A 57,671-nucleotide genomic window follows, 5' to 3' on the forward strand; every position below is an offset into this window, starting at 1 on the left:
TTGGAAAGGTTTTGTCGTGAAGGAACACACCCGAAAGATCACGCCGGTTCTTCTTGCTGGCGGTGCCGGTTCGCGTCTCTGGCCTGTCTCGCGTGATCAGCTGCCGAAGCAGTTCCAGCCGCTGGTCGGCAATCTTTCGACCTATCAGCAGACGCTGATGCGGGTGGGCGACAAGGGGCTTTATGCCGAGCCGCTCGTCATCACCAACGAGGATTTCCGTTTTTTCGCCCGCCGTCAGGCGGAAGAGATCGGCCTGCCGGCAACGGTGGTGCTTGAACCCGCCCGCCGCGACAGCGCTGCGGCCATGGCGGCTGCCGCCGTGCTGGCGGAGCGTCGCGAGCCGGGATGTCTGGTGCTGGCGCTTGCCGCCGACCATGTGGTGCTCGATGCCGACAAGTTCTCCGACGCCGTGAAACTCGGGGCCAAGGCTGCCGATCAGGGCAATATTGTCGTCTTCGGCCTGGTGCCGAGCGAGCCGCGCACCTCCTATGGCTATATCAAGCCGGGCGAGGCGATCGACGGCGAGGAGGACCTGAGCACGGTCGACGCCTTCGTGGAAAAGCCTGACATGAAGACGGCGATCTCCTATCTGGAAAAGGGCTATCTCTGGAACTCCGGCAACTTCCTGTTCCGCTCCGATGTGATGATCGCCGAACTCAAGGCCTTCGCGCCGGAGATTCTTTCGGCGGTGACGCAGGCGGTCGAGCAATATGAAAGCGACCTCGGTTTTGTGCGTCTGCATCAGGAAAGCTTCGAGGCCTCGCCGAAAAATTCCATCGACTATGCGGTGATCGAAAAAACCAGACGCATGGCGGTGGTGCATGGCCATTTCCGCTGGTCGGATATCGGCAGCTGGGATGCGATCTGGGAGATCGCCGACAAGCGCGGCAATGACAATGCGCTGGAAGGCGATGGCGTCTTCATCGATTCCGAAGGCTGCCTCATTCACTCCACGCAACTGCTGACGACGGTGGTGGGGGCGAAGGATCTGGTGGTGGTGGCCACCAAGGATGCGGTTCTGGTGGTGCCGAAGAACCGGGTGCAGGATGTGAAGGGTCTGGTGGAGACGCTGAAGGACGGCGAACATGCGCCGCGGACGCAGAGCCACAAGCGTGTTTATCGTCCCTGGGGTTATATCGAACACATGTATGTGGACGAACGTTACCGGGTCGGCCACATCACGGTCGATCCCGGCCATCGGATCTCGTTCCAGAAACATTATCATCGCTCGGAACACTGGATCGTGGTCAAGGGCACGGCGACGGTGACGATGGGCGAGGAAACGCGGCTTCTGACGGAAAACCAGTCGGTCTATATCCCGATCGGTCAGCCGCACCGTCTGGCAAACGAGGGCCAGATCCCGCTCGAACTGGTCGAAATCCAGACCGGGGCCTATATCGGCGAGGATGATGTGGTGAAAATTGAAGATGACTATAACAGAATGCGATCCTGAAGCTTTGCGTCCGGCTCCCAGTCCGTTTTGGGCAATGCTCCTAGTTCCATTCTCCGAAATTCAGATTAAATCCGGGGAGACTACCTAGGGTGGACGTTTTCTGTGGCGTCAAAGCCTGTGGCGTAACGGTATCTGTTACCGCAGGTGCTGCGTGGCTGTGGAAATTATTTGGCTATAATTATACGCCCTATCGATATCGTTACAAGTTGTGATAGACGTCGCAGAATCGAGAGAGTGAGTGGACGTTAATGACGAGTAGAAAACGCATATTCCTGGTCGATCACATGTGTGTTCTCCCGTTCGGCCACAATCTTAATGCGCTGGTCTTGTTCAAAGCTGCCATGGAGCCGTTTTATGACGAAGCAATATGCCTAGCGACGAAATATCTTCCCGAATATGCTGAACAATCTTCTTTGGTCGAGAGGGTCCTGTATTTTCCATATTCGGGCATTGTCCCGACGCCGCCGGCAAAAAATGTATCTGGCGGGGGCTCGTCAACAAAAGCAAAGGGACGTGGTGGCTCCAGTCTGGGGATGAGGGCCAGGTTTCTTCTGAATGCCATCGCTGAGAGATATCTCGGTATTGAGTATACGAAGCGAATGACGCTTCAAAATTGGCGTTCGTTATTTCGTAAGTATAGATTTACCAAGGATGATGTGATTTTTTTCCCAAGTGCGGAGCACTATGGGGTCGTTTCACTTCTGGAATATCTGGAAGAGTTTGAAAAAGACGAGCGACCCAGCGTCGGCATAAGGTTAATCGGTGTAGCAGAGGGAACGACATACAGCGGTGGTCTCGGTCGCGCGAAGTTTTTTGAGGTGATCCGTAAAGCCATCCTCGGGGGTACGTCCATTTCCCTCTCTGCTGAAACCATCACCTATGCCGATTTTACGTCAAGGATATTGGGCCATCACGTCGAATACCTCCCTTATCCCTTTGCGCTGCCCTTGCAGCCAATAAAGTGGGCTACGGTGAAAAACATATGTTCCCCTGGTCAAGGACGAGCCGATAAGGGGTTTCTGAGATTGTATTCGATAATAAGGGGAATTATAAAACGGAAGGGCGAGGGAAGCTTTACATTTGAAGTTCAGAATATGCGTGAAAGCGATAAGTATTTTCGTGCGCGATATTCGGATATGCTACGCTCCGTTGATATGCTGGATTTGCACCCTGCAAGGATGAAACAGGCGGATATTGACGATATGTATTCCAGGGCGGATATTATTGTCATGCCCTACGATTCTGATACTTATGCTCTGCGAGGGTCGGCAGTTTACCAGGAGGGGATGGCAATCGGTCGTATGTTCGTGTGCAGCTCGGGCTTGGGGATGTCTGATCTGGTGAAGCGCTATGGAAATGGTTTCTTGGCTGATAGTGACCGCGAGTTCTCTGACAAGGTAATTCAACTTTCTGAACTCGATGGCGAAGAGGTTCGTGCGATCGTCGCGAATGCCCGTTCTCTATATGAGAAGGATTTTGATGCCGGGCTGAATGTCACCGTAAGCAGGCTGACGAAATGAAGAAAAGTATAGCTTTTATCGATCACCCGTTTCATCGCAAAACGCGGTCAAGTAATTTCTTTGTCGATATTCTGCAAAAGGATTTCGACGTTGATATATATTATGCGGAAACGGATAGTCGTGATTTAATAAAGTCGATTGCAGACAAGGAATATGAACTGGTAGTTTGCTGGCAGACAGAGTTCTGCGCGCCTTATTTCCTGATGCGGGGAATTCGTGTTGTATGCATTCCGATGTATGACGGCGTAGCGAATGTACCCGATATATATTGGATTGGGATGAAACAGGCCCGTTTTGTGAGCTTCTCCAAGGCGCTGCATCTTCGGCTTACATCGCTCGGGATCGAAAGTTTCTATTTCCAGTATTATAATGTGAAGCATGTTCCTGTGCCGCAGGCCAATTTTGGTGATGGGCTTCGTTTCTTCTTCTGGCAACGGCGGCCCGAACAAGGTTTGACTTACGCTTTTGCACAGGAAATCGCATCGGGAATTCACGCCCGTGAAAAGGCGCTGTCTAATTTAGATTTGGCAATGCATGTTCATAATGCTCCCGATACGGAAGCCCCTGATGACTGGGAACCGGTTGGTTGCGACAGCGTTTCCTATTTCACTGACGATGCGCTCGGTTATAAGGAGGCGCTCGTTCGTTGTAATGTCTATATCTGCCCGCGCTTCAGCGAGGGGATCGGCCTGTCGATGATAGAGGCACTGGCTCGGGGTATGCTCGTAATCGCGCATGATGAACCGACCGCTAATGAATATATCGTGGACGGTGTGAATGGCATTCTTTTGGATTATGAAGATATAATCCGGGGAAGTGTGCGCAGTAAAACAATAATAGATGTGAATGTCGAAAAAGTCGCACACAATGCGCGGGAATATTATCTGAAGGGCGTGGAGCGTTGGAACGCCAGCGTAAATGATATCCGCTTTCTTATTAAGAGCACGCCGAAACCGGATTTAAGAGACAAGGAAATCGCTCTCGCCGACAATTATTTATATGCGGTGAAGTTTGCTTCGAGAAGATTCCCGAAATTTATCAGAAGACTGAAAAAACTGCGCCGTCGAGGGATGACGGGTACCGAGGCGTCGAAACTCTCGTTTTCGGATTTGTTTAAAGAGTCTCTGCGCCGAGGAGTGCTGACAGGAGTTTTTGTGCGGCTTTTGGAGCGGAAAAAGAGACGTAGACGGCGGCGGGCGGGCAAAGCCAAGTAGCTTGACTTTTCGACGTTTTAATAACAAGGACGCTTGGGAATCTATGCTGGGTGTAGTCAGATAGGCATAAAGCAGAGGTAAATATGGCGAATGTAGTGAAGACGGCTCTGGTTTGCGGAGCGGGCGGCTTTATAGGTAGTCACCTGGTTAAGCGATTGAAGCGAGAGGGTTTCTGGGTCCGGGGCGTCGACTTGAAGTTTCCGGACTTCACGGAAACTGAGGCTGACGATTTCGTAGTCGGCGATCTCCGCGATCAAAATCTCTGTAGCTCGATTGTCGACAGGCGCTTTGACGAGGTTTATCAGCTCGCAGCGGATATGGGCGGTGCCGGTTATATTTTTACCGGCGAACACGACGCCGACATAATGCATAACTCCGCGACGATTAACCTCAATATCGCTGACGTTGCCAGAAAACGTAATATCAAAAAGGTTTTCTATTCGTCGTCCGCCTGCATGTATCCAGCGTATAATCAGGAAGACCCAGATAATCCGAATTGCAGTGAAGAGTCGGCTTATCCCGCAGCGCCTGACTCTGAATATGGTTGGGAAAAGCTGTTCTCGGAGCGTTTGTATCTCGCTTATAACCGCAACTACGGCATGGCGAACCGGGTGGCTAGATATCATAATATTTTTGGCCCCGAGGGGACGTGGCAGGGCGGAAAAGAAAAGGCTCCCGCGGCAGTCTGCCGTAAGGTGGCACTCGCCGCCAACAACGGTGAAATCGAGATATGGGGAGATGGTAACCAGACGCGCTCGTTCCTCTATATTGATGAATGCGTTGAGGGTACGGTTCGACTCACGCGTTCCCCATCGTTTGAAGGGCCGGTAAACATTGGCTCCGATGAGATGGTGACGATCAATCAGTTGGTCGACATCGTGAGTGATATCGCAGGAAAGAAGCTGCACAAAAATCACATTGCAGGCCCGACAGGCGTGCGTGGGAGAAATTCCGACAACCGTTTGATTCAGGAAAAACTGGGATGGCGGCCCACGGCCGGGCTGACCGCTGGTCTTGAAAAAACCTATGCTTGGATCGAGCAGCAAATTCGCAAGAATAGCTGAAGCGAAGACTAACTAGTTATGCAATGGCGCGCGGCCTCCCCGAAGAGGGGAGGCCGCTAAGCGATTTGCCGATCCTCCATCGTCAACGACATCGAGCTTGGCTTGGCAGGATGACCAGATTTCGGTCAAAAATGGGGGAAACGTCTTGAGATTCAATCGCACGCAATCTGGTTTTGAAAGATGTAGCGAAGTCAAGACGGGTGGAATTATTGACTGCTTTTTCTCATTTGCCTTCTGGTGCGGAAAGTATTGGTCTGCGCACCGGCGGCACGTAATTTTCGATCCTGATAAATGGCCGGAAGACACGTCAAGCTATGTCAGTGACATAGTTTTAACATGCTGGGAGGAAGACGAGGGTGGGTTGACCCAGATAGAGACTTGGGTTGTTGGTTCCGGCAACGATCCACGTGTTCTCGTTTTTAACGGGGATCTGATCATTCTCTACCGGGGCTCTCTGAAATCAGAGAGAGAGTACTATCTGTACAGCGTTTCTCGAAGTGATCTGAAACCCGTCAATATCACTACTCCGTTCTTCAATTACGGGAAAAATTGGGCACCTTATTGCAACGGCAAAACTATAGGCGTGGTCCATGGCTTTGATCCCCTGGTGACCTTGGACATCGATCCCGATACGGGGGAGGGGAGTGTCGTTTGTTACAAGGACATTCCCTGGAACGCCAGAGCTCGACATGACGGGTTCGCGGTCCACAGAGGTGGATCCAATGCCTTGCGGTTTGGAGATTACATCGTAGGATTTGGTCACTCAACGATAGCGCCATATCAACACTATCCATTTTTCTGGTCTCTGAGTGACCGTAGCGAACTGAAGGTCTCTCAGGAAGAGGGTTTCGTGCCTCTTGTTCGGAGGGGCTATGGTATTATTGACCCCACGTCCTTGTTTGAAGGGCCCGATAGTCAATTGTACTTGTCAATTTGCGCCTCTGAAAGAGACTGGTTCTACGCGCAGAAATTTATCGAGACAATTATTCCCGTGAAATTTTCCGGCAGTTCCGGTCATGCGCCTACCGCCCAAATTGAAATGGATTATGGCGCTCCAACAACGGTCAGGAGAATGTTTGCTTGCGATTTGCAGTCTGCTGTTGAGACAAACATCGTTCCTTACGGTGGAAGGGAGGCGAGGCAGCAAAAGGGTTATATTTGCTTCGGGCCTTATCTTCCCTTGGAGACGGGGCACTACGAGATAAAAATAAGATATAGATGTTCGTCAGATGTTGATGTTGTTTGCGGTCAGGCGGATTTTTGCCGTTGCATTCCCGGTCATGCCGAACAACTGGCGAGCGCCCAGATAATGGGAACGAATGATATTATATCAATCGTCAAATACGCGGTTTATGCGGAAATGGAGAATGGGGAGGCTTTTGAAACGCGTGTTTTCATTGACGGGCCCTCATCCTTTACGCTCTACGACATAGAAATAGTCAAGGTGTAAGGCTGGTTACACCCGCTTATGCGGCCTGATCGACGTTCTCAGCTCCACCAGCCGCTCCAAGGTTTCCAGGCTCCGGTCCGGTCGGGCGCCGGAGAGGGCGAGTGCGAGGGTTTCCATCGCGATCAGGGAAGGGGCGTGCAGTGCCACGCCCTCGTTTTTGGCGCGGGGCAGGAAGAGGCAGGCGGTGGCGTGTTTCTTGAGAACGCTGTCTTCCTGGCCAAGCAGCATGATGATGGGGATGTCGAGACGGCCTGCCTCGGCGATGGCGGTCTGGGCTTCGCGGTGGGCGCGGCCGTGCAGCAGCATGATGAGGACGTGACCGTTTTCAAGATCGAGCAGCTGTTCGGCGAGCGTGATGCCTGTCGCATTGAGCGCATAGGAGCGGACGCCCGAGCGCTGGAACAACCTCGCCGCATAGGTGGCGATGATGCCGGAGGCGCCGATGCCGAGTACGCCGATGCCGCGGGCTTGCGAAAGAAGCCGCACGGCGGCGGCCATGGCTTCTCGGTTTTCCGCGTTGGCGAGCATTTCCAGTGTGTTTTTCTGGTTTTCAAGAACGAAGTCGATGGCGGCATCCGAATTGCCGGACATCGATTTGGTCGTGGCCGCCATTTTTTCCACAGGCGAGTCCGTCACGCCGAGATAGGCTTCCAGCGTCTCCTTCAGATCGACCAGCCCCTGAAAACCGAGTGCCTGGATGGCGCGGATGACGGTCGCATCTGACGTATTGGTCTCGAAACCGATTTCCAGCGCCGATTTACCGAGGACTGCATGGCGATGGCCATCAATATATTCGGCAACGGCAAGCAGGCCGGGTGACAGGCGATCACGGCGCTTGCGCAATTGATCGCCGAACCGGTCGATGCGCCGAAGCCTTGAAGTCTGCGTTTCGCCAGCCGCCATGGGTATTTCCGTGAAGGTGAGTTTCATACTCTTCTTCTCGGATTAGCAGTGTGCGAAGCCTGGAGGCAAGCGCTTTTGTTGGCGTCGGTCCTGTTCCTTTAATCTCTTGTTGCTGGCCGCGCGGTCAAATGTGACTGGACGGCGGAGATCATGAGGCTGAGCGCGGCATAGGAATTGGAAATTGCTTCCTCGCGTGGCAGGAGAATGTAACGGCCTTCGCGGCAGGCCTTGAGGAAACTGCAGAAGCCGGGCATCACGGCTTCCATCATGTCGATTTCCGTCTGCGGCGAAGCGCCTGTATCGGAACGATAGGGATCGAAGATGATATCGGCATCGAGTTCCGGCAGCCGCTCGGCGCTGATTTCGATGCGATCGCCTTGCGGTATGTCGTCGATGATGGCCGGGAAACGGAAACCCGCATCGCGCAGCACGCGCCCCAGCGCCCGATAGGTGTGGTAGACGCTGATCTTGCCGTTGAGTGGCTGGAACACCGAAACCGTGATGGTGCCTGTATCGACCGAAGCCTTCAGCGCCTCGATCTGCGCCCGGTAGCGCCGGTCCAGAATGGCGAGGCGCTGTTCCGTGCCGGTCAGTTCGGCAAGCACTTTGTAGATATGCGGCGCACCATCCCTGGTATTGTCGATGGCGACGGTGGGGGCGATCCGTTCCAGTTTTTCGATGGCGGTCGGGCGGTCGGGTTCGGTGAGGATCAGGTCGGGCTTGAGGGCGACGATCGCTTCCAGATCGGCATTGATGGAGCCGATATAGGCGATGTCGCTATTGTCGAAGTCGATCCCTGTCAGGATCGCGCTGGAGCGTAGATAGGGTTTGCCGTTCGCACCCATGCGGCCGTGGCTGCCCACCGGCATCACGCCAAGTTCGATCAGCGGTATGGTGAGGTCGATATCGTGCAAGGTCACGATGCGTTTCGGTTTTGCGGGAATGGAAACATTACGGCCGAGATCGTCGGTAAAAGTCCGGGTGATTTCGTCTGCACGGACCATGGTTGCGGCGGTAAATAGCCCGGCGACTGAAAGAAGGACGAGAAGTGGTTTGCGCATGGAAGACCTATAGGCGATGCCGGTGAAACCAGAGGAGGGCGAGAAGGGTGGGTGCGCCGATGGCGGAAAGAACGATGCCGGTCGGCAGCTCCAGCGGTGAAAAGGCGGTGCGGGCAAGGGTGTCAGCGGATGCCACCAGCGTTGCGCCCGTCAGTCCCGCCCCGAGGACCAGTCCGGCATAGGAGCTGCCAGGCAATAAAAGCCGGGTGATATGCGGGCCAAGCAGGCCAACAAAGCCGATACTGCCGGTGAAGGAAACACAGGACGCCGTGAGGGCGACCGCAAGCGTGACCTGCAGCGCGGAAAGCGGGCGTGTCAAGACACCAAGTGCGGCTGCGGCATTGTCGCCGAGTGCCTGTGCATCGGCACTGCGGGCGACCAGAAGCAGGAGGCCAATGGCGAGAATGAGGATAGCGCCCAGAATCCGAACCGCGGTCCAGTTTGCCCCCTGCAGGTTTCCCGCCATCCAGATCATCGCTGTCTGCAGGTTGCGAATATCAAGCGATGCCATAAGGATAAGCAGCAAAGCTGACAAGAACCATGAAAATCCGATGCCGGTCAGCACGAAGCGCAGGCGCGAGGTCGGGCCGGAAAGGCTGAAAATGAACGCGGCACTCGCCATCCCCCCTGCGATGCCAGCAGCGGGGCGCAACACCACCGGCAGGGCGGGCAGCAGGAACGCGCAGCCTAGCACGGCAAGCGATGCGCCTTCTCGCACGCCGAGCAGGCCGGGATCGGCAAGACCGTTACGGGTCGTGGCCTGCATGATGACGCCGGCAATGCCGAGCATGGCGCCGGCCACCATCGCAAGCGCCAGTCGCGACAGCCGGAAGTCGAGAACCACGGCTGCGTCGGTCATGACGGGATCGGTGTTGGTTGCGATCACAAGCGACCACAGGGCCGAGGCGGGGATATGCTGGCTGCCGGCGGTGAGCGACCACAGGGCGACAAGCGTCAGGCAGAGGAAAAGTGCGAGCAGAATGGTGAGCCGCGAAGGCATGAAGCGGACGGAAAAGCACCCCAGTCGGACGACCTGATAACGGTTCATTTCAGCACCCTGCGCACCAGCCAGAGAAAGATCGGTGCGCCGACAAGGCCGGTCATCGCACCCGTCGGCAGTTCCTTCGGCAGGAGGATCAGCCGGGCGGCAAGGTCGGCGGCGATCAGCAGGGCCGCGCCGCCGAGCGCCGCAAGTGGAATGGCCAGCAGAAGCCGCCCGATCCTGAGACGCGCGACGAGCGGCGGCACCACAAGCCCGACAAAACCGATCGGACCGACGGTGGCGATGGCCGCGCCGCAAAACAGCGAGATGGAGGCGAGCGCCAGTAACCGGGTTGCGCGGACGGATACGCCCAGGGCCGCAGCGGCGCTATCGCCGAGCGTCAGGAGATCGAGCCGCGGAGCCACGGCAATGGCAAGGATAAGTGCGATGCCGGCTGCAGGCAGGGCCGCCGCTACTATTGTCATCGAAACACCGGCCGTGTCGCCCACCAGCCAGAAGCGCATCTGCTGCAATGTTTCTTCATTGAGTATGAGAATGGCGGAGGTCAGCGTTCCCGCAAGCGTGGAAAGCGCTATGCCGCAAAAGATGAGTTTTGCGGGTGTTAGTCCCTGTCGTCCGGACGAGGCGAGGAGAAGAACGAGGGAGAAACTGACGCCCGCTCCCGTGGCCGCCAGCAATGGCCGCAGGGCAGGCGTGGCGATCAGCCCGAGCGGTGTGACCGTGGCTGCGACGACGGCAAGGCTTGCGCCGGCGTTCAGGCCGAGAATATGCGGTTCGCCGAGCGGGTTTCGCAGCAGTGTCTGCAGCAGAAGCCCGGCCACCCCAAGGCAGGCGCCGGCCTGCAGCGCCGCCAGCAGGCGTGGAAGGCGCAGTCGCAGCAAGACCTGCTGGTCGAAATTGCGGGCATCGTAGGAAAATATCAGGTCATGCAGGACATGGGGTGCGACCGGGCGCGGGCCGGTGGCAATATGTGCCAGTGTCAGAAGCAGTATCGCCAGCAGCAGGCAGAACGCTGCCGAAAGTGCACGGCCACAAGCCTGCATCTGCAAGGTCGGCAGGGTATTGTTTGCGGTGCCGGGTATCATGCCGCGCCGGTCCGCCCGGGCAGGGGAAGAAACACCGGCCGGGCCGTTGCCGGATGTGTAAGCTGGGTGACACGCATGTCGAACACATCCGCGATGATTTCGGCATCGCAGGCTGCGGCCGTCTCCAGCCGGTGCCGCAGCCGGCCATCCTTCAGGAAGATCAGGTGGTCCGCATATTGCAGGGCAAGATTGATGTCATGCAGCACCGCCACGATCGTGCGGTTATGGTGCGTGACGAGACCGGCCAGCATGTCCAGCACCTCTATCTGGTGGTGCAGGTCCAGATAGGTCGTGGGTTCGTCCAGCAGAATGATATCCGTCTGCTGCGCCAGCGCCATGGCAATCCAGGCGCGCTGCCGCTGACCGCCGGAAAGGCTGTCGACCGGTCTTTCCGCTAGTTCGGACATGCCGGTCACGAACAATGCCTGCTCCACCGCGCGGGCGTCGTCATTACTCCATTGTTTCAGAAAACCCTGATGGGGATAGCGGCCGCGGGCGACGAGATCGAAAACCGAAAGCCCCTCCGGTGTGTGGTTCTGCTGCGCCAACATGCCGAGCCGCCTTGCCACATCCCGTGTCGGGTGGCGGAAGATGTCGCGGCCGTCGAGAAGGATATGGCCACGAGTCGGCCTGTGCAGGCGGGCGAGTGCGGAAAGAAGCGTGGATTTTCCCGAGCCGTTCGGGCCGAGCAGGACGGTGAAACGGTTCGGTACGATATCGAGCGACATCTCCGTCAGCGCGGGCCGGTCGCCATAGGCAAGCTCGACGGCCTGCGCCGCGAGCCTTGTGTCCGTACCTGGAAATGTGTCGCCGCTGCTCAAGATCGTCCCCGTTCGAATGAACCGCCACCAGAATTATTGATGACTGTAGTAGTCAAGTATATGGGCCGCGAAAAAGCGGTTTTTACGGGTCGATTTGCCGGGAAAGCGGCGGCGGCGCACCAGATTGCAAGCGTCGATGCCTGAATATCCGCCTTCGAACCGTGGCATTTGCCTGCTTTCTGCGGAAATAAAAGTTGACTACTACATTCATCAATTGAAAGAGCGGTGCATCGTCGCGATGACGATTTGGGACAGTCGGGGACAAACAGGATGCATGACGGTTCGATGATCATTCGGGTGGGCTCGCGGGCGCTGCTGGCATTTCTTCTGGCCGGGGTCGCTCTGCCTGCCTTTGCGCAGGAGAGCGGAACGCCGAAGAAAAATGCCGACGGGACGACCGTACTCGAAACCATAACCGTCAATGCCGATGTCAAGAAAGGCGCGCGCGGTTATCAGCCGGTGACGACGGGCACGGCGACGCGCACCGAAACGCCGATCCTCGATATTCCGCAATCGGTCAATGTGGTGACGAGCGAGGTACTGCGCGACCAGCAGGCGCGTTCGCTGGATGATGCGCTGGCCAATGTCAGCGGCGTCACCCAGTCGAATACCTTGGGCGGCACGCAGGATGCCGTCATCCGCCGTGGTTTCGGCGATAATCGCGACGGTTCCATCCTCGTCAACGGGCTGAAGACGGCACTGCCGCATTCCTTCAACGATACGGCCGAAAGGGTGGAAGTGCTGAAGGGGCCGGCTTCGACGCTCTATGGCATTCTCGATCCCGGCGGCATGGTGAATGTCGTGACGAAGAAGCCGGAAGACACGTTTACGGCAGAGGCCTATTCGCGCTTTTCCGCCTATGGCGCGGGCAAATATGGCACATCAGGCGGTTTTGACGTTACCGGCCCGATTGCCGGAACCGATTTTTCCTATCGCCTGATCGGCCAGGGAGAAAACAGCGATTACTGGCGCAATTTCGGAGAAAAGAAGAACTGGCTGATTGCTCCCTCGCTGAAATGGAGCGGCGAGGACACCGATGTCACCGTATCCTACATGCACGAGGACTACAGCGTGCCCTTCGATCGCGGTACGATCTTCGATCCCGCGACCGGCAGGGCCATCAATGTCAGCCGACGGCTCAGGCTGGATGAGGCCTACAATATCACCGACGGCAAATCCGATCTCGCGAGCATCGCCATAGACCGGCAATTGTCCGATGATTGGAAACTTTCGCTCAATTACGCCTATAGCCGCAACGAATATTCCGACAATCAGGCGCGCGTGATGGGTTATAATTCCAGCACGGGGCAGGTGACGCGACGGGCCGATGCAACGCAATATTCCACCATCTATAATCATGCGGTGCGTGCGGATCTGACGGGTGAGGCCGAAATCGGCGGGCTACGCAACGACCTGCTGTTCGGCGCGTCCTATGATTACAGCGATACCCTGCGCACTGACATGCTTCGATGCGCGAATTCCACCAATTTCAACATCAACAATCCCGTTTATGGCCAGCTGCCGGCCTGCACCACGGTCAGGGCGGTCGATAGTGACCAGACGGAAGAGCTCTCCACCGCCTCGATCTATATGCAGGACGCCCTGCATCTTAGCGATCAGTGGATTGCGGTCGGTGGCTTGCGTTACCAGTATTACGACATCTATGCCGGCAAGGGCCGTCCCTTCGTCGTCAATACCGAGAAGAATGGCGGCGAACTCATCCCCAATGCCGGCCTTGTCTACAAGCTGACGCCGGATGCCTCGCTTTACGCGAATGTGGCCAAGACCTTCCGTCCGCAATCTTCGATCGGGGCCTATTATGGCGGGCTCGATCCGGAAGAGGGGATTTCTTACGAGGTTGGCGCCAAGTTCGATCTTTTTGCCGGACTGAACGCCAATATCGCGCTGTTCAACGCCCGCAAGCGCAATGTCGCCTACTCGGAAGATGTCGGCGGTGTCTCGACGGTGAAGGCCGCGGGCCTCGTCCGCTCACGCGGCGTGGAGGTCGATATTGCCGGCAGCCTGACCGACGATCTCGATCTGATCGCAAGCTACGCCTATACGGATGCCCTCGTACTTGAGGATCCCACCTATGCGGGCAAGCGCCTGCCGAATGTGGCCCGCCACACCGGTTCGCTTTTCCTTGCCTATGATGTCGGCGAAATCGGACCCAGCGGCAATACGCTGCGTATAGGCGGTGGCATCCGGGCGGTGGGTGAGCGTCCCGGCATCAACAACAATTCCTATTATCTGCCGGGTTACGCGGTCTTCGACGCCTTCGCCACCTATACGCTGCAGCTGGAAAAGCCGGTGACACTGCAGCTCAATCTGAAGAACATCTTCGACAAGACCTATTATACCTCGTCGATCGGCTCCACCAGCTATGCCAATGCTGTGGGCGAACCCTTCAACATCAGCCTGACGGCCAGCGTGAAGTTCTGACAGCAGGGCAGACATTCCTTGCCAAGAGCGGGGTGAATACCCCGCTTTTTATTTCCACATCGCCCGCATCCGCGCACCCACATCGATGCGGATCTGCTGTGCGCTGCGTTCGGAGGCGGCGGCTGAGATGACTGGCCAGGTGGTGGCTTCGAAAAATTGCAGCAGGGTTGCCGGTATGAAGCGGGTTCTTGCGGCGTAGACATGCCGGTCGCCCTGCTGGTTCTGTCCGCCGGTGAAGAAGCGCTGCGGCGTGATCAGCGACAGGCTGTCCCTGGCGCGCGTCATGGCGACATAAAGCAGCCGGCGCTCTTCCTCCAGCTCCTGGGTGGTGCCGACCCCGAGATCGGAGGGGATGCAGCCATCCACCACATTCAGGATGAAGACGGCTCGCCATTCCTGGCCCTTTGCCGAATGAATGGTCGACAGGCTGAGATAATCCTCGTCGAGAAGCGGCACGCCGGCCTGGTCGCTGGTGGCGTCGGGCGGATCGAGCGTCAGTTCGGTCAGAAAACGTTCGCGTGAGGCGTAGCCGCTGGCGATCTGCTCGAGTTGCAGCAAATCCGCCTTGCGGGTGTCCGCATCCTCGTGGAGACGCTCAAGATGGGGCTCATACCACAGCCGTGCCTGCCCGATCTCGCCCGGCCAGCCGTTTTGCCCCTGCCGCAGCCCCATCAGCAATTGCGTGAAAGCCGTCCAGTCGTCGCCGGTCTTCGGTGGCGGCGGAATTTCGGCAAGGGCAAGCAGCGGCTCAGGGTCTGTCGCGATCGCATCGAGAATATTGCCGGCCTTCTTCGGTCCTATGCCCGGCAACATCTGCAGCAGCCGGAAACCGGCGACGCGGTCACGCGGGTTCTGCGCGAAGCGCAGCACGGCCAGCATGTCCTTCACATGGGCGCTGTCGAGGAATTTCAGGCCGCCGAACTTGACGAAGGGAATGTTGCGGCGGGTCAGTTCCACCTCAAGCGGGCCGCTGTGGCTGGAGGTGCGGAACAGCACGGCCTGCTGTTTCAGTGTCATGCCCGTCTCGCGATTGGCAAGGATCTGGTCGATGATGAAATTCGCCTGCTCGGTTTCGTCCTTCACCGTCACGAGCTTGGGGCGCTCGAGCGACTGCCGCTCGGTCCAGAGGTTCTTGGTAAACCGTTCGCGCGCCAGATCGATGACGCCATTGGCGGCCGCCAGGATCGGCTGCGTCGAGCGATAGTTGCGGTCCAGCGTGATGATATCGGCCGCCGGGCTGAAAGAAGCGGGAAAATCAAGGATGTTTCGCACCGTCGCCGCGCGGAACGAATAGATCGACTGCGCATCGTCACCCACTACGGTCAGGCCGCGGCCACCGGGTTTGAGCGCCATCAGCACCGAGGCCTGCAGCCGGTTGGTGTCCTGATATTCGTCGACCATCACATGGTCGAAGCGGTTGCCGATATCGTCCGCCAGAACGGGGTCGCTCACCATCTGCGCCCAGTAGAGCAGGAGATCGTCGTAATCGAGCACGTTCTGGACCTGCTTGGCCTCGACATAGGCTGCGAACAGCTCTTTCAGTTCACTCTCCCAGCTGGCGACCCATGGATAATGCTGGCGCAGGATTTCCTTCAGCGGCGTCTGGGAATTCACCGCGCGCGAATAGATCGCGAGGCACGTTCCCTTCGTCGGAAAACGGCTTTCGGTCTTGGAAAAGCCGAGTTCGTGCCGGGCAAGATTCATCAGGTCGGCGCTGTCCTCGCGGTCGTGGATGGTGAAATCGATATTGAGGCCGATCTGTTCGGCATAGATGCGCAAAAGGCGCGCGCCAATGCCGTGAAATGTGCCGGACCAGGAAAGCGCATCGGTCAACGCTCCCGAATTGCCGCCGATGACATATTTGCAGATCCGCTCGACACGCCGCGACATCTCTGAGGCGGCGCGTCTTGAAAACGTCATCAGCAGGATGCGGCGGGGATCGGCGCCATTCACGATCAGATGCGCGACGCGATGGGCAAGCGTATTGGTCTTGCCGGAACCGGCACCGGCAATGATCAATAACGGGCCGGCCGTCTGTCCTTCCGCCAGCCCGACGCCGTGCTCCACCGCCTTGCGCTGCTGTTCATTCAACTTTTCCAGATAGGCAACCGCCATGCCTGCAATCCCCGATATGTGGTTGTCCGTCCGACGAAGGTCTTGGGGCAAAATGCCGGCCGGCTGTGCCGCCGCTCGCCATGTTTGCCCTGTTGTCGCAATGATTAGCAAAGACTCAAACAGCAATCCAGAACAAAGGCTGAACGTGTTGTTCCAGCCCTTGAAGCCGAAACATCCGCCCGGCAGCCGGTGGGCAGGGTGGATGCGATTTTGTCGCGATGACAGGATTTTCGATAGGAAAATCTCATATTTAGTTGAAATATATAAACATTCGTTCTCGCCGCCGCCGTGTTTTTCGTATCGCTCCGAAAATCCCTGAGCCAACCCGGCGGCCACGAGTTCAATAACCACGCCTCAGGAGGAGGCCTGTCTGTCGGGAGGACCACACCATGAAACATCTGAAATTCTGCCTGATCGCCGCTGCCGCTCTAGTCAGTTCGACATTTGCGGCGGCTGAACAGAAGGCCATGAAATCCGACGTCACAATCGCCTCGGATATCAACTACCTGCTCTATACACCAAAGGACTATTCCGGTTCGGATAAAACCTATCCCCTCGTCGTCTGGCTGCATGGGGGTGATCAGGGCGGCAGTGACATTGAAAAGCTGCGGAGGAGCGGCCTGCCGAAAATGGTCGAAGAGGGGCGTGATTTTCCTTTTCTGGTGTTTTCGCCGCAAAACCCGAGCGAGGAACTGCTCTATCCGATCGAGCGCGTCGCGGCCGCTCTGCAGTCCGTGGTGGCTGATCATCGGGTGGACCGCAGCCGCATCTACCTGATCGGCTACAGCCGGGGCGGGTTTGGCGCGTGGTCTATGGCCGAGCAATTTCCGGACACCTTCGCGGCCGTCGTGCCGATCGCCGGCGGCGGCATCCGGCATTACCTCAACCGCACCAATGAGAAGACGGCTTTCTGGGCCTTTCATGGCACCAATGATGCGGTGATACCGCTTTCCGACACGGTGGCCCTTGTGCAGCGCCTTCAGGAACTGAAGCGCAATGTACGGCTTACGGTGTTCGAGGATACGGATCACGAAGCTGTCGAGGCGAAAGTGCTGAAGGACGAGGCCATGTGGGCGTGGCTGCTTGAGCAGAAGCTGACGCCCGGCAAGATGCCTTCGTCTCCCTGAAGCCGAACGGATCGCCGCCGCATCGGCTATGCGCAGCGCCGCCCGGCGTTACAGCCGGGCGGCGGCGGTTCAGCCTGAATGACTGGTTGTCGACGGGGCCTTACAGAAAGCTGCTTTCGAACAGTTCGCCTGAATAGGCCGCATGGGTAATGCCCGCCTCAAGATCGGCCTTGGTCAGTTCATCGACAAAAACGCCGTTTTGCATGACCAGCACACGATCGCACATATGGGCGATCACCGCGAGGTCGTGGCTGACGAGAACGAAGGTCAGGTTGCGTTCGTCACGCTGGTCCGCAAGCAGGTTCAGGATTTCCGCCTGAATGGAGACGTCGAGCGCCGATGTCGGCTCGTCGAGCAGCAGGATCGGCGGCTCGAGGATCAGGGCGCGGGCGATTGCCACGCGCTGGCGCTGGCCGCCGGACAGTTCATGCGGGAAGCGCTCGGCGAAATGTGCCGGCAAGCCGACCTGTTGCAGGGCAGAGGCGACTTTCGACCAGCCGTCGCCAAGTCCCATGGCGCGGATCGGTTCGGCAAGCGCCCGGCCGATGCGGTGGCGCGGATGCAGGGAGCCGTAAGGGTCCTGAAACACCATTTGCGCCAGCTTCAGTTCCTCGCGGTTGCGCACCTTGCCGACCGGTTTGCCGTCAAAGCTGATCGAGCCGGTCCAACCGGCCTCCAGCCCCGCCAGCGACCGCAGCAAGGTCGACTTGCCACAACCGCTCTCGCCGACAATGCCGAGCGTCTCGCCTTTATTGACCCGCAGGCTGACGCCGCGCACGACGTGATTGCGGTTTTCCTTTGCGCCGTAGACGACGTCGAGCTTGTCTACCGTGATCATCGCATCATCTCCGCATCGATTGCCTGACGATCCAGCACCTTGAGACGCCGCACCGGATTGCGGGGATCGGGCATCGCCGCGATCAGGCCGCGCGTATAGGGGTGTTGCGCATCCTCGAGCTTCGTCAGCGTTTCCACGACGCGCCCGCCATACATGACCAGCACGCGCTCGCAGAAGGCTGCGACCATGCGGATATCATGGCTGATGAGGATCAGGCCGGAATTATTCTCCCGCACCATCTCGTCCAGCAGCAGCAGGACATCCTTGCGGACGCTGACGTCGAGCGCGGATGTCGGTTCGTCGGCGATAACGAGCTTCGGCTTTGCGAGCAGCATCATCGCAATCATCACACGCTGTCCCATGCCGCCTGAAATCTGGTGAGGATAGAGCCCCATCACGCGGTCGGGATCATTGATGCGGACGCGCAGCAACATGTCGCGTGCGGCGCCTCTGGCCGCCTTGCCGGTCAGTGCCAGATGCAGTTCGGCCGCCTCCGCCACCTGTTTTCCGATCGGCAGCACCGGGTTCAGCGAATAACGCGGGTCCTGCATGATCAGCGCCATCTCGCTGCCGCGGATCGCGCCCATCTGCCGTTCGGATTTGTCGAGCAACGGTTCGGACAGGAAATCCATCCGCTCCGCCGTCACCGTGGCGCTTTTCGGCAGGAGCCGCATGGCGGCCCGGCCGGTGGTGGATTTTCCGGAGCCGGATTCACCGACGATGCCGACCCTTTCCCGGCCGACGTCGAAATTGACGTTGGAGACAGCCGGAATGGTGTTGCGGCCGAAGCGGACATTGAGGTCGCGAACCGAAAGAATGGGGGAACTGTCAGGAGCGGGCATGGCGCGGATCCAAGAGGTCGCGCAGCGTATCGCCGGCGATGTTGAAGGCAAGGCTCGTCAGCAGGATGGCGATGCCGGGCATGACGGCGACCCACCAGTAATCGAGCATGAATTTGCGGCCGCTGGAGATCATCGCTCCCCATTCCGGCAATGGCGGCTGCGCCCCGAGACCAAGGAAGCCGAGCGACGCGGCTGTCAGGATGATGCCGGCCATGTTCAGCGTCAGCCGGACGATAACCGAGGGAATGCACATCGGCGCGATATACAGGAACAGGATGCGCAATGGCGATGCCCCGTAAAGGCGTGCGGCGGCAACGTAATCGGTATTACGCACGACAAGGGCCTCCGCGCGGGCAAGACGCGCAATGGGCGGCCAGGCCGTCAATGAGATGGCGATGATTGCCGTGCCGAGACCGGCGCCCATGGCGGCCGCGAAGGCCAATGCCAGTACGAGCGAGGGAAAGGACAGGACGATATCGGTCGCACGCATCAGGATGGCATCGGTTCGCCCGCCGAAGAAACCGGCCATGACGCCAATGGCAAGGCCGATGGGACCGACAATGACCGAGACCGACAGCACCGTCTGGATGGTGATGCGGGTGCCATAAACCAGCCGGCTGAAAATATCCCGGCCGAATTCGTCCGTGCCGGCCAGATGAGCCCAGCTGGGAGGCTGAAGCGCGTTTTCGAGAGCCTGTTGGGCGGGGTCGAAGGGGGCGATGAGAGGTGCGAAAATAGCCACCAGAACCAGGATGGCGAGAATGGCAAATCCGAACATTCCAAGCGGTTCGTCGCCGAGCTTTCGCAGTGTCCGTGCCGTGGTGGTCGATATGCGCGACAGGGCGCTGCGGCCGCGAGCGGCATTGTCATGCGTGATATCGGTCATCGTGCGACCTCCCGTGTGCGAGGATCGAGCGTGGTATAGGCCAGATCGGCGAGGAAATTGAGCAGCATGAAGATGAAGCCGATGACGATGGTGGCGGCAAGGATGGCATTCATGTCGCCGATAAGCAGCGCGTTCGTCATATATTGGCCGATACCCGGCCAGGAAAACACGATCTCGGTGACCACGGCGCCTTCCAGCAGGTTGCCATAGGAGATGGCCAGAACGGTGATGAGCTGCACGGCGATGTTGGGCAATACATGCCGGGTTATCGTGCGCGCCGGGCTGACACCCTTCGCGCGCGCGGCGATCACGTAGTCCTGGCTGAGCTGTTCAAGGGTGAAGGCGCGTGTCATGCGGGTGATATAGGCCATGGCCATATAGGCAAGGATGATGGCCGGCAGGATGATGTGCGAGAGCGCGTTCCAGAAGATTTCGGTCTCGCCCGCAAGAAGGCTGTCGACCAGCATCAATCCTGTCTTCGGCTCTACGAGCCCTTCGTAGAAAACATCGACACGGCCGGGTCCTCCGACGAGATTGAAACTGGCGTAAAAAATCACAAGGCCGACGATGCCGAACCAGAAGACAGGTATCGAATGCCCCACGAGTGCAAAAACGCGTGCGAACTTGTCGATGAAGGTGTCGCGGAAGAGCGCGGCGGCAAGGCCGAGCGGCACGCCGACGATGGTGGAGATGATGATCGCAAGCGTTGCGAGTTCGAATGTGGCCGGAAATGCCTGCGCCAGATCCCGGGTCACCGGATTTCCGGTCAGGATTGCGATGCCGAAATCGCCATGCAGCAGGCCACGCAGATAGATGAAGAACTGCTGGTAAAGCGGCAGATCGAGACCGAGCCGCGCCCTCATGGCCTCATAGGCTTTGGGATCGGCAAGCTCGCCGACGATCGCTCCGACCGGATCGGTCGGCATCACCCGGCCGATGATGAAGGTGATGCAGAGCAGGATGAAGAGGCTGACGATCAGTTGCAGAAAACGATGTCCAAGCCCGCGCAAAGAGATTTCCGTCATTGCTGGTCGCACTTCCCTTTAAGAAGGCCGTCAATGGAGGTGCCTTTGCAAGCCGCTCGCCGAAGACGCGCAATTCTCCATTGCAAAAACTCTTGATGGTACTTCATCCCAACTCCTCCCTGAGCTAACATGAAAACATATGACGTGCTGCCATGTCATCATATGAGTAGCGAAGGGATTCGTATTCTGCAAGAGGGAAGAGTGGCATGATGGGCGACAGGGCGAGGCCGCGGGAGAGACGGGCGCAACAGATCATCGATAATCTCAGCGCAGAAATTCGCAGTGGAAAACTGAAAAACGGTGATCAACTTCCCACCGAACCGGAGCTTGAACGCAGCTACGGCGTCAGCCGTACCGTGGTTCGTGAGGCGATCGCGGATTTGCGTTCCGCCGGCTATGTCGTTCCCATCCAGGGCAAGGGGGTTTTCGTCAGCAATACCAGCGAATGGGCCGGCGTAAAACTGACGCAATCCGAAGTCGGCACCATTGCGGAAACGCTAGAGATGCTGGAGTTCCGGCTTGCGACGGAAGGTGAGGCGGCGGCAATCGCCGCCTATCGCCGCACAGCCCAGCAGGAGGCTGCAATCTCTGCGGCGCACCGGAAAATGGCCCGCGCCATCGATGCGGGTGAGACCACCGTCGATGCCGATTACGAGTTTCACACGGCCATTGCGATCGCCACGAATAACCGCTTTTATCTGGAGGCTCTGCGCCAGTTCGGTTCGCGCTCGATACCGCGCGGGCAGTTCCCGACACTGCCGGAAACCGGAGACGCGAATTATCTTCGCAAAGTGCAGGCCGAGCACGAGGCAATCCTGCGCGCCATCGTCGAGCAGGATCCCGATGCGGCGCGAAAAGCCATGCGCGAACATATGCTCGCCAGCCAGCGTCGATACAGGTTGCTTTCAGAAGCGCAATAGCATCTCGACACTCATCTTATTTCATGCGATGTCATATGATGACTTGCATGGAGAGAGGAGAGAATCGATGTATGTCGGCACCCAGGTTGCTGCGCGCGATGACGAGGATTTTAAGGTTTGGGCGCAGCTCGGCGTCAAGAATATCAATGCTGATCCGCCCGGAAAGCCCGAGAGCTGGACTTTTGAGGACTTCGAGCGCCACCGCGACAAGGTCGAGAGCTTTGGCCTTGTCCTCGACATGGTGCAGCTGCCGCTGCCGTCCCGCCCCATCGAACAGGCGTCGTATCCCGATATCCTGCTTGCGGGCCCTGAGCGTGACCGGCAGATCGATGCCGTCTGCACGATGATCGAAAATATCGCCCGGGCCGGTATTCCCGCGGCGAAATACAATCTCAACCTCATCGGCATTCCACGCACCGAGATGGAACGGGGACGCGGTGGCTCGCTCAATGAGGCATGGCGCTGGGACAAGGCCGATCATGACGCCGCTCCGGGTCTCGCCGGCGTTCTGTCCGAAGACGAGAACTGGGAGCGCATCGACTATTTCCTCGAACGCGTCGTGCCGGTTGCAGCAAGCAACAAGGTGCGTCTCGCCTGCCACCCTCATGATCCCTACACCCCGCCGGGTTACAAGGGTGTCACGCGTGTGCTCGGCACTGTCGAGGGATTGAAGAAATTCGTGCAGATGCGCGAAAACCCCTATCACGGCCTGAATTTCTGCCAGGGCTCGATCGGCGAGATGCTCGATAATCCGCGCGAGGAGATCGATGACATCATCCGCTGGTTCGGCAGCCGCGACAAGATCTTCAACGTCCATTTCCGCAATATCAGCGGCGGCAAACTCTCCTTCATGGAGACTTTCCCCGATGAGGGCGACATGGACATGGTGCGGTCGCTGAAGCTTTATCACGAACTCGGCTATCGCTACATGATCATGCCCGACCATGTGCCGACGATTGCCGGGCGCGATGCCGTCGGTGTGGCTTTCGCCTTCTGCTACGGCTACATCGCCGCCTTGATCGAAGCGCTTGATAACAAACATCTTTGACCATTCCGGCCTGCGACGCCCCGCTGCGTCGCGGCTTTTTCCCAAACATGAATTACCGATCTGTAGGAGGAGCAGGTATGAGAAAATCATTGATCCGTCTCGCATTCACCACGGCCCTTGGGGCCATGCTGGTGCAGGCCGCGCCGGCCCTGGCCAAGACACCCAACGACCAGCTCGTTATCGGAACTTCGCTGGCCCAGGTGCTGTCGCTTGACCCGCATCAGGCCACCGAAGGAAAAGCCAACGAAATCATGTCCAACCTCTATGACCGCCTGATTTCGGTCGATGGTTCGGGCAAGGTTTCACCGCAGCTTGCCGAGCGCTGGGAGATAGATGACAAGGGCATCACCTTCCATCTGCGCGAGGCCAATTTCGCCTCGGGCAATCCGGTAACCTCGGCAGATGTCGTTTATTCGCTCGGCCGGCTGTTGAAGATGAACCAGGCGGCCGCAGCCAACCTCAAGCGCGTTGGCTATAATGCCGACAATGTCGACAAGCTGGTGAGCGCGCCGGATGAAAAAACGGTGCGCATCGAGCTTTCCGGTGAAACGACGTCCGAGCTGCTGCTTTATCGTCTGGCCATGGTCATTGCCAGCGTCGTCGACAGCAAGGAGCTGAAGTCGCATGAAACCAATGACGACTGGGGCAATGGCTGGCTGAGAACCAATTCCGCCGGTTCCGGTCCCTTTACGCTCAATCGCTGGTCGCCCAATGAGATCATCATTCTCGAGGCAAACAAGAATTACGTGGCCGGCAGTCCGAAAATGCGCCGCGTCATCGTGCGGCATGTGCCGGAAAGCCAGGTGGAGCGCCTGATGCTGGAGCGTGGCGACATCGACATCGCCAGCGCGCTGACGGCGGCCGACCTTGCGACCTTCAACAACAAGGAAGGTTTCCAGATCCAGCGGGTGCCGACGGGCGGCTTCTACGTCCTGTCCATGAATGCCGGTAAGGAGCCTTTGTCCAACCCCAAGGTCCGCGAGGCGATTGCCTATGGCATCGACTACAAGGGCATGGAAAAGACCATCATGGGTCCTTACGGCCGGGCGCGTACGGTGCCGGTGCCGGAAAACTTCGAATACGCCATTCCGAGCCCGGACTGGAAGCTTGATGTGGAGAAGGCGAAGGCTCTCCTCAAGGAAGCCGGTTATGAGAACGGTTTTACGCTCAATCTGAAGACGATTGCGCAGACGCCGCGCATCGATCTCGCCACCGCGATCCAGGCGTCGCTCAGCCAGATCGGCATCAAGGTCAATATCCAGCAGGGTAACGGTTCGGACGTGATTGCCGCCCACCGCGCGCGTGATTTCGATCTGCTCATTCCGCAGACCGGCGCTTATATGCCGAATGTGCTGGGCTCGATGGAGCAGTTCTCCAGCAACCCCGACAATTCGCTGGCAGCCAACAATGCCGGCAATTTCGTCTGGCGCTCGGCCTGGGACATTCCTGAACTGACCGCCCTGACGGCAAAGGCTTCGCTGGAGCCGGATGCCAGGAAGCGCGGGGAAATCTATACCCAGATGCAGGAAATGTTCGTCGCCCAGAAGCCGGCGGTGCTGCCGATGTTCGAGAGATTCGAGCCGATCGTGCTGAATGCGCGCGTGAAGGATTATGTCGGCCATCCCAGCCAGACGACCCGGCTGGAAAAGGTCACGAAGGACTAATGGCAAACCACAGCCTCTGAAAACCTGTGACGGGCGGTTTTACCGCCCGTTTTTATTGGCGGCCATATCCCGACACCTTAGGATATGTCTTTGTTTTTCACGCGATTTTTGCGTGTCGAAAACCCTGGCGGTATCCGCCTTGTTATTCCTCCGGCATTTTCCGGGTCCACAAACCCTTTCGCAGCAGGCGATTATCGTCGTCATCCCAAGATTTCAGGGGTTTTCTCAAGGACTTCATCGGATTAGACCGTCCGCTGACTATCCTTTCCGCTGGGCGAGAGTCGCAGACTCCGCTCACCAACATCCCGAAAGATGCGTTGGCGATCATGAACCTTGCACAGATAAAACTTCCGTCGCGGCCGCTCAGCCTCAAACGTGGCGTCATTTCGGTGCCGGCGGCCTATTATTTCTCCATTCCGGTGCTTGTGGCGATCCTGGCCGTCATGCTCGTGGCCGAAGGTCCGGGCATATTGCGCGATTATCAGATCAGTAAAGATCCGCTGGAGATCGAAAGCGGCGATATCACCGGTAGCTGCAAGACGCGCAAGGCGATCTTCACGACTTGCGAGGCGGATCTTTCCTATGAACATGCCGGCGAGAGCTACAAGAAGGATGTCGAGGTGATGTTCGTCGACTTCCATTCCGGTGACTACGAAACCGGACTGGTGATTTCCGCCAGGAACCCGGAACTCGCGACGATCTCCCTCGGCCTCGATATGCTCTGGAACCGTATCATCACGCTCGGTGTGTTCGTTGCCCTGCTTGGTTTCGGCAGTCTTGCAATGCTGTTTGCGCTTATCCGGGTCGTCAGGGTTCGTCTGCAGCTGCGGCAGCCCGCACCTTTGACGGTTATTCCGGTTGCGCTGACGGCGGTGGCTGAAAAGCGCAGCCGCCTTTTCGTGACCTATGCCGATACGGTGAGGGAGGGCAAGACCAAGCGGCAGTCCTTCACTCATCTGGAAAGGGGCCGCATTCCCGTCGTCGTTGGCCACACCGGAAAACACGATGTCGCGCTGGCGGTCTGGCATGGCAAAACCGCGCTGCCTGTCCTGCTCGACGACCAGCTGCAACGGATTGACCTGTCGGAGCAGGAAAGGGCGCAGGCTCTCGCATCGATTGCACCAATGGTTGCGGATCAGGCACAGGAAGGCGCCTCCAGCGTGGACGCGGCGACAAGGAAGGGGCCAGGCCTCCTGCGCAGACTGGGAATTTTCGTCGCAATCGTGGTTCTCATAGTCGTCGCCGTCTTCGGTTACTGGCTATGGTATGTCACAAGCGCTCCGTCGCAATTCAACTCGCCGGGAATGGACATCAACAACATGCTGCCGGCAGCGCTCAACGAGTGGGGATGCGCCCGTCTGCAGGAGCGTTTCTCCGATGGCCCGGCGCCCTTCGGATGCACCGCTGCCGACTATCGAAGCTGGAAATAAGGGCCTGCCCTATAAACCCCGGTCAAGGCCGACGCGCAAAGCCCTGCAGCCTGTCGCGTCGGCCCTCGGGCTTTTCCCCCTGCCGTGCCGCGCAGATGGAGACATTTATCAATAGTTGCATTAGAGATTTATAAATAAACCACTTCCATAGTGCGATCGTGAGCGGTTCTTCAGAGGCTGGGAGAGTGCACCATGTTCACGGTTTTGGAATGCGTCGCCGTCCAGCACGATCATGCGATCGTGCTTCTTGCGGCATTGATCTGCCTGCTGGGCATGCTCGCCTTTTTTCACCTGTTGTTGCGCGCGGAAGAAAGCCCGGCCGGTCGCAAGCCCTATTGGGTGCTGATCGCCGCCTTCGCCGCCGGCCTCAGCGTCTGGGCCACGCATTTCGTCGCCATGCTCGCTTACAAGGGCCCGGTTCCCATCGGGTTTGATTTTTCCTTCACGGCTCTTTCGGCGGTTCTTCCGGTTCTGGGTTTCTGGCTGGCGCTCAGGGTCCGCTCGCTGGCGGCCCACAGCCCCGTCATCGTGGGCACGCTGGTCACGGTGTCCGTCGCCGTCATGCATTTTGTCGGCATGGCGGGAATGGATGTCGCCGCCACCATCAGCTATCGCTGGGGGCCGGTGATGGGTGGTTTTGCCGTTACCTGGGTGTTCTTTCTTCTGGCGTTTTTCCTGTTCCGGCGTCCGGGTAACTGGAAACAGCGCATCGTCATTCCGGCCGCTTCTTCGATCCTTGCGATCTGCGCGCTGCATTTCACCACCGTTTCTGCCACGGTCCTGTCGCCCGATCCGTCCGTTTCCGGTCCTGATCCCGACAGCCTTGCCCGACTGATCATGATTGGCGCCGTTTCCGGCGTGACCTTCCTTATCCTCTGCGCCACCGCCACCGCGGCTCTGGTGGATCGTTACCTTGTCGATCTGAAAGGCCTTGTCGATGCGACGCTGGATGGCCTTGCCGTCGTGCGCGATGGCCGTATCGTCGAACTGAACACCCGCTTTGCCGGACTTCTCGGCAATGACGAGATATTCCTCATCGGGAAAAATCCCGATGATCTCTTCAAGGCTGCCGACGGGCAGCCCGCCTATCTGCCGCGCCCTACGCCGGTGGAGGCGATCCGTGAGCGGGCCGACCGGCCGCAGGTGTTCGAGCTTGCCGTGCGCACCATCGAATATCGTGGCCGCCCCTGCGAGGTGATGGCCATTCGCGACCTGACCGAAAAGCGTGAGGCACAGCGGGAAATCGAATATCTCGCGCGTCACGATATGCTGACGGGGCTTGCGAACCGCACCATGTTTCAGACGCGTCTTCGCCAGCAGATCGACAATTGCGGCGAGGAGGACGAATTTGCGCTGCTGGCGCTCGATCTCGACCGGTTCAAGGCGGTCAACGACATATTCGGCCATGCCGAGGGCGACCGGGTCCTGAAAAAAGTCGCCGGTATTCTGCATGAATGCGCAAGGGCGGGCGATGTGGTCGCGCGTCTCGGTGGCGATGAATTCGTCATACTGACGGCCCGGCATACGAAGGCGGAGGAAGCACGGCTGCTTGCCGAGACCATTCTTGGCATGTTCGCCCTGAAAATGAATGTCGCCAATGATCCGACCTCCGTCGGCGTCAGCATCGGCATTGCGGTTTTCCCGCGTGACGGTCAGGATGACGAAAGCATCATGCATGCCGCCGATCTGGCGCTTTACCGCGCCAAGGTGGGCGGGCGTGGCATATTGGCCTTCTATGATCCGCTGATGGACCAGGAGGCGCGTGAGCGCCGCCAGCTCGAGACGGATCTGCGGCTCGCCATCAATCGCAACGAGCTGCTTTTGAACTACCAGCCGGTTCTGTCCGTCGAATGTGGCCAGGTCGTCGGTTACGAGGCGCTGGTGCGCTGGCAGCACCCGACGCGGGGCGTCGTCTCGCCGGATATCTTCATCCCCATCGCCGAGGAAAGCGGGATCATCATCTCGCTCGGCGAATGGGTGCTGCGCGAGGCCTGCCGTCAGGCAAGCACCTGGGCGCCGCATCTGAAAATCGCGGTCAACGTCTCGCCATTGCAGTTTTCCCTGGCCAATCTCGGCCATGTCGTCTGCACCGTCCTCATGCAGACGGGCCTTTCGCCCGGCCGGCTGGAACTGGAAATCACCGAAGCCGCCCTTCTCAAGGATCGCAAGGCGACGCTCATCATCCTCAACCAGCTGAAGGCGCTGGGTGTCGCCATTGTCATGGACGATTTCGGCACGGGTTATTCTTCCCTCAGCAATCTCCAGAGTTTCCCCTTCGACAAGATAAAGATCGACCGCAGCTTCATCGCCGCCATGAGCGACGACGACAACGCTCGCGCCATCGTGCGTGCCGTGATCGGTCTTGGCCGGAGCCTCGACCTGCCGGTGACGGCGGAGGGGATCGAAACCGATGCGCAATATCGCATGGTTGTCGATGAAGGATGCGCGCAGGCGCAGGGTTACCTCTTCGGCAAGCCGGATGTGGCGCCTGCCGAGGCGGCGGGCACCACCACGCGCAAGAAATATTCCGTTTGACGCGATACAGGGGAACGGCGTTCGGGTGGAGGAAACCTGTCAGCCGAACAGCGATGTCAGTCCGTAAACGGCGGCGGAGATCAGCGCCGCCGCCGGCATGGTCACGATCCAGGCGATGACGATGTTGCCCGCAAGCCCCCAGCGCACCGCGGAGACGCGGCGGGCAGCCCCCACGCCGACGATGGCGCCGGTGATCGTGTGGGTGGTGGAGACCGGAATTCCGAGCCATGTCGCGCCGAACAATGTCAGCGCGCCGCCGGTTTCGGCGCAGAAGCCCTGCATCGGGTTCAGCCGGGTGATCTTGGAGCCCATGGTATGCACGATGCGCCAGCCGCCGAACAGCGTGCCGAGCGCCATGGCCGACTGGCAGGAAATCACCACCCAGAAAGGCACGTAGAAGCTCTCGCCCAGATGCCCCTGGCTGAACAGCAGCACGGCGATGATGCCCATGGTCTTCTGCGCGTCGTTGCCGCCATGCCCGAGCGAATAAAGCGAAGCGGAGATGAACTGCATGACGCGGAAGGTGCGGTCCACCGCAAAGGGTGTCTGCCGCACGAACAGCCAGGATACGGCGAGTACCAGAAGCAGGGCAAGGAAGAAGCCGATTGCCGGTGACATGAAGATTGCCCCGACAGTTTTCAGCAGGCCCGACCAGACGATGGAATCGAAGCCCACTCTCGCCAGTCCGGCGCCGACGAGGCCGCCGATCAGCGCGTGCGACGAGCTTGAGGGAATGCCGAAAATCCAGGTGACGATGTTCCAGACGATCGCACCCATCAGCGCCGCGAAGATGACCTGCGGCGACACGATGGCCGGATCGATGATGCCGGTGCCGAGCGTTTCCGCCACATGCAGGCCGAAGAACAGGAAGGCGATGAAGTTGAAGAAGGCCGCCCAGGCAACCGCATATTGCGGGCGCAGCACACGGGTGGACACGATGGTGGCGATGGAATTTGCGGCGTCGTGGAGACCGTTCAGGAAATCGAAGAACAGCGCGATGGCGATGAGGCCGACAAGCAGCGGCAGGGCAAGCGCGACATCCATCAGACGTTCTCGATAACGATGCCGCTGATTTCGTTGGCCACATCCTCGAATCGGTCGACGACCTTTTCGAGTTCGCCGTAGATCTCGCTGCCGATCATATAGGCCATGGCGTCACCGGCCGCACCGTGGCGGCGGAAAAGGTCCTTCAGTCCCTGATCGTGCAGATCGTCGGAGCGGCCTTCGACGCGGGTGACCTCTTCGGCAATCGCCGACAGGCGCTGCGCGTTGGTGCCCACCTTTTCGAGAAGCGGAATGGCTTCGGCAATCAGGTTTGCCGCACGCACGATCTCGTGACCCATCTCTTTCATCAACGGGTCGAATTCGCTCTGTTCGAAGAGGCGGATGGTCTTTACCGTCTTGTGCATCATGTCGATGGCGTCATCCATGGACTGGATGAGGTCCTTGATATCGCCACGGTCGAAGGGCGTTATGAAACTGCGTCGCACCGCAAGCAGCACGTCGCGGGTAATGCCGTCCGCCTGGTCTTCGAGGGAAACGATAAGGTCGCAGTTTCTCTCGACGTCGATGCCGCTCAAGAGGTGGTCCAGAGCTGCAGCCGCTTTAACGACCGTTTCCGAATGTTGGCTAAACAGGTCGAAAAAACGGTCCTCGCGCGGCATCAGCTTGCGGAAAATGCTCATCATGCGAATTGGCCCTCAATGGCGCTATTTATGTTGTGGGGGGTAATTGTCATAAAACTGTCATAAATGCAGGCGGGGCATTGATGCAACCCGGAAAATCAGCACTATCAACGGATATGAAATCCTCCAAAAAAAGCCGGAAAGCCCGTCCGGCGCGCGCCCTGACATTACTTCAGCAACTCGCTGCCGTTCCCGAAAAGCTGTTCACCGGCGCTTTCCGGCAGCAATATGCCGCCTTGTGTTTTCGCTATGGTGGCAACGGGGACGATGTTGAAATCCTGCTTGTCACCTCGCGCACCAGCAGGCGCTGGATCATTCCGCGCGGCTGGCCGATGAAGCGCAAGAAACCGCATGAGGCGGCGGCGATCGAGGCGTGGGAGGAGGCCGGCGTGCGCGGCCGGGTAAGAAAGGAAGCGGTTGGCCGCTATACCTATCTGAAGATGCTCGACAATGGCGATGTCGTTCCCTGCGTCGTCGATGTGTTCCAGATCGAGGTGACGGGCGCGGAAACGAGTTTCAAGGAGCGTGGTGAGCGCCTGCTGGAATGGGTGCGTCCGGATGAGGCGGCAAGGCGGGTCCGCGATATCGAACTGAAATCGCTGCTGGTCGATTTCAGGCCCAGGGGCAAAAGGAAAGGCCGGACGGGCGAGGGGGCGTAACGGGCTGCCCTGTTCCCGTGAGCGGCGCCCGGACCTGACGCTGTAATGCCGGGGCAATACGACATGCCCAGTTTCACCGGATGCGTTTCGTCAGGTGTATTATGCGTTTATGTCGTGCCGCCCTGCGGCTTCTTGCCCGTTACATTCATCCCATTATCGTTTTCGCCGTGCTTCTGGCCGGGCCGGTCACCATCCTTCTGCTTCGGTGACAGCCTTCGCCACCTTTGACGGGAAAAGCCTTGCCGCTTCTTCCGTCAAAGGCCGGATTCCATGCAAAACGCGGGTGTCTTCACCCGGCTTGCACCTCACCGGGGTGGGCCGGGTGCTCCGCTTTCTCCGCATCGTCAGGCGCTTTCGGCATCAGGTGGGCAAAACGCCTGACGATGCTGTCGATATAGGAGAGGATGGTCGGCACGACGATCAGGGTGAGGAGGGTGGAGCTGATGAGGCCGCCGACCACCGCATGCGCCATTGGCGCGCGCTGAGCGCCGCCGCCGCCGATTGCGAGCCCGAGCGGGATCATGCCGAAGATCATCGCAAGCGTCGTCATGATGATCGGCCGGAAGCGGATGACGCCGGCGTTCGCCAGAGCCTCGTTGAGGGAAAGCCCGCGCTTCCTCTCGCGGTTGGCGAAATCCACCAGCAATATGCCGTTCTTGGTCACGAGGCCCATCAGCATGATGAAGCCGATCAGCGAGAACATGTTGATCGTGCTGCCGGCCACCATCAGGCCCAGAAGGACGCCGGCCAGCGAGAGCGGCAGCGAGGCCATGATGGCGAGCGGCTGCAGGAAGCTGCCGAATTGCGAGGCAAGCACGATATAGATGAAGATAACCGCCATGATGAGCGCCTTGACCATGTGGCCGATGGTCTCCTGCATGGTCTCGGCCTCGCCGCCGAAGCGGATGCGGTAACCGTCGGGCAGGTCGCGGGCGGCCGTCAGGTTTCGCACGGTCTCCATCACTTCGCCGAGCGAGCGGCCGGCAATATTGGCCGAAACCAGCACTTCGCGGCGATTGTCGATGCGGCGGATCTCGGCGGGCGCCGGCACGGTGCCGATCTCCGCGACCTGATCGAGATGCACCATCTCAGGTGCGCCATTCGATGCGTTGCGGCCGGTTGCGATCATCAGCTCGCCCAGTCTTGTGGCGTCGGAACGCCGTTCGCCGGGCAGGCGCACCACGATATCGTGGCTGTTGCCGTCCGTATCCGTCCATGTCGACACATCCTCGCCGCCGATGAGGGGAGAGAGTGCGGTGGCGAGATCGGAGCGGGATATGCCGAGATCGCTCGCCGCCTGACGTTTCAGGCGCACGGAAAGCACCGATGTGACGTTGCGGGCGCTGGAATTCACATCCACGAGGCCGGGGATTTTTTTCATGTCGTCCACCAGACCGGCGGCGATTTTTTCGAGAACGGCGCGGTCGTCGCCGAGGATGCTGATCTGCACCGGGCTTTCGCCGCCGCCAAGACCGTTCTGAAGGATCGCGACCTCTATGCCCGGTATGGCCGAAAGGCGCTTGCGGACCGGTTCGGCCAGCGTGGCGGGTGTTTGCGTGCGCGCTGCCAGCGGCACCAGCCCGACCAGTACCGCGCCGCGCTGTTTGCCCGCCGCCCCGCCGGTGTTGATGGTGGAATAAAGCGTCTCGACCTCGGGAAACTCCCTCAGTGCGTTTTCGACCTGTCGCACCTTCGCCGTCGTGTAGTCCAGGGAAGAGCCCGCCGGCGCCGTGACGGTGACCTGGAAACGGCCCTCATCGGTATCAGGCACGAATTCCACGCCGACCAGCGGCACCATGAACAGGCTGCCGATGAAGATGCCTGATGTGGTGAGCAGGGTGGCGAGGCGGTGGCGCAATGTCCAGCCGATCAGACGTCGATACCGCTCGGCCAGCCATTCGAAGCCGCGATCGAAACGGGCGACCAGCCGCCCGACCGGGCCGCGTTTTGTGTCCGGATGTGTATCCGGATCGTACCAGACGCTCGAAAGCATCGGGTCAAGGGTGAAGGCAACGAAGAGGGAGATCAGTACCGCCGCTGAGACCGTCACGCCGAACTCGTAGAAGAACCGGCCGACAATGCCGTCCATGAAAGCGACCGGCAGGAAGACCGCGACGATGGTGGCGGTGGTCGCGACCACCGCGAGCCCGATTTCGTTGGTGCCGTCGAGTGCGGCGCGGATATGGGATTTGCCCATATGCAGATGCCGGGTGATGTTTTCCCTAACGACGATCGCGTCATCCACCAGAATGCCGATGGAGAGGGTGAGAGCCAGGAGGCTGAGGGTATTGAGGGTGAAACCGAGAAAATCGATGACGACGAGTGTGCCGATGATCGCGATTGGCAGTGTCAGCCCGGTGATGACGGTGCTGCGCCAGGAGTTCAGGAACAGGAAGACGATGGCGATGGCGAGCGCCGCCCCTTCGATCAATGTCATCTGCACCTGATCGACGGATTCGCGGATGGGCGTGGAGGTATCCGTGACAATGCGCAATTGCACATTGTGCGGGGCAAGCTCGGCATTGAGTTCATCGAGGCGGTTCCTCACATCCGTGACCACCTGCACGGTATTGGCGTCCTGAACCTTGACGATGTCGATCGCAAGGGCTGTGCGGCCATTATAAAGCGCGCGGTTTTCGGCATCGGCTGCGCCTTCGGAAACCGTGGCGACGTCACGAAGCGGGATTGCCACACCTCCTCGCCTCGCCACCACCATGTCCAGCAGCGCCTGCGGCTCCCTGATGCGGCCCTGAACCTGGATGGTTCGTTCGGATACGGTATCGACGATGCTGCCGGCCGGGCTGTCGCCATTGCCGGTGCGCAGCGCGTTCACCACCTCGTTGATGCCCACCCCGAGCGCGCGCATGCGCGTCTCGTCTATCGCAACGTCGATCTGCCGCTTGCGGCCGCCGACCAGGGTTGCCTGTCCGACACCCGCAACCGTGGTCAGCTGGCGCACCACCTTCTGATCGGCAAGGGCGGTGAGCGCCGGCACATCCAGCGACGGTGAACTGATTGCCAGCGACAGGATCGGTTCAGCCGCGGGGTCGAAGCGGGAGACGGCCGGTTTCTTGGCCTCTTCCGGCAAATTCGTCTCGATTGCGGCGACCTTGTCGCGCACCTCCTGCGCTGCGGCCGCAGCCTGGACCTCGAGCTTGAACTTCACGACGACCACCGAGCGCCCTTCGTAGGAGGTCGAGGTGATCTCATCCAGTCCGCCGATGGCGTTCAGCGCATCCTCGACCGGGCGTGTCACTTCGGTTTCCACGGTCTCCGGCGTCGCGCCGGGATAGGTGGTGACCACCACCACGACGGGCACGTCGACATTGGGATATTGATCAAGCCCCAGACGCTGCAGCGAAAACATGCCCATGACAAGAAGCGCCACCATCATCATGGTGGCGAAGACGGGATGGGAAACGGATATGCGGGTCAGGAACATCTCAGCCTGCCCTGTCTATGGTCACGGCCATGTCGGGCTGCAATTCCGGAAGCGGAGCGGTCAGGATTGTTTCGCCATCCTTAAGCCCGGCGGCGACCTCGATCAGGCTGCCGTCGTTCCAGCGTGATCCCAGCGCCACCGTCTGGCGGCGGAGATGGCCATCCAGGACTTTCAGAACGTGATAACCGGTTTCATCCTTGCGCAGTGCTATGGCGGGGACCACGAGCGCATCGTTTTTTTCGCGCACGAGGATCGACCCGCTGGCAAACATCCCGCCCCACAGCCGCCCGTCGTGATTGACAAGCCGCAGGTAGACGGCGACGAAACGCGTGCCATCTTCGGCAACCGGGCTGATCCGCTCGACGGTGCTCGGGACGGTCTGGCCGCTGATGCCGTCGATCTCCAGTTCCGCTGTCTGGCCCAGCGCAACACGCGGAATGTCGCGGGTGGCGACGAGGACCTTCGCCTCCAGAACGCTTGTATCGACCAGCGTCAGAAGCTCGCCGTCGGCGCCGACGCGTGCGCCGGCCTCGGCCAGGCGGCGCGTGACGGTGCCGCTGAAAGGCGCGCGGATTTCCGCATTGCGCAGGGCGAGGCGGGCGATATCGGCCTGTGCCGAAAGGCTCTGAACCCTTGCCGTTTTCACCACCACATCGCTTTTCGCCTTGTCCAGCTGTTCGGCCGATGCAATGTTCTTGGCGGCAAGCTGTTCCGTCCTCGTCAGGGCCTGCATCGCCAGCGTCAACTCGGCCTCGGCCGCATCCCGGTCGCTTTGCCGTTGCAGCAGCGCCGATTGCAGATCGTCGGTTTCAAAGCGCACCAGCACATCGCCCGCCTTTACCGCCTGTCCGTCCCGGACGTTCATGTCGAGGATCTTTCCAGCCTCGCGGGCGCGGATCACAACGCGGCTGACGGGCTGAAGCTCGCCGCTGATGCTGAGCTTTTCCGCCATCCGGCGTGCGGCGATTCTCGCCGTTTCCGAGGCCGCCAGTTCGAACGGAATGCCGGCCGGGCTCATGGTGGCGGCTTCGACAATGCCCTTGAGGCGCTCATTGGCATCGACGCTGCCGCGCGCCGTGTCGAGAGCGGTGACGACGACAACGCAGCCCGCAAGCACGATGCCGGTTTTGATGGTTTTCTTTACCCACATAATCAATCCTTCCAGGCAAAGCTTTCTCTGTGGCCGCTCGCCGAGCGGTCATGTCGCCTGTTCTCAGGCGGATAGTGTCTGGATAGGGGGCCATAATTGCAGCAGCATTACCCTGAACCGCCCCTGTCGCCGCAATACTGCCGCAACCTTTCTGGCAGACAACGGATGGCGAAGGGACGGTGATCCATGAGACTTCTGTTGATCGAAGATGAAAAGGAAATGGCGGATGCGCTGTCGGCAACGCTCGGCAAGCAGGGCATCGTCATCGACCACACGATGTGGCTTGGCGATGCGATGGAGCTGACGCGCCAGCATGTCTATGACGCCATCCTGCTTGACCGTCGCCTGCCGGACGGGGAGGGCCTTGCCTTCATCCCGAAACTGCGCCGCGCCGGTGTCGATACGCCGATCATCCTCTTGACGGCGATGAACGAACCGGAGGAGCGCATTGCGGGGCTGGACGGCGGCGCCGATGATTATCTGGGCAAGCCGTTTCTCGTCGGTGAGCTTCTGGCGCGGGTGCGTGCGGTGTTGAGACGGCCGGCAAACCTTGCGCCGGCCCAGATCACCGCCGGACGTATCGTGATCGACCCGCTGCATCTCAGCATCACGATCAATTCGGCTCCCTTCGATCTGCCAAGACGCGAGCTTCTGGTCCTCGTCGCGCTCGCGAAACGCAAAGGCAAATCCGTGCTGCGCTCCACGCTCGAGGCGGCCGTCTATAACTACGAGGAGGAGATACAGTCCAATGCGCTCGACGCGCATATATCGCGGCTGCGCAAGCGTCTGCTGGACGTATCGGCCGGGGTGAGCGTGCACAATATCCGCGGCATCGGCTATCTGCTGAAGGAAGAGGCATGAAGGTGAAGGGCAAGTCCAATCCGTCCCTGTGGTGGCAATTGAGCTGGCAGCTCAGCATCGTTGTCTCCGCCATGATCGCGGTCGTCATCGTCGGCCTCTGCATTTACGGGGTGATGCGGGTCTCTCCCAATATCGGGCTTTGGGAGGACCTGTCTTCGACACTCGACGAGTCACTTTCGCTCGATCCGCAGAAGGGGCTCGTCATCACCGAGGGGCCGGCGCTGAAGGCTCTCAAGGCGGAGAATGAAGAACTCTGGTTCGTTGCCTCGACGCTGGATGGCCAGTCCGTGACCTATGGCGCTGTGCCGCCGGTCTATGCCGAGCTATCGCGTTACGCCCATCTGATGGTGGATGCCGATATTCGCGGCGGTGCCGGCATATCCGAGGTCGCGCTGTCTGAAAGTCTCGATACGGCATCTGGCCCGTTGAGGGTCATGTTCGGCGGAACCTCCCATATCAGCGCGTCGTTTCTGACGCTTCTTTTCGGCACCTATCCGATCTATGTTCCGCTGCTGGCGGTTATCCTGCCTGCGGTGTTCTTTTCCGTGCCGCGCATCGTGCGCCAGGCGCTCGCCGGTCTCAGTTCCGTCGTCCGGAAAGCCCCGGAGATCGACCCGCGCCGGGCGGGCGCGAAGCTGCCCGTCGAGGATGTGCCACGCGAAGTCGTGCCGCTGATCGTATCCTTCAACAGCATCCTCGAACGGCTCGAGCAGCAGTTTCGGGCACGCCAGCGTTTTCTCATCGACGCGGCGCATGAACTCAGAACACCGATCGCCATCATGCAGACCCGGATAGAGGGCCTGCCGGATGGGCCGGAACGGCAACGGCTGATGGAGGATGTCGCACGGCTCGGCGAAACCACGGAACAGCTTCTGGCGGTCGAGCGGAATGATCAGGTGCATGACCGGTGGGAGACGGTCGATCTGGTGGAGATCGCCCGCACTGTCGTTGCCGATCTTGCGCCGCTGGCGCTGTCTGCGGGTTACGATATTGCCTTCGATACCCGGATTGCGCGATACGAGATGCAGGGTAACCCGTTTGCCCTGCCGCGCGCCGTCAGCAATATCGTGCGCAACGCCATTGATCACGGCGGCAACCGGGGAATGATCCATGTGTCGGTTCTTGCCAATGGCGAGATCGCGGTTTCCGACGAAGGGCAGGGCATAGCCGAAGACCAGCAGGAGCGGATATTCGAGCCATTCTATCGCGTGACGCCGCGAAGCACGGGAGCGGGCCTCGGTCTCAGTCTCGTCAAGCAGATCGTCGCCGATCACAATGGACGTGTCCTTCTGGAAAGTTCCGCCTTCGGAAGCACATTCCGGCTCTGCTTCTGATCGCGATTTTTGCAGTGCCTGCGGACCGCGATTGTAATGCTGCCGCAATTTTAGCTGTCGTAGCGTGCGGGGCACAGGAAATCTTTCCAACCGGAGCACATGCAATGATACACCAGCGGAATCCGTTCGTCACGGCCAGCGGCAGCAAAGTTGCGCGCAGCCGCAGCGCCACCTTCGCCACCTTGCCTTTTGCCCTCATCATGTCCGGCTGTGCCTCCGTTCCGCTGCAGGAGGGCGGCACGCTGACATCCTATGCCCAGCTCAGCCCCGCCAAGGGCAAGTTCACCAAGACCAGAACCTTCGTGGATGCCAAGGGACTGGCCGCGGTTAAAACCGTCGCCATCGTGCCCACCACCTTTTCCTTCACCGCTTCGTCGCGGGTCACCTCGGAAAAGGACCGCGCGCTTGTCTCGAACGCGCTCGATCGCGCCATCTGCGTGGCGCTCAGCGACAGATACCGGATCGCCGCTCTTGGCCAGCCGGCGGACATGACGGTGCGTACCGTCATCACCGATCTGGTGCCGACCGACAAGACCATGGCCGGTGTTTCGACGGCGGTGTCGCTCGGCAGCAATTTTGTCTTGCCGGTCGGCGTGCCGCGTCTGCCCGTCGGGCTCGGCGGTCTGGCGGTCGAGGCGGAGGCGGTGGACAGTACCGGCGTCCAGCGCGCGGCAGCCGTCTGGTCGAAGGGTGCCAATTCCTTCACCGACAATGCCCGTGTTTCGGAAATCGGTGATGCCTACGGGCTTGCCTCCAACTTCGCCAATTATTTCGCGCGCATCCTCGTTACCGGCAAGACCTCCGAAGGTCTGGATATCTCGATCCCGTCCGGCCACCGCATGCGCTCGGCCCTTGGGGGAAAACCGAAATATGCCGAATGTGACGCCTATGGCCGCTCGCGCGGCCTGCAGGGTATGGTCGCCGACCAGTTCGGCGCGCCGCCCGAATGGACGGACAAACAGGCGAAAGTGGCGCCGAAATAGGATCAGAAGGGCTTTTCCGCACCCGTCGTCACGGTATTCACGGGATAAGCAGCCTCCGCCCACAATCTCTGTGCCATCGTCCTGAGCAGCAGCGACTCCGCCCATCTGTCGGTGGAATCGTTGCCGTCCCGGCCGGTAATCGCATAGGGCCGAGGGCCGAGTTCGCAGGTGAAGACCAGCTCGGCATGATCGGGCGCACGGGATCGCCAATGCCGGAAACCATAGTCCCACCAGTCCAGAAATAGATCGACCCATGGCCGGTGATGGGCAAAGGAAATCTCGATCTGGATCTGCTCGCAGGAGCCGATGCGTCCGTGAAAGGCCCGCGCATTATGAAGGATGCGGTGGATTTGCCTGTGGCTCTCGTCTTCCACCGGAACGGCAAATTCGCGGGCAACGAGATAATGGGAGAGATCGGCGAGAAGCGGCAGATCGGGTCGCTGCTCGAGCAGGTCCAGCGTGAATAGGAGATCGCTGGTGATGCGGTTGCGATGGGTCTCGATGTAGACGGGAACGCCGGCCTCTTCGGCAAGCCACATCCAGCCGTCCAGTAGCGGCAGGCAATCCTCCACCCGGCGTGGGCGGATATCCGCCTGCAGATCGATATGGCTGACCGGAAATTCCTGTGCCAGTTCCAGCGTGTGGCGCAGGTCGTCAACATTGCGTGGAAAGCACACGCCTTCGACCCTGAGGCCAGTACCACGGATCGCCTCATTGAGACGCCGCACATCCGCACGGTCGGTATAATGCGCGCTGATGCCATCGAACCCGGCTTCGGCGATCTGGGCAATGTTTTCCTCAAGGCCGGGTTCAGGGCCATTGCCGTTTAGCCGTTCCATGGCCCAGAGCGATTGAAAGACGAGCAGCTTCTGCATCAGGCCGCCCGCGCGCTTTTTAGCAAGGTCTTGAGGTTGAGGCCGGGATCGGCAAGCGCCGCCGGATCGGGGCTGATACCGGCGGCAATCAGCATCTCGGCCAGTTTTATGTCTTTGGCGACGCTGTTGCCGATACCCAGCCCGGCTGCTGCGACAAGCTGGCCGTCTTCAAGGAAGAATTCCAGCTCGCCATCGCCGAGCGGACGGATGACGCTTTGATGTCCCGGCTGCGGCAGGCCCGCGACCTGAAGGCCGAGATCATATTGATCCGACCAGAACCATGGGAGGGCGGTAAAAGCCTCGTTTGCGCCGAGACTGTTGCGCCCGGCGATTTCCGCCTGGCTGCGGGCATTGCGCCAGCTTTCGAACCGGATATGCCCGCCAGCGGCTTGCGAGACGGCCGCGCAATCGCCCGCCGCGAAGATGTGGGGATCGCTGGTGCGCAGGAACACATCGGTCAGAATGCCGTTGCCGGTCGCAAGCCCCGCCGCTTCGGCCAGAGCGATATTGGGCACGACACCGATGGCGGAGACGACGATATCGGCGGGCACGCGCCCGCCATTGGTTAGCAGGACAGCTTCCGGCGTAATCTCCGAAGCGCCCTGACCCAGATGGAAATGCACCCCTTCATCGCGATGGCGCGCATGTATCTTTTCGGCAAAACGCTGCGGAACCGCCCGGCCGAGCGGCCGCGCCGCCGCTTCGATAACGCTGACCGTCAGCCCCTTGCCGCGCAGCACCGCCGCAAGCTCCATTCCGATCAGTCCGCCACCGATGATCGCGATCCGTGCGCCGCTATCGGCGCGGGAGAAAATCACTTCCGCATCCGCATGGGTGCGGAAATTGAGCGCCTGTTCGGCACCGGGGCAGGCGAGTGTTCGCGGCTGCGCCCCGGTTGCGAGGAGCAGCCTGTCATAGCCAAGTGTCCGCCCGTCATCGAGCGTCACCAGACGGTCTTTCGCATCGATACGGCTGGCCGACACGCCTTGCAGATAGGCGATACGGGCGGCCTTCAGCGCTCCGTCCGCGCAGATGGGTTTCATCCGCACCGCAGTTTCGAGTGGTTTGGAAAGCGGCGGCCGTTCATACGGCGGATGCGGCTCGGCGCCGACCAGCGTGATATCGCCGTCGAAGCCCGTGTCGCGCAAAGTGAAGGCGGCACGCGTGCCCGCCTCGCCGGCGCCGATGATGACGATTGCGTCCATGATATCTCCGTGAGAAGGGGCCGGCGCGCTTTTCAGGGCGCACCGGCTGGGGGAGGGTCAGTTGCGGCTGGCGTAATCGGTCATGTTTTTCCGCGTCACCAGTTCGAAGGGCACCATGACCTGCTTGTCGACCGGCGTGCCGCGCATCAGGGCGACGGCGGCATCGAGCGCACTTGTCGATTGCCCCCTGGCGTTCTGGAACACCGTGGCATCCAGATCGCCGGCGGCCATGGAGGCAAGCCCGTCCGGGGTGGCGTCGATGCCGATGACGATGACATCATCCATCGAAACGCTTGCCGCCTTCAGCGCCTGCACCGCGCCGATGGCCATTTCGTCATTATTGGCGAAGACGACGTCGATGGGACGTCCGGCGGTGATCCAGTTCGTCGTCATGTCCATGGCGTTTGTCCGTGTCCAGGCCGCCGACTGTTCGTCGGCGATGGTGACGGCCTTGCAGTCGCCGGATGCGAGCGCCTGTTTAAAGGACGAGGTACGGTCGCGCGATGCCTGATGGGCAAGGTCGCCCATCAATATATAAGCCTGCGCATCCGCCGCCTTTCCCTTTTCCTTGAGCAGCGAACAGGCCGCTTCGCCGGCCAGCCGCCCGGCATCGGTTTCCCTTGAGCCGACATAGGCCTGTTTTTCGGGAAGCTTGCCGACATTGTCCGGCTCGAGATTGAGATAGACGAGCGGAATGCCTGCCTTGGCGGCGGCATCGCTGATGCCGGGTGCGGCCGAGGTGTCCGCGAGCGTGACGATGATCGCATCGACGCCGGCGGCGATGAAATTATTGACCTGGTTGAGCTGCTTGGAAATATCGGCCTGCGCGTCCTCGACCTGGATCTTGACGCCGTCGACCTCCGATGCCCGGGTGCCGAGCCCTTCGCGCAGCAGGGTCTGGAAATTATTGTCGAAACTCTGCATCGAAACGCCGATGGTCTCGGCCGACGCCGTGCCGGCGAACAGGACCGCCAGAGCGGCCATGGTACAGATGGATTTCATGTTTGTCCTCCCTTGGGGCGCCGGGCCGCCCGGGTGCATTCCGGAGGCCCTTGCGGGCCTGCTCGAAAGCTCGGCCTAGCCGATGGTGACGCGTACTTCGCCGTCCACCACCTGCGCCGGATAGGTCTTCAGATTCTCGCAGGCGGGAAGCCGGAGGGCTTCGCCGGTGCGGTAATCGAAGGCGCCGGAATGCTTGGGACATTCCACCTCGAAATCCATCACCAGCCCTTCGGCAAGATGGATCGCCTCATGGGTGCACAGGCCGGCCGTGCAATAAACGCTGTCATCCGGCCCGCGATAGATCGCGTAGGTGCGTCCGGCGTGGTCGAAGCGGATCGCCCCTTCCTGTTCGATGTCGTCCAGTTTGCAGGCTGAAACCCAGCTCATTCGGCTGCCTCCCCGATGGTATTGCGCGCCTTGCGGGCCGCGAGTTTTTCTTTGCGTTTGCGATAGCGTTCCTGCATGCGGGCCTCTCCTTCCGCCGAGCCGTCGTGCCAGGTGCCGAACCACCGATCGAGCGGGATGAGGGCATCGCCGTAATTCACCTCGAAATATTTGTGGTGGAGGTAATGCGCATAGGCATGGCTATCGACCAGCTTGTCCTCGCCGACCTCGACCTTGTCGAAGCCGACATGGCCGGGGATCGCGCCGAAACCCGCATAATGCAGCTGGTAGAGCATGAGGACCGGATTGGACGGCAGGATCAGATGATAAAAGGCCGTGCCGAAATAGAGCAGATGCTCAACCGGATGCATGGAGAGCGACGACCAGGGCGACGGGTTCACCGAATTGTGGTGGACGGAATGCACCCATTTATAAAGCAGCGGTATGTGGATGAGCCGGTGAATGCAGAAGAAGTGAAATTCGTGGATGATCGGCACCACAAGCGCCACGATCGCAAGCGTCCACGGATTTTCGGCAAAGCTGAGCCAGGGCGCATAACCATTGGCATAGGCCCACAGCATTGCCACTTCGATGGCGGTCCAGATCGTCACGCCGGAAAGGAAGGTGCGCAGGATGTTGTCGAGGTTCTGGCTCTCGAACCAGAAGGCCTTGCTCTTCTGTTCGGCGGGGAACTTGCCGTTATATTTGAAGCGGTTTTCCTGCCGCTTGAGAATATAGAGATGGAGTTCGAAACCGCCGTAGAAGAGGAAAACGCAGACCGCATTGACGGCATAAAGCCAGGCGATCCAGCCGATGCCGAGCGTGGCCATGGTTTCGACCGGCGGAATGACAAAGGCCCAATAGGCGACCGCCGAAAGTGCGAAGATCGCATTCCACGGGAAAAAATAATGCGGCAGCCACTTCAGCACCGCCATGAGGCGCGGCGGGAAAGCGAAGAGCGGGGCCGTTTCCACCGGCTGGTTGGGCGCCCAGTCGCCGCGCTTGTTGCGCGTTCCATATTTCAGATCGTCCATAGCGCTCTCCTTCGGGCGCCCGCTTTTGACACGCCCGTGCAAGTTTTCACGATGAAGGAGGGCGCTCGCACGCCTTGGCCGCCCGTCGCTCCCTGCGATCTGCGGCTTTCCTCCCTGACGCAAAATTAACAGGGAGATTTGTGAATGCCGAAGCCTTCCTTGATCAAATCAGATCAAAGGCTCTCTGCGGTGATGGTAATGAAGCGGATGGGGGCGCTGTCAGGCTCGATATCGGTAAGACCGATCCGGCGAAGGACGAGGTCCAGCGCCCGACGGGCCTGCGCCTCGGGGGCCTGATCGAGCACGATATCCATGATGCCGTCATTCAGGGCCTTGCGCGTATAATCGGTCAGCTCATGGCCGACGAAGAATATCTCGCCGCCGCGTGGGTGCCTGCGAAGAACGTCGATCAGTGCGGAATTTGCGCCGCCGACATTATAAAGGCCGGCCATGTCGGGATAAAGATCCAGCGCCATGCGCAGGGTCTCGGCGCTGTAATATTCGTCATCGCGGGTAAAACCCAGCCACTCGAAGCCATGTTCGCCGGCATGATCGTGGAAATAGTCGGAAAAGCCGCTGATACGGTCACGGTGAACCTGATAGATCGGATGGCAGAGCGCGATGACCGGGCCGGGCCGGCGCGCCATGCGGGTGATGAAATACGCCGCCGTGCGTCCCGCCGCGCCATTGTCGATGCCGATGAATTCACCTTTTTCGGCCGAGGCGCGCGTTACGACGTGCACGACAGGCACGCCGCGCGCGACCACCGCCTCGACAGCAGCGCTGACCGCCGGGCTGCTCGGAATGGCGAGGATCAGGCCGGCGCGGGCTTCGCCGGCGGCGATGATGCGGCTCGCCAGCTCCTCCGGTTTCATTTCCTCGGCAAAGCTGCGGTGAACGACGACAAGAGGGTCGAGCGTTGCGGCAATTCTCTCGAAGGCCCTGGAGAGCCGCCGGTAAAAGGTGGTTTCGGGGCGTACCATCAGCACTTCTATGCGCAGCAACCCGCGATGGGTTTCCGGCAGGGTGCGGGGATAGTCCAGTTCCCGCGCGGCGATGACGACCTTTTCCACGAGTTCGGCGCGGACGCCGCCGCGCCCGTTCAGCACCCGCTCGACCGTTGCTGTCCCGACGCCCGCGAGGCGGGCGATATCGCGATAATTCGGCCTGCTCAAATTCGGGTTCCCTGCTGGTGGCGCGGCTGTCGGATTCTACTGGGCGATGCCAAGTTTCTGGAGACCGCATTCGCGAACAATCTCGGCAATATGGCTGAACTGCGCAGACAGCGGATTGCTCTTGCGCCACACCATGCCGATGGTGCGTGACGGGCGCGGTTCCGCCAGCCGGAAGACCGAGACCGTGGATTGGCGTGTTTCCATATCGACCGCCATCTGCGGAATGAGCGTGACGCCGATGCCGGCGCCGACCATCTGCACGAGGGTGGAGAGCGAGCTGCCCTCCATCAGCACGCGTGGCGGCGCATTGGTCGTGCTGCAGAAGGAAAGCGCCTGATTGCGGAAACAATGACCTTCTTCAAGCAGCAGCAGGCGCATTTCGCCCAGCTTGTCGGCGCTCGGCACCGGCATGCCTGCATCCTCCATCGGCCGCACCAGAATGAATTCCTCCGAAAACAGCGGAACCTCCTCCAGCGCCGGTTCCGAGACGGGCAGGGCGACGATCGCCATGTCCAGCTTTGCCTCCAGAAGATCCTCGATGAGTTTCTGCGTCACCGCCTCGCGTGGGCGTGCCTCCAGTTCCGGATAATGCCGGGTGAGCGTCTTGATGACCTGTGGTAGAAGATAGGGTGCGACGGTGGGGATGACGCCGATGCGCAGGCGGCCGCTGAGCGGGCCCTGGCCGGCGCGCGCCAGATCCTGCAACTCATCCACCGACCGCAGGATCGAGCGGGTGCGCTCGGCAAATTCCTCGCCAAGCGTCGTCAGCCGAATCTGGCGGCTGCCGCGTTCGACAAGCGGCGCGCCGATCAGTTCTTCCAGCTCGCGGATCTGCAGCGAAAGCGCCGGCTGGGAAATCGCGCATGCCTCCGCCGCCCGGCCGAAATGGCCGATCTTGGCGAGCGCATCGAAATAACGAAGATGTTTCATGGAGAGCGCAATCATAAGCCCAGCATATCGCAGCCTTTAGAATATACAATTGGAAATTATGGAACCCGGCTGTTAGTCATCTTCATGACAGAAAGAAGCTGTAGCTGTGAGAGATCACCAGCGCCGCCGCACGGTTTTCCATGACCTGCCTCGGGTTCTGGCTCGGAATGCTGCACATGTCGAATTGATTATTTCGTTTAATTGCTAAACCCATCGGAGGGCGAAATGGACGCAACTTCAAAACCGGCCGGCAAGTGTCCTGTCATGCACGGAGGCAATACGGCCTCCGGTAAATCGGTAACCGAATGGTGGCCGAATGCGCTGAACCTCGACATTCTGCACCAGCACGATACCAAGACCAACCCGCTCGGCACCTCCTTCAACTATCGTGAAGCCCTGAAGACGCTCGACGTCGAGGCCCTGAAGGCCGATCTGCGCGCCCTGATGACCGACAGCCAGGAATGGTGGCCGGCCGACTGGGGCAGCTATGTCGGCATGATGGCGCGCGTCACCTGGCATGCCGCCGGTTCCTACCGCGTGACGGACGGGCGTGGTGGCGCCAACACCGGCAACCAGCGTTTTGCGCCGCTCAACTCCTGGCCGGATAACGTCAACACCGACAAGGGCCGTCGCCTGCTGTGGCCGATCAAGAAGAAATACGGCAACAAGCTTTCCTGGGCCGACCTCATCGCGCTCGCCGGCACCATCGCCTATGACGTTGCCGGTCTGAAGACCTATGGCTTTGCTTTCGGCCGTGAAGATATCTGGGCGCCGGAAAAGGACACCTATTGGGGTGACGAAAAGGAATGGCTGGCGCCGAGCGATGGCCGTTACGGCGACGTGAGCAAGCCCGAGACGCTGGAAAACCCGCTTGCCGCCGTGCAGATGGGCCTCATCTACGTCAATCCGGAAGGTGTGAACGGCAAGTCCGATCCGCTGGCAACGGCGGCGCAGATGCGCGAGACCTTCGCCCGCATGGGCATGGACGACGAGGAAACCGTGGCTCTCACCGCCGGCGGCCACACCATCGGCAAGTCGCACGGCAATGGCAGTGCTGCCAACCTCAGCCCCGATCCGGAAGCCGCAGGCCCGGAATATCAGGGTCTTGGATGGATCAACACCAAGGGCCGCGGCATTGGCCGTGACACCGTGGTATCGGGCATCGAAGGCGCCTGGACGAGCGAGCCGACCAAGTGGGACAACGGCTTCTTCGATATGCTGTTCAAGCATGAATGGACTTTGACGCACAGCCCCGCCGGTGCATCGCAATGGGCGCCGATCACCATCGCCGAGGAAGACAAGCCTGTCGACGTCGAGGATGCCTCGATCCGCACCATCCCGATGATGACCGATGCCGATATGGCCCTGAAGGTCGATCCGATCTACCGCGAGATCTCGCTGCGGTTCAAGGACGATCAGGACCATTTCTCTGACGTCTTCGCCCGCGCCTGGTTCAAGCTGACGCATCGCGACATGGGGCCGAAGTCCCGTTACATCGGCCCGGACGTTCCGGCGGAAGACCTGATCTGGCAGGACCCGATCCCTGCCGGTTCCACGAGCTACGATGTCGCTGCCGTCAAGGCAAAGATCGCCGCTTCCGGCTTGCCGGTCGCCGATCTGGTTGCGACCGCATGGGACAGCGCCCGCACCTTCCGTGGTTCGGACAAGCGCGGCGGCGCCAATGGCGCCCGCATCCGCCTCGCACCGCAGAAGGACTGGGAAGGCAACGAGCCCGCCCGTCTTTCCCGTGTGCTTTCGGTTCTTGAGACGATTGCCCGTGAAACCGGTGCGAGCATCGCCGATGTGATCGTTCTGGCCGGCAATTACGGTGTGGAACAGGCGGCGAAAGCGGCCGGCTTCGACATCGCCGTGCCTTTCGCGGCCGGCCGTGGTGACGCTTCCGCCGAGCAGACGGATGCCGACAGCTTCGCCCCGCTCGAGCCGCTGGCGGATGGTTTCCGCAACTGGATCAAGAAGGACTATGTTGTCAGCCCCGAAGAACTGCTGCTCGACCGGGCGCAGCTTCTCGGTCTCACAGCGCCGGAACTGACCGTCCTCATCGGCGGCCTGCGCGTCATCGGCGCCAATTACGCCGGCACGGCGCATGGGGTGTTTACCGACAAGCCCGGCGCGCTGACGACGGACTTCTTCACGACGCTGACGGACATGGCCTATTCCTGGGTTCCGACCGGCAACAATCTCTACGAGATTCGTGACCGTAAGACCGGTGCGGCCAGATATACGGCGACCCGTGTCGACCTCGTCATCGGCTCCAACTCCATCCTGCGCGCCTATGCGGAAGTTTATGCGCAGGACGATAACAGGGAAAAATTCGTCCGCGACTTCATTGCCGCCTGGACGAAGGTGATGAACGCCGACCGTTTCGACCTCGTCTGAACGGAAAAGCGACCACCCAATAAAGCAACACCTCCCCGAGCGATCGGGGAGGTTTTTTTGACCTTGTCAAAGCATCCAAAAATCACATCAGCGGCGGTCGGAAGATGGAACCTGCCGCTCAGGGGAGGATTTTTCGGTTCTTCCCGCAGGCGTCTTGCCACTCTTTTCATTTTCATGCGCATCGGGCCCGGCGACAATGACGCCACGGCCCTGTTCCTCGCGCTTCTTGTCTGCGAAGTCGCCCGGTTCCTTCTTGCTATCCATGACAGTCTCCCGTGTTAAATTCATCTCATGGACTTAACGGGTCCCCCGGGTCGAAGGTTCCGCGTGAGCGAATGTTTCATTTTATAACGATCTTTGCTATTAACATGAATTGATAAGTCATGTTATTGGCGTAGGGGCGCGATGTCTGTTGCGGCGTTTGCCGCTTCCCGCGTTCCCAACCTCGGCTCGACAACCGGACGGTAACCGCATTGAGTTTCTGGCATTCCATGACCTGGCACACGGAAGGGATCAGCGTCACTGCACCGGTCAAATGGCGCCAGTTTGACGGGCTGGTCAGCGCGTTCTGGGAGGCCGAAAGCCAGATGGGGGCGAAGGGTTATTATCTGGCCGCCGATCCCCGCATCATGATTTTCTTCAACGATGTCTCGTCACGGATCCGGATTTCCAACCGCGATGGCGAGCTTTCACAGCATTCGCGGCCGATGACCCGGGCGGTCTATGTGCCGGCCGGCGTGCCGATGTGGACAAGCAGCAATGCCACACATCGTTTTTCCCATCTCAACCTGCATATCCACAAAGACCGGCTTTTGCGCTTCCTGTCGCCGGCGGTCGGTGGTTCCGCGGCCATGACGGCGCTGCGTCGTCCGGTCGAGATACAGGATATCGGTGCGGTGGAAACGCTGGCAGGTCTGCTTGTCGATGAACTGGCCGAGCCGGCAAAACATCCGCTTTATGCCGAAAGCCTTGTTGGCGGGATCGTTGCGGGGCTGCTGGATATTCCCGGTCCGACACCCGAGCAGGCCAATGGCAGGCTGACGCAGGCGCAGATGAACAGGCTGCTCGCCCGCGTCGAAAAGCGCGGTGACGACCGTATGACGGTTGCCGAAATGGCCGATATTGTCGGGCTCTCCGAAAGCTGGTTCGCCACCGTGTTTCGCCAGACCACGGGCAAGACGCCGCTGCAATGGCAGCTGGAGCGGCGCATCAATGCCGCCCAGAAACTTCTGCTGGAAGGCGATCTGACCGTCGCCGATATCGCCGCGCAGCTCGGTTTCTCCGATCAGGCCCATCTGACCAAGGCCTTCCGCCACTCGGTAGGTGATACGCCGGCCGCCTGGCGACGGATGCACCGGCTGCTTTGAACGGGCGCGCCTTGCCGTCTACGCGAAGCGGTTCGGCGCAATTCCACAAACCTTGCTCTACGTCATCCTCGGGCTTGTCCCGAGGATCTGCTGCCTTCTGACTTGATGCGATGTGGTTAGATCCTCGGGACAAGCCCGAGGATGACGTTTAGAGTTAGGAAATATCCCTAATACTCTGAAATGCATTGCGAATACTGAAGTTCACCACGTCTTGCGAAGGGTAACGGAAAACGCCCGGCCGGGATTGTAGAAGTCAGCGCCGAAACCACCATAAGCAACGTGTTTTTCGTTGAAGAGGTTGGAAACGTTGACATCCAGTGAGGCGGTCTCCTGGATCTTGTAGCTGAATGCTGCATCCACGGTGACACTACTGCCGGTCGAGACCTTGTTGGCATTGTCGAAATAATAAGCGCCTGTGTAGCGGCCGCCCAGACCGAAGGTCATGTCGCCGAAGTGGTCGTTGCCGGCGAGCGTGTAGTTGACCCACAGCGAGGCCTGATGTTCCGGCACGAATTGCGGTCGGTTGCCGACATTGCCGCCCGTGCCGTTTTCGGTGATTTCCGCGTCGAGATAGGAATAGGCCGCCGTGAGGCTGAGATTGTCGGTGACTTCCGCCTTGGCTTCCAGATCGATGCCGCGCACGCGCACTTCGCCGATCGTGGTCGGCAGGCTGGTGATCGGGCTGGTGACGGTGATGTTGTTTTTCTTCAGGTCGTAGATCGAGGCGGTGAACAGGGCGGGGAAAGCCTCCGGCCGGTATTTGATGCCAAGCTCGATCTGCTCGCCGCGCTCCGGTTCAACGGTGAGGCCCGATGCCGGCACCACCGATTCGGCATAGCTGATATAGGGCGCGATCTCATTGGTGACCTTGTAGGACACGCCGATGCGCTTGGTCAGTTCGCTGATGTCGCCGCTCGCCGTCGTGCCGTTCAGCCGGTTGGTCTGGTCGGTGTCGATCCAGTCGTTGCGCAGACCGGCGCTGACGATCAGCCTGTCGAAGAAAGTCAGGTCCTGCTGCAGGTAGATCGCCTTGGTTTTCTGGTCTGTCAGCGAGTTGGAGAAGAGCGGCACCGAGGAGGGTGCGCCGGTATAGACTGGGTTCATCCAGTCTATGCTCGGCGCAGCGCCGAAGTAGTTTTTGCTGCCGGATGTGTAGTCGTTATAGAAGACACCAACGAGGCTGCGGCTTTCGACATTTTCGAAGGTCGTGTCATATTGCAGCCGTGTGTCGATCAGGAAGTTCTCGGTTTCGGTGTCGTTGCCGAAAAATGCCCGGTCAGCGATGGTCGAACCGTTAGTCGGCGTGGATGCGATATAGGCGTAGCCGAAATCGGTATTGGTCTTGCTGTAGCGCGCATTGGAACTCAGCGTCAGGCCAGAGCCGAAATCGTGGTCGAACATCACGCTGACCGAATTGCGGTTTGTGCCGCGATAATTGTAGTCCGGTTCGCCGAAGAAACGGCTCCTGTCAAAATGGGAACCGACCGGATGGCCGCCGCCGCCGGGAACGCCATCCTTGTTGAGATGGTCGTAAACCACGGTCAGGCTGGTGACATCGGTCGGACGCCAGGTCAGGCCGCCCATGAAGAATTTCTCGTCATCGCGGGAATAGTCATATTCCGCATCGGCATTTCTGAGCTTGCCGGTCAGACGATAGGACAGCGTATCGTCGCTGGTGATGTTATCGCCGAAATCAAAACCGGTCTCGGCGCGGCTGTAGGAGCCGCCGGTGACATAGACTTCGCCGAAACGGGTGCGCTTCGGCACCTTGGTGGAATAGTTCACCGAGCCACCGGGATCTGAGACGCCAAAGGTGGTGGAGTTGCCGCCCTTCAGCACTTCCACGCGCTCATAGGCATAGGTTTCTTCGCGCAGCGCGCCAAAGGGGCGGCCGAGCGTCAGGCCGTCGCGATAGGTATAGGCGTCGAAACCGCGAATCTTGAAATAGTCGAAACGATCGTCGGAGCCATAGAAATCCGTGGTAACACCGGCGGTATATTGCAGCGCCTCTTCCACGGTCTGCACGCCGCGCTGCTGCATTTCCTTGGCGGTGATGACGGAAACCGAGGCCGGCGTATCGAGAATATCGGTCGCCATCTTGCTGCCGCTCGTGGTGCGGGTGGCGACGATGGACTTCTGGTCATTGTCGCCGCTGTCGATGGTGATCCGTTCCAGAACCGTGCTGCCGCTTGTATTGGCAGCCTCCTGCGCCAGCAAGGGACCGGGTAGGGTGGCGACAAGCGCCGTGCAGGCAAGCAGGGCCGTATCCCGGTAACGACGTCGCGCGGTTTTGCGGTTTCTGCCTTCGATTTCGATATTCATTGGTGCGTTCCAGAAGTTGATGTCCCTATCGCCGCTTCCACGGCCCACTCTCGAAGCGCCAATAACTTGAGAAAGTTTGTCCGGTATTGTAACTTTTTACGGTTTTGTACAAAACCCCGGAAATTTCACCGCTGTTCGGGCGGCATCTCTTCCTTAGGCTTGACGGGGGCATGTGAAGCTGAGAGTTCAAGTCCACTTTTGAACCTTTGAGAGCTTCGTCATGCTTCGTCCGTTCCGCTGCCTCGTGCCGGCCCTTGTGCTGTTTCTGTCGATAATCGCGCCTGATATGGCCTTGGCGGATGATGCGACGACCTATCCCATCGTCATCAAGCACGCCTTCGGTACGACGACGATTGCGAAGAAGCCGCAGCGCGTCGCCACTGTCGCCTGGGCAAACCATGAGGTTCCGCTGGCGCTCGGCGTTGTGCCTGTCGGTTTCGCCGCCGCCAATTTCGGTGATGATGACGGCGATGGCCTCTTGCCCTGGGTGGCAAAGCGGCTCACCGAACTCAAGGCGGACAAACCGGTTCTGTTTGACGAGGGCGATGGCATCGATTTCGAGGCCGTGGCGGCAACGCAGCCGGATGTCATTCTCGCCGCCTATTCCGGTCTCAGCCAGTCTGACTACGATACGTTGAGCCAGATCGCGCCCGTGGTCGCCTATCCCGTTTCCCCCTGGGCGACGGACTGGCGCGAGATGATCCGGCTGAACAGCGCCGGCCTTGGCATGGCTGCGGAAGGTGAAGCGCTGATCAAACGCATCGAGACGGAGATTGCCGAGGTGGTCGCCGGCCATCCGCAGTTGAAGGGCAAGTCGGCGATGTTCGTTACCCATCTCGATGCTACCAACCTCAGCGTCGTCAATTTTTACACCGCCAATGACAGCCGGGTGAAGTTTTTCGCCGATCTCGGGCTTGCCTCGCCAAAAAGCGTCGTGGAAGCAACGAAGCCGGGACAATTCGCCGCCGGCGTCAGCGCCGAGCGTGTCGATGCCTTCGACGATGTCGATATTGTCGTGACCTATGGCAGCCAGCCGCTGCTGAATGCAATGCGTGCTGATCCGCTTTTGGCCCGTATGCCGGCCGTTTCCCATGATGCCATCGTCATGCTGGGGCGCGATCCGCTCGGAACAGCGTCCAATCCCACGCCGCTGTCGATTTCCTGGGTGCTGAAGGACTATGCCGATCTACTAGCGAAAGCGGCGGACAAATCCGCCGGGAAACCGCAATGACAACGCCTGGGGCCGACAGCGCTCCCACCCTGCCATATGCCGGCCGCGCCGGCCGCAGGCGCGTGTTCTGGCTTGGCATCGTGCTGGCGCTTCTTGCAGTCCTTTGCGCGCTTTCGGTCGCCATCGGCACGCGTGACGTATCGCTGGCCGATATTACGGCGGCGCTTGCCGGCCGGGTCGAAACGGTTGCGGAAGCGGCCGTCGCGGTCCGCCTGCCGCGCACGGTGCTTGCGCTTCTGGCCGGGGCCGCGCTCGGTCTGGCGGGAGCCATCATGCAGGGCGTCACCCGCAATCCGCTGGCCGATCCCGGCATTCTCGGCGTTAACATGGGTGCGTCGCTCGCCGTCGTCATCGCCATCGTCTGGTTCGGCATTGCATCTTCGCAGGCCTTCATCATTGCCGCGATTGTTGGCGCGGGTCTTTCCGCCGTCTTCGTTTATGTTGTCGGTTCGCTGGGGCGGGGCGGGGCCACGCCGCTGAAACTGGCGCTTGCCGGTGCCGCCACATCCGTCGCCTTCTCCTCACTGGTCATCGCCGTGGTGCTGCCGCGCAGCGATATTGCCGGTGGCATTCGCGCCTGGCAGATCGGTGGTGTCGGCGGCGCCACCTTCGAGCGCATCGAGACCGTTCTACCGTTTCTGGCCGCCGGTTTCGCCATCAGCCTGCTTTCGGCGCGCAGGCTGAATTCGCTGGCGCTGGGTGACGAGCTCGCCGCCGGCCTTGGTGAAAATGTCGCTGTCGCCAGGGCCGTGGCCTCCTTAGGCGCCATTCTGCTCTGCGGTGCGGCCACAGCCATCTGCGGGCCTATCGGCTTTGTCGGGCTGGTGGTGCCGCATCTGTGCCGCCTGCTTGTTGGTGTCGACAATCGCTGGCTGCTGCCGTTTTCAGCACTCGGCGGCGCCTGCCTGCTGCTTGCCGCCGATATTGTCGGCCGCATCGTCGCACGACCGTCCGAACTCGATGTCGGCATCGTCACCGCGCTGGTCGGCGCACCGTTCTTCATCTGGATCGTCAGACGCCAGCGGGTGCGCGAACTATGACCATGCACGCTGCCGTCATCGACACACTGGTTTTCAACCGCCACGCCCGACAGCGCCGGCGTCGCCTTGTCATTGCCGTCCTGTCGCTCCTGCTGATTGCCGCATTCGTCCTGACGCTGATGCTGGGGCAATCCTTTACGCCGCCCGGTGAGGTGATCCGCGTTCTGCTTGGCGAGGATATTGCCGGCGTCAGCTTCACCGTCGGGCAATTGCGCTTGCCGCGTGCGCTGCTTTCGGTGCTGGCCGGGCTGAGCTTCGGGCTGGGCGGTGTTGCCTTTCAGATCATGCTGCGCAACCCGCTTGCCAGTCCCGATATTATCGGCATCAGTTCCGGCGCGAGTGCTGCCGCCGTCTTCGCCATCGTAGTGCTGCAGCTGAACGGGCCGCTTGTCTCGGTCTTTGCCGTCCTCGCCGGTCTTGGCATTGCGCTGCTGGTCTATCTCCTGTCCTTCCGCAACGGCGTGGCGGGAACACGGCTTATCCTTGTCGGCATCGGCGTTTCTGCCATGCTCGAAAGCTTCATCGCCTATATTCTCTCCGTCGCGCCCGCCTGGACGCTGCAGGAGGCGATGCGCTGGCTGACGGGCAGTGTCAACGGCGCCAAACTTGCCCAGACGTCGCCGCTGCTCATCGCGCTCATCCTGTTCGGCGGGTTGCTCATCAGCCGTGCGCGTGATCTCGAGGCGCTTCGGCTCGGCGATGATGCCGCTGCCGCACTCGGCGTGCGGGTTGGGAAAACCCGCATCATCGTCATCATCGCCGCCGTGGGCATGATTGCTTTCGCAACGGCGGTCTCGGGACCTATCGCCTTTGTCGCTTTCCTGTCGGGGCCGATTGCCGCGCGTATCGTCGGCAACAACGGCTCGCTGCTTGTTCCCGCCGCACTTGTCGGCGCGGTGTTGGTGCTGGTGGGGGATTATTGCGGCCAGTTCCTGCTGCCGGGCCGTTACCCGGTCGGCGTCGTTACCGGTGCGCTGGGGGCGCCCTATCTGATTTACCTTATCGTGCGGGTCAACCGCAGCGGAGGCTCGTTATGACCGGCCACTCCCTTTCCGTGAACGGCCTTTCGGCTGGCTACGGCGAAACCCTCATCATCGAAGGGCTGGATCTCGTCGTTCCGCGCGGGAAAATCACCGTCATCGTCGGTGCTAATGCCTGCGGCAAGTCCACACTTCTCCGCAGCATGTCGCGGCTGATCACGCCCCGCGCCGGGCAAGTCCTGCTCGATGGCAAGTCGATCCACCGGCTTCCTTCAAAAGAACTGGCGCAGCGCATGGGCCTTTTGCCGCAATCGCCGATAGCGCCGGAGGGCATTGTCGTTGCCGATCTCGTCAGTCGGGGCCGGCACCCGCATCACGGCCTTTTCGCCCGCTGGTCGCGGCAGGATGACGAGGCGGTCGCCGCAGCCCTCGTCGCCACCGATACGGTGGACCTTGCCGAGCGGCCGGTGGATGAACTGTCGGGCGGCCAGCGGCAACGGGTCTGGATCGCCATGGCGCTGGCCCAGCAGACCGACATATTGTTGCTGGATGAGCCCACGACCTTTCTCGATATCAGCCATCAGGTCGAAGTGCTCGATCTTCTGACGGACCTCAACCATGCCCGTGAGACCACCATCGTCATGGTGCTGCACGATCTCAATCTCGCAGCCCGTTATGCTGACCATCTCGTCGCCATGAGGGACGGAAAGCTGCATGTCTGCGGCACGCCGGAAGAGGTGCTGACGGAAGAGAATGTGCGCCACGTCTTCGGCATCGAAAGCCGGGTCATCGAAGATCCGACCTCCGGCAAGCCGATGATGCTGCCTATCGGGCGGCACCGGGTGGTGGTGGGGCGGCAATAGGCGTATCTCTTTAAGATACGGTTTTGTTGACTTCCGTGCGTATCTGTTTATGATACTAATATCGCGAGGCCAGCAATGATCCGTTCTTTCAAAAACAAGCTGACCGCATCGATTGACGACGGATCTGTGAAGAAGGGCTTTCCCGCCGATCTGGTACGCCGCGCGCAGCAATTGCTCACGATTCTGGATGCGGCGACCACGGTTGAAGACCTTCGATCACCGCCCGGTAACCGTTTGGAAAAGCTGTCCGGTGACCGTGAGGGCCAATATTCGATCCGGATCAACAAGCAGTGGCGCATCTGTTTCGTCTGGACAGGCGCGGGGCCGGAAAGCGTGGAAATAACCGACTATCACTAGTCGGGTCGTCTCGCGGAAAGGCTCGTGACAAATAGGCCAAGGAGGGCCAGCGATCATGACAATCAGTAAATCGCCCCCGATCCATCCGGGCGAAATCCTGCGGGAACTCTATCTTGAGCCGCTGGGCATGTCGGCATACGCTCTTGCAAGGCACCTCAATATTCCGCGCACCCGCATAGAACGGATTGTGGGAGAGAAACTTGGGATCACCGCCGACACCGCCTTGCGCCTGGCAAAGTTCTTCAAGACCACACCGGAATATTGGCTAAACTTGCAGAACGCCTTTGACATTAAGGCGGCGGCTGCGAGGCTGGAAGCGGACCTTGCCAATATCAAAGAACTGGAAGCGGCCTGATTTTCAGCCGCCTGTCAGGTCACGGCCAGGCCGCATAAGATGGCGGCGGCACGTTCTGCATTCGCATTGCGGCCCGGCGGAAACGTCCGGGCGACGTGCCCTCGTTGCGGGTGAAGAAGCGATTGAAATAGCCGGGGTCCTGAAAGCCCAATCGAAACGCGATTTCAGCAACTTGCAGTGATGAGTTGAGAAGAAGGTCGCGCGCTTCGGACAGCAGTTCCCGGTGAATATAGGCCTGCGGCGAAAGCCCCGTGGCCTTGCGCACCGCAAATCCCAGGCGTTCACGGTTCACGCTCAGATATCTAGCATAATCATCCACGCCCCATTGGTCGCGTTTGTGCTGGCTCACCAGCAGGACGAACCGTTCGGTAAGGCTGCCAGGGGTGGAGATGGCGGCGGCAATATCGGCGATGGCGTGCTGGCAGATGCGGATGAGGGTAACACAGAGCAGGCTGGCGATGATCGTGTCCGAACCGGTTGTTGCGCGAATATTCTCGCTGGCGATGGTCTCGAGATAACCCGCCAGCTCCTGCCGGTCCTTTTCCGCTGGCACCTGCGTCAGGACACGCTGCAATATGTTGCGCACGGCGCTCGCGCTCGTGCCGGTGGGCATCGCATGGGCAAGCCCGATTTCGCTCGTCCTCAGCAGCGATCCACGGCTTCCGGCATTCAGCCGCAGGCGGCCGGCGGGGCCGATGGGCAGCCAGACGAGTCCCGGTGCTACGACCGGCAGCGTCTTTTCACCTTGGAGAATTTCCGCTTCACCGGCGGAAAGGAGAAGCAGATGGGCGCTGTCCGATTCCAGCCGCAGCTCCGATACGCGCAATGACGAGGAGAGGTTGCGTGCGGTTATCTCAGCGCGATTGCCGGCAATCTGGCTTTGCAGCGGCATTATGCCTCCAAAAGTACAATAATGCGCTACACTAGTGCATTTTATATGCGGCTGTCATTGCTAAACTTTGCGCAGCGCAGGGGAAAGCCTTGAGGAGAACGGCAACCCCGATAAGGCGCTTTGGGAGGAACATCATGAATAGTCTGAAGCGCAGAACGCTGTTCTGCCTGCTCTCTGGTGCTGCCCTGTCGGCGGTATCCTTCGGTTTTGCCAATGCGCAGGACCGTACCTCGGTGAAGATCGGTTATGCCGTTTCAAAAAGCGGCGCCAATGCCACGGGTGCTGGCATCACCACCATTCCGAACTACAAATTATGGGTGAAGGAGGTCAACGATGCCGGCGGCCTCACTTTGCCGGATGGCAAGCGCCTGCCGGTGGAAGTGGTCGAATATGACGACCGTTCCTCGGCCGAGGATGCGGTGCGGTTCACCGAGCGTCTGGCCAGCCAGGACAAGGTCGATTTCATTCTGCCGCCATGGGGCACCGGCTTCAATCTGGCCGTCGCACCGCTTTATGAGCGCTTCGGTTATCCGCAGCTTGCGGTCACAGGCGTGACCGACAAGGCGCCCGAATTTGCCGCGCGCTGGAAGAAGAGCTTCTGGATGCTGGGTGGCGGCCATGACTATGCCAATGCGCTGGCCGACGTTTTGAAAGCCGCACGCGAGGCCGGCCAGATCAACGACAAGGTCGCGGTGATTTCCG

At 59.9% G+C, this 57,671-nt stretch carries 49 protein-coding genes (1 of these 49 running past the window's edge); 25 read left to right on the forward strand and 24 right to left on the reverse strand.

Features of this window, described 5'->3' with window-relative positions; genetic code table 11:
* The first annotated feature begins 16 nt into the window (after positions 1-16).
* From N434_RS17025 to N434_RS17045, 5 genes are all read left to right on the forward strand, one after another.
* On the forward strand, positions 17-1,453 hold the full coding sequence (locus N434_RS17025) for a mannose-1-phosphate guanylyltransferase/mannose-6-phosphate isomerase (protein ID WP_110759670.1): 1,437 nt from the start codon (positions 17-19) through the stop codon (positions 1,451-1,453).
* Between the two features lie 248 nt (positions 1,454-1,701).
* The gene (locus tag N434_RS17030; RefSeq protein ID WP_110759436.1) at positions 1,702-2,973 is read left to right on the forward strand and encodes a glycosyltransferase; all 1,272 of its coding nucleotides are present in this window, start codon (positions 1,702-1,704) and stop codon (positions 2,971-2,973) included.
* The gene (locus N434_RS17035) at positions 2,970-4,187 is read left to right on the forward strand and encodes a glycosyltransferase (RefSeq protein WP_110759438.1); all 1,218 of its coding nucleotides are present in this window, start codon (positions 2,970-2,972) and stop codon (positions 4,185-4,187) included. The genes N434_RS17030 and N434_RS17035 overlap by 4 nt, the downstream gene beginning before the upstream one ends.
* Positions 4,188-4,270: 83 nt before the next feature.
* The gene (locus N434_RS17040) at positions 4,271-5,251 is read left to right on the forward strand and encodes an NAD-dependent epimerase/dehydratase family protein (protein WP_110759440.1); all 981 of its coding nucleotides are present in this window, start codon (positions 4,271-4,273) and stop codon (positions 5,249-5,251) included.
* A 97-nt stretch (positions 5,252-5,348) separates the two neighbouring features.
* Positions 5,349-6,701 carry a hypothetical protein gene (locus N434_RS17045; protein WP_110759442.1) on the forward strand — a complete coding sequence of 451 codons (1,353 nt, stop codon included), beginning with the start codon at positions 5,349-5,351 and terminating at the stop codon, positions 6,699-6,701.
* 6 nt (positions 6,702-6,707) lie between these two features.
* Here the strand turns inward: N434_RS17045 and N434_RS17050 are convergent, their stop codons facing one another.
* From N434_RS17050 to N434_RS17070, 5 genes are all read right to left on the reverse strand, one after another.
* A complete protein-coding gene (locus N434_RS17050; RefSeq protein WP_110759671.1) occupies positions 6,708-7,604 on the reverse strand; it encodes a MurR/RpiR family transcriptional regulator in 897 nt (298 codons plus the stop codon).
* 98 nt (positions 7,605-7,702) lie between these two features.
* Entirely contained in the window at positions 7,703-8,665 is a 963-nt protein-coding gene (locus N434_RS17055) for an ABC transporter substrate-binding protein (protein ID WP_110759444.1), read from the reverse strand.
* A gap of 7 nt (positions 8,666-8,672) precedes the next feature.
* Positions 8,673-9,713 carry a FecCD family ABC transporter permease gene (locus N434_RS17060; protein WP_110759446.1) on the reverse strand — a complete coding sequence of 347 codons (1,041 nt, stop codon included), beginning with the start codon at positions 9,711-9,713 and terminating at the stop codon, positions 8,673-8,675.
* Positions 9,710-10,753: a FecCD family ABC transporter permease gene (locus N434_RS17065; RefSeq protein ID WP_065116920.1), complete on the reverse strand. Its 1,044-nt coding sequence runs from the start codon at positions 10,751-10,753 to the stop codon at positions 9,710-9,712. The genes N434_RS17060 and N434_RS17065 overlap by 4 nt, the downstream gene beginning before the upstream one ends.
* The gene (locus tag N434_RS17070) at positions 10,750-11,574 is read right to left on the reverse strand and encodes an ABC transporter ATP-binding protein (protein ID WP_286172310.1); all 825 of its coding nucleotides are present in this window, start codon (positions 11,572-11,574) and stop codon (positions 10,750-10,752) included. Before N434_RS17070 ends, N434_RS17065 begins: the two co-directional genes overlap by 4 nt.
* 270 nt (positions 11,575-11,844) lie before the next feature.
* On the opposite strand from N434_RS17070, the gene N434_RS17075 reads away from it, so the two are divergent.
* Positions 11,845-14,016, forward strand: a complete 2,172-nt coding sequence (locus N434_RS17075) for a TonB-dependent siderophore receptor (protein ID WP_110759448.1) — start codon at positions 11,845-11,847, stop codon at positions 14,014-14,016.
* 48 nt (positions 14,017-14,064) lie between these two features.
* On the opposite strand, the gene N434_RS17080 is transcribed toward N434_RS17075, so the two are convergent.
* Positions 14,065-16,131 carry an ATP-dependent helicase gene (locus tag N434_RS17080; RefSeq protein ID WP_110759450.1) on the reverse strand — a complete coding sequence of 689 codons (2,067 nt, stop codon included), beginning with the start codon at positions 16,129-16,131 and terminating at the stop codon, positions 14,065-14,067.
* Positions 16,132-16,520: 389 nt separating this feature from the next.
* Between N434_RS17080 and N434_RS17085 the strand changes: the two genes are divergently transcribed.
* Positions 16,521-17,258, forward strand: a complete 738-nt coding sequence (locus N434_RS17085) for a carboxylesterase family protein (RefSeq protein ID WP_110759452.1) — start codon at positions 16,521-16,523, stop codon at positions 17,256-17,258.
* 100 nt (positions 17,259-17,358) lie between these two features.
* On the opposite strand, the gene N434_RS17090 is transcribed toward N434_RS17085, so the two are convergent.
* From N434_RS17090 to N434_RS17105, 4 genes are read right to left on the reverse strand one after another with little or no spacing between them, the layout of a single operon-like run.
* Entirely contained in the window at positions 17,359-18,096 is a 738-nt protein-coding gene (locus tag N434_RS17090; RefSeq protein WP_110759454.1) for an ABC transporter ATP-binding protein, read from the reverse strand.
* Positions 18,093-18,938 carry an ABC transporter ATP-binding protein gene (locus tag N434_RS17095; RefSeq protein ID WP_110759456.1) on the reverse strand — a complete coding sequence of 282 codons (846 nt, stop codon included), beginning with the start codon at positions 18,936-18,938 and terminating at the stop codon, positions 18,093-18,095. The genes N434_RS17090 and N434_RS17095 overlap by 4 nt, the downstream gene beginning before the upstream one ends.
* Complete coding sequence (locus tag N434_RS17100) at positions 18,925-19,824, reverse strand: ABC transporter permease (protein ID WP_065116912.1); 900 nt, start codon at positions 19,822-19,824, stop codon at positions 18,925-18,927. The genes N434_RS17095 and N434_RS17100 overlap by 14 nt, the downstream gene beginning before the upstream one ends.
* Positions 19,821-20,849, reverse strand: coding sequence for an ABC transporter permease (locus N434_RS17105; RefSeq protein ID WP_065116911.1), 1,029 nt, complete (start codon positions 20,847-20,849; stop codon positions 19,821-19,823). Before N434_RS17105 ends, N434_RS17100 begins: the two co-directional genes overlap by 4 nt.
* A 206-nt stretch (positions 20,850-21,055) precedes the next feature.
* Here N434_RS17105 and N434_RS17110 point away from each other — a divergent pair, with 206 nt between their 5' ends.
* From N434_RS17110 to N434_RS17130, 5 genes are all read left to right on the forward strand, one after another.
* Complete coding sequence (locus tag N434_RS17110; RefSeq protein WP_077767880.1) at positions 21,056-21,769, forward strand: FadR/GntR family transcriptional regulator; 714 nt, start codon at positions 21,056-21,058, stop codon at positions 21,767-21,769.
* 67 nt (positions 21,770-21,836) lie between these two features.
* Positions 21,837-22,817: a mannonate dehydratase gene (locus tag N434_RS17115; RefSeq protein ID WP_065116910.1), complete on the forward strand. Its 981-nt coding sequence runs from the start codon at positions 21,837-21,839 to the stop codon at positions 22,815-22,817.
* Between the two features lie 77 nt (positions 22,818-22,894).
* Complete coding sequence (locus tag N434_RS17120; RefSeq protein WP_110759458.1) at positions 22,895-24,481, forward strand: ABC transporter substrate-binding protein; 1,587 nt, start codon at positions 22,895-22,897, stop codon at positions 24,479-24,481.
* 326 nt (positions 24,482-24,807) lie between these two features.
* Positions 24,808-25,911, forward strand: coding sequence for a hypothetical protein (locus tag N434_RS17125; RefSeq protein ID WP_110759673.1), 1,104 nt, complete (start codon positions 24,808-24,810; stop codon positions 25,909-25,911).
* Between the two features lie 192 nt (positions 25,912-26,103).
* A complete protein-coding gene (locus N434_RS17130) occupies positions 26,104-28,446 on the forward strand; it encodes a bifunctional diguanylate cyclase/phosphodiesterase (RefSeq protein ID WP_110759460.1) in 2,343 nt (780 codons plus the stop codon).
* 39 nt (positions 28,447-28,485) lie between these two features.
* Here N434_RS17130 and N434_RS17135 read toward each other — a convergent pair whose 3' ends face one another.
* Together N434_RS17135 and N434_RS17140 are read right to left on the reverse strand one after the other, a co-directional pair.
* A complete protein-coding gene (locus tag N434_RS17135; RefSeq protein WP_065116907.1) occupies positions 28,486-29,490 on the reverse strand; it encodes an inorganic phosphate transporter in 1,005 nt (334 codons plus the stop codon).
* Positions 29,490-30,134: a DUF47 domain-containing protein gene (locus N434_RS17140; RefSeq protein ID WP_065116906.1), complete on the reverse strand. Its 645-nt coding sequence runs from the start codon at positions 30,132-30,134 to the stop codon at positions 29,490-29,492. The genes N434_RS17135 and N434_RS17140 overlap by 1 nt, the downstream gene beginning before the upstream one ends.
* Before the next feature lie 113 nt (positions 30,135-30,247).
* On the opposite strand from N434_RS17140, the gene N434_RS17145 reads away from it, so the two are divergent.
* Positions 30,248-30,790, forward strand: a complete 543-nt coding sequence (locus N434_RS17145) for an NUDIX hydrolase (protein WP_065116905.1) — start codon at positions 30,248-30,250, stop codon at positions 30,788-30,790.
* A gap of 289 nt (positions 30,791-31,079) precedes the next feature.
* Here the strand turns inward: N434_RS17145 and N434_RS17150 are convergent, their stop codons facing one another.
* Together N434_RS17150 and N434_RS17155 are read right to left on the reverse strand one after the other, a co-directional pair.
* Positions 31,080-34,232, reverse strand: coding sequence for an efflux RND transporter permease subunit (locus N434_RS17150; protein ID WP_110759461.1), 3,153 nt, complete (start codon positions 34,230-34,232; stop codon positions 31,080-31,082).
* Position 34,233: 1 nt separating this feature from the next.
* A complete protein-coding gene (locus tag N434_RS17155; RefSeq protein ID WP_110759463.1) occupies positions 34,234-35,382 on the reverse strand; it encodes an efflux RND transporter periplasmic adaptor subunit in 1,149 nt (382 codons plus the stop codon).
* Between the two features lie 186 nt (positions 35,383-35,568).
* On the opposite strand from N434_RS17155, the gene N434_RS17160 reads away from it, so the two are divergent.
* The 3 genes from N434_RS17160 to N434_RS17170 all read left to right on the forward strand — a co-directional run bounded on the left by N434_RS17160 (position 35,569) and on the right by N434_RS17170 (position 38,560).
* Positions 35,569-36,243 carry a response regulator transcription factor gene (locus N434_RS17160; RefSeq protein ID WP_065116902.1) on the forward strand — a complete coding sequence of 225 codons (675 nt, stop codon included), beginning with the start codon at positions 35,569-35,571 and terminating at the stop codon, positions 36,241-36,243.
* The gene (locus N434_RS17165; protein ID WP_110759465.1) at positions 36,240-37,577 is read left to right on the forward strand and encodes a sensor histidine kinase; all 1,338 of its coding nucleotides are present in this window, start codon (positions 36,240-36,242) and stop codon (positions 37,575-37,577) included. Before N434_RS17160 ends, N434_RS17165 begins: the two co-directional genes overlap by 4 nt.
* 104 nt (positions 37,578-37,681) lie before the next feature.
* Positions 37,682-38,560: a DUF3313 domain-containing protein gene (locus N434_RS17170; RefSeq protein ID WP_110759466.1), complete on the forward strand. Its 879-nt coding sequence runs from the start codon at positions 37,682-37,684 to the stop codon at positions 38,558-38,560.
* A 2-nt stretch (positions 38,561-38,562) separates the two neighbouring features.
* Here the strand turns inward: N434_RS17170 and N434_RS17175 are convergent, their stop codons facing one another.
* From N434_RS17175 to N434_RS17205, 7 genes are all read right to left on the reverse strand, one after another.
* Complete coding sequence (locus tag N434_RS17175) at positions 38,563-39,435, reverse strand: sugar phosphate isomerase/epimerase family protein (RefSeq protein WP_110759468.1); 873 nt, start codon at positions 39,433-39,435, stop codon at positions 38,563-38,565.
* A complete protein-coding gene (locus N434_RS17180) occupies positions 39,435-40,640 on the reverse strand; it encodes an NAD(P)/FAD-dependent oxidoreductase (RefSeq protein WP_110759470.1) in 1,206 nt (401 codons plus the stop codon). Before N434_RS17180 ends, N434_RS17175 begins: the two co-directional genes overlap by 1 nt.
* Positions 40,641-40,697: 57 nt before the next feature.
* Positions 40,698-41,642, reverse strand: a complete 945-nt coding sequence (locus N434_RS17185) for a substrate-binding domain-containing protein (protein ID WP_110759674.1) — start codon at positions 41,640-41,642, stop codon at positions 40,698-40,700.
* Between the two features lie 75 nt (positions 41,643-41,717).
* Positions 41,718-42,029 (reverse strand): MocE family 2Fe-2S type ferredoxin, encoded by a 312-nt coding sequence (locus tag N434_RS17190; protein ID WP_065116896.1) that lies wholly within the window; start codon positions 42,027-42,029, stop codon positions 41,718-41,720.
* Positions 42,026-43,060 carry a sterol desaturase family protein gene (locus N434_RS17195; RefSeq protein WP_110759471.1) on the reverse strand — a complete coding sequence of 345 codons (1,035 nt, stop codon included), beginning with the start codon at positions 43,058-43,060 and terminating at the stop codon, positions 42,026-42,028. The genes N434_RS17190 and N434_RS17195 overlap by 4 nt, the downstream gene beginning before the upstream one ends.
* Before the next feature lie 173 nt (positions 43,061-43,233).
* Positions 43,234-44,235 carry a LacI family DNA-binding transcriptional regulator gene (locus N434_RS17200; RefSeq protein WP_110759473.1) on the reverse strand — a complete coding sequence of 334 codons (1,002 nt, stop codon included), beginning with the start codon at positions 44,233-44,235 and terminating at the stop codon, positions 43,234-43,236.
* 36 nt (positions 44,236-44,271) lie between these two features.
* Positions 44,272-45,180: a hydrogen peroxide-inducible genes activator gene (locus tag N434_RS17205; protein ID WP_110759475.1), complete on the reverse strand. Its 909-nt coding sequence runs from the start codon at positions 45,178-45,180 to the stop codon at positions 44,272-44,274.
* A 210-nt stretch (positions 45,181-45,390) separates the two neighbouring features.
* Here N434_RS17205 and katG point away from each other — a divergent pair, with 210 nt between their 5' ends.
* Entirely contained in the window at positions 45,391-47,562 is a 2,172-nt protein-coding gene (katG, locus tag N434_RS17210; protein ID WP_110759476.1) for a catalase/peroxidase HPI, read from the forward strand.
* Between the two features lie 87 nt (positions 47,563-47,649).
* Here the strand turns inward: katG and N434_RS17215 are convergent, their stop codons facing one another.
* Complete coding sequence (locus N434_RS17215) at positions 47,650-47,826, reverse strand: hypothetical protein (protein WP_110759478.1); 177 nt, start codon at positions 47,824-47,826, stop codon at positions 47,650-47,652.
* Positions 47,827-48,035: 209 nt separating this feature from the next.
* On the opposite strand from N434_RS17215, the gene N434_RS17220 reads away from it, so the two are divergent.
* Positions 48,036-48,929 (forward strand): helix-turn-helix domain-containing protein, encoded by an 894-nt coding sequence (locus N434_RS17220; RefSeq protein WP_201101294.1) that lies wholly within the window; start codon positions 48,036-48,038, stop codon positions 48,927-48,929.
* Between the two features lie 201 nt (positions 48,930-49,130).
* Here N434_RS17220 and N434_RS17225 read toward each other — a convergent pair whose 3' ends face one another.
* Positions 49,131-51,251 (reverse strand): TonB-dependent siderophore receptor, encoded by a 2,121-nt coding sequence (locus N434_RS17225; RefSeq protein ID WP_110759480.1) that lies wholly within the window; start codon positions 51,249-51,251, stop codon positions 49,131-49,133.
* A 220-nt stretch (positions 51,252-51,471) separates the two neighbouring features.
* Between N434_RS17225 and N434_RS17230 the strand changes: the two genes are divergently transcribed.
* The 6 genes from N434_RS17230 to N434_RS17255 all read left to right on the forward strand — a co-directional run bounded on the left by N434_RS17230 (position 51,472) and on the right by N434_RS17255 (position 56,077).
* Positions 51,472-52,482, forward strand: a complete 1,011-nt coding sequence (locus N434_RS17230) for an iron-siderophore ABC transporter substrate-binding protein (protein ID WP_110759482.1) — start codon at positions 51,472-51,474, stop codon at positions 52,480-52,482.
* Positions 52,479-53,522 (forward strand): FecCD family ABC transporter permease, encoded by a 1,044-nt coding sequence (locus N434_RS17235; RefSeq protein ID WP_110759484.1) that lies wholly within the window; start codon positions 52,479-52,481, stop codon positions 53,520-53,522. The genes N434_RS17230 and N434_RS17235 overlap by 4 nt, the downstream gene beginning before the upstream one ends.
* Complete coding sequence (locus N434_RS17240) at positions 53,519-54,559, forward strand: FecCD family ABC transporter permease (RefSeq protein WP_110759486.1); 1,041 nt, start codon at positions 53,519-53,521, stop codon at positions 54,557-54,559. Before N434_RS17235 ends, N434_RS17240 begins: the two co-directional genes overlap by 4 nt.
* The gene (locus N434_RS17245) at positions 54,556-55,365 is read left to right on the forward strand and encodes an ABC transporter ATP-binding protein (protein ID WP_110759488.1); all 810 of its coding nucleotides are present in this window, start codon (positions 54,556-54,558) and stop codon (positions 55,363-55,365) included. Before N434_RS17240 ends, N434_RS17245 begins: the two co-directional genes overlap by 4 nt.
* A gap of 75 nt (positions 55,366-55,440) precedes the next feature.
* Positions 55,441-55,722 (forward strand): type II toxin-antitoxin system RelE/ParE family toxin, encoded by a 282-nt coding sequence (locus N434_RS17250; RefSeq protein ID WP_065116887.1) that lies wholly within the window; start codon positions 55,441-55,443, stop codon positions 55,720-55,722.
* A 55-nt stretch (positions 55,723-55,777) separates the two neighbouring features.
* Positions 55,778-56,077 carry a HigA family addiction module antitoxin gene (locus tag N434_RS17255; RefSeq protein WP_110759490.1) on the forward strand — a complete coding sequence of 100 codons (300 nt, stop codon included), beginning with the start codon at positions 55,778-55,780 and terminating at the stop codon, positions 56,075-56,077.
* A 19-nt stretch (positions 56,078-56,096) separates the two neighbouring features.
* Here the strand turns inward: N434_RS17255 and N434_RS17260 are convergent, their stop codons facing one another.
* On the reverse strand, positions 56,097-56,969 hold the full coding sequence (locus tag N434_RS17260; protein ID WP_110759492.1) for a helix-turn-helix transcriptional regulator: 873 nt from the start codon (positions 56,967-56,969) through the stop codon (positions 56,097-56,099).
* Positions 56,970-57,103: 134 nt separating this feature from the next.
* On the opposite strand from N434_RS17260, the gene N434_RS17265 reads away from it, so the two are divergent.
* Positions 57,104-57,671, forward strand: the beginning of a protein-coding gene (locus tag N434_RS17265; protein ID WP_110759494.1) for an amino acid ABC transporter substrate-binding protein. Its footprint extends 647 nt past the window's final position; only the first 568 of its 1,215 coding nucleotides appear in the window; it begins with the start codon at positions 57,104-57,106; its stop codon lies beyond the right edge, outside the window.

This window comes from Rhizobium sp. UGM030330-04 (genome assembly GCF_003208455.1).
Taxonomy (GTDB): domain Bacteria; phylum Pseudomonadota; class Alphaproteobacteria; order Rhizobiales; family Rhizobiaceae; genus Agrobacterium; species Agrobacterium rhizogenes_A.

What these genes read in the sequence shown, in the direction of transcription:
- N434_RS17030 (WP_110759436.1), top strand. Translation starts at nt 1,702, where the DNA reads ATGACGAGTAGAAAACGCATATTCCTGGTCGATCACATGTGTGTTCTC.
- N434_RS17035 (WP_110759438.1), top strand. Translation starts at nt 2,970, where the DNA reads ATGAAGAAAAGTATAGCTTTTATCGATCACCCGTTTCATCGCAAAACG.
- N434_RS17040 (WP_110759440.1), top strand. Translation starts at nt 4,271, where the DNA reads ATGGCGAATGTAGTGAAGACGGCTCTGGTTTGCGGAGCGGGCGGCTTT.
- N434_RS17050 (WP_110759671.1), bottom strand. Translation starts at nt 7,604, where the DNA reads ATGGCGGCTGGCGAAACGCAGACTTCAAGGCTTCGGCGCATCGACCGG.
- N434_RS17055 (WP_110759444.1), bottom strand. Translation starts at nt 8,665, where the DNA reads ATGCGCAAACCACTTCTCGTCCTTCTTTCAGTCGCCGGGCTATTTACC.
- N434_RS17060 (WP_110759446.1), bottom strand. Translation starts at nt 9,713, where the DNA reads ATGAACCGTTATCAGGTCGTCCGACTGGGGTGCTTTTCCGTCCGCTTC.
- N434_RS17065 (WP_065116920.1), bottom strand. Translation starts at nt 10,753, where the DNA reads ATGATACCCGGCACCGCAAACAATACCCTGCCGACCTTGCAGATGCAG.
- N434_RS17075 (WP_110759448.1), top strand. Translation starts at nt 11,845, where the DNA reads ATGCATGACGGTTCGATGATCATTCGGGTGGGCTCGCGGGCGCTGCTG.
- N434_RS17080 (WP_110759450.1), bottom strand. Translation starts at nt 16,131, where the DNA reads ATGGCGGTTGCCTATCTGGAAAAGTTGAATGAACAGCAGCGCAAGGCG.
- N434_RS17085 (WP_110759452.1), top strand. Translation starts at nt 16,521, where the DNA reads ATGAAACATCTGAAATTCTGCCTGATCGCCGCTGCCGCTCTAGTCAGT.
- N434_RS17090 (WP_110759454.1), bottom strand. Translation starts at nt 18,096, where the DNA reads ATGATCACGGTAGACAAGCTCGACGTCGTCTACGGCGCAAAGGAAAAC.
- N434_RS17095 (WP_110759456.1), bottom strand. Translation starts at nt 18,938, where the DNA reads ATGCCCGCTCCTGACAGTTCCCCCATTCTTTCGGTTCGCGACCTCAAT.
- N434_RS17100 (WP_065116912.1), bottom strand. Translation starts at nt 19,824, where the DNA reads ATGACCGATATCACGCATGACAATGCCGCTCGCGGCCGCAGCGCCCTG.
- N434_RS17105 (WP_065116911.1), bottom strand. Translation starts at nt 20,849, where the DNA reads ATGACGGAAATCTCTTTGCGCGGGCTTGGACATCGTTTTCTGCAACTG.
- N434_RS17110 (WP_077767880.1), top strand. Translation starts at nt 21,056, where the DNA reads ATGATGGGCGACAGGGCGAGGCCGCGGGAGAGACGGGCGCAACAGATC.
- N434_RS17115 (WP_065116910.1), top strand. Translation starts at nt 21,837, where the DNA reads ATGTATGTCGGCACCCAGGTTGCTGCGCGCGATGACGAGGATTTTAAG.
- N434_RS17120 (WP_110759458.1), top strand. Translation starts at nt 22,895, where the DNA reads ATGAGAAAATCATTGATCCGTCTCGCATTCACCACGGCCCTTGGGGCC.
- N434_RS17125 (WP_110759673.1), top strand. Translation starts at nt 24,808, where the DNA reads ATGAACCTTGCACAGATAAAACTTCCGTCGCGGCCGCTCAGCCTCAAA.
- N434_RS17130 (WP_110759460.1), top strand. Translation starts at nt 26,104, where the DNA reads ATGTTCACGGTTTTGGAATGCGTCGCCGTCCAGCACGATCATGCGATC.
- N434_RS17135 (WP_065116907.1), bottom strand. Translation starts at nt 29,490, where the DNA reads ATGGATGTCGCGCTTGCCCTGCCGCTGCTTGTCGGCCTCATCGCCATC.
- N434_RS17140 (WP_065116906.1), bottom strand. Translation starts at nt 30,134, where the DNA reads ATGATGAGCATTTTCCGCAAGCTGATGCCGCGCGAGGACCGTTTTTTC.
- N434_RS17145 (WP_065116905.1), top strand. Translation starts at nt 30,248, where the DNA reads ATGAAATCCTCCAAAAAAAGCCGGAAAGCCCGTCCGGCGCGCGCCCTG.
- N434_RS17150 (WP_110759461.1), bottom strand. Translation starts at nt 34,232, where the DNA reads ATGTTCCTGACCCGCATATCCGTTTCCCATCCCGTCTTCGCCACCATG.
- N434_RS17155 (WP_110759463.1), bottom strand. Translation starts at nt 35,382, where the DNA reads ATGTGGGTAAAGAAAACCATCAAAACCGGCATCGTGCTTGCGGGCTGC.
- N434_RS17160 (WP_065116902.1), top strand. Translation starts at nt 35,569, where the DNA reads ATGAGACTTCTGTTGATCGAAGATGAAAAGGAAATGGCGGATGCGCTG.
- N434_RS17165 (WP_110759465.1), top strand. Translation starts at nt 36,240, where the DNA reads ATGAAGGTGAAGGGCAAGTCCAATCCGTCCCTGTGGTGGCAATTGAGC.
- N434_RS17170 (WP_110759466.1), top strand. Translation starts at nt 37,682, where the DNA reads ATGATACACCAGCGGAATCCGTTCGTCACGGCCAGCGGCAGCAAAGTT.
- N434_RS17175 (WP_110759468.1), bottom strand. Translation starts at nt 39,435, where the DNA reads ATGCAGAAGCTGCTCGTCTTTCAATCGCTCTGGGCCATGGAACGGCTA.
- N434_RS17180 (WP_110759470.1), bottom strand. Translation starts at nt 40,640, where the DNA reads ATGGACGCAATCGTCATCATCGGCGCCGGCGAGGCGGGCACGCGTGCC.
- N434_RS17185 (WP_110759674.1), bottom strand. Translation starts at nt 41,642, where the DNA reads ATGAAATCCATCTGTACCATGGCCGCTCTGGCGGTCCTGTTCGCCGGC.
- N434_RS17190 (WP_065116896.1), bottom strand. Translation starts at nt 42,029, where the DNA reads ATGAGCTGGGTTTCAGCCTGCAAACTGGACGACATCGAACAGGAAGGG.
- N434_RS17195 (WP_110759471.1), bottom strand. Translation starts at nt 43,060, where the DNA reads ATGGACGATCTGAAATATGGAACGCGCAACAAGCGCGGCGACTGGGCG.
- N434_RS17205 (WP_110759475.1), bottom strand. Translation starts at nt 45,180, where the DNA reads ATGATTGCGCTCTCCATGAAACATCTTCGTTATTTCGATGCGCTCGCC.
- katG (WP_110759476.1), top strand. Translation starts at nt 45,391, where the DNA reads ATGGACGCAACTTCAAAACCGGCCGGCAAGTGTCCTGTCATGCACGGA.
- N434_RS17215 (WP_110759478.1), bottom strand. Translation starts at nt 47,826, where the DNA reads ATGGATAGCAAGAAGGAACCGGGCGACTTCGCAGACAAGAAGCGCGAG.
- N434_RS17225 (WP_110759480.1), bottom strand. Translation starts at nt 51,251, where the DNA reads ATGAATATCGAAATCGAAGGCAGAAACCGCAAAACCGCGCGACGTCGT.
- N434_RS17230 (WP_110759482.1), top strand. Translation starts at nt 51,472, where the DNA reads ATGCTTCGTCCGTTCCGCTGCCTCGTGCCGGCCCTTGTGCTGTTTCTG.
- N434_RS17235 (WP_110759484.1), top strand. Translation starts at nt 52,479, where the DNA reads ATGACAACGCCTGGGGCCGACAGCGCTCCCACCCTGCCATATGCCGGC.
- N434_RS17240 (WP_110759486.1), top strand. Translation starts at nt 53,519, where the DNA reads ATGACCATGCACGCTGCCGTCATCGACACACTGGTTTTCAACCGCCAC.
- N434_RS17245 (WP_110759488.1), top strand. Translation starts at nt 54,556, where the DNA reads ATGACCGGCCACTCCCTTTCCGTGAACGGCCTTTCGGCTGGCTACGGC.
- N434_RS17250 (WP_065116887.1), top strand. Translation starts at nt 55,441, where the DNA reads ATGATCCGTTCTTTCAAAAACAAGCTGACCGCATCGATTGACGACGGA.
- N434_RS17255 (WP_110759490.1), top strand. Translation starts at nt 55,778, where the DNA reads ATGACAATCAGTAAATCGCCCCCGATCCATCCGGGCGAAATCCTGCGG.
- N434_RS17260 (WP_110759492.1), bottom strand. Translation starts at nt 56,969, where the DNA reads ATGCCGCTGCAAAGCCAGATTGCCGGCAATCGCGCTGAGATAACCGCA.